Origin of the sequence: Nostoc sp. NMS7 (assembly GCF_017115085.1) — a bacterium.
In the GTDB taxonomy this organism is placed as follows: domain Bacteria; phylum Cyanobacteriota; class Cyanobacteriia; order Cyanobacteriales; family Nostocaceae; genus Nostoc.
Genome location: NZ_JABXKJ010000237.1, coordinates 57,672 through 115,342 on the forward strand (window position 1 = coordinate 57,672; position 57,671 = coordinate 115,342).

55 protein-coding genes, 1 other RNA gene and 1 pseudogene (2 of these 57 cut by a window edge) are annotated in these 57,671 nt (G+C 41.9%); 36 read left to right on the forward strand and 21 right to left on the reverse strand.

Translation table 11 applies throughout. The features are described from left to right. Both HWQ38_RS31240 and HWQ38_RS31245 read left to right on the forward strand, forming a co-directional pair. Positions 1–867: the 3' portion of a class I fructose-bisphosphate aldolase gene (locus HWQ38_RS31240; RefSeq protein WP_292801604.1), read on the forward strand. It extends 216 nt beyond the left edge of the window; only the last 867 of its 1,083 coding nucleotides appear in the window; its start codon lies beyond the left edge, outside the window; its stop codon occupies positions 865–867. A gap of 28 nt (positions 868–895) precedes the next feature. Beyond that, a complete protein-coding gene (locus HWQ38_RS31245; protein WP_292801606.1) occupies positions 896–1,030 on the forward strand; it encodes a histidine kinase in 135 nt (44 codons plus the stop codon). Here HWQ38_RS31245 and HWQ38_RS31250 read toward each other — a convergent pair. From HWQ38_RS31250 to HWQ38_RS31260, 3 genes are all read right to left on the reverse strand, one after another. Next, entirely contained in the window at positions 1,027–2,487 is a 1,461-nt protein-coding gene (locus HWQ38_RS31250) for an inorganic phosphate transporter (protein WP_292801608.1), read from the reverse strand. The two genes, HWQ38_RS31245 and HWQ38_RS31250, sit on opposite strands and share 4 nt — an antisense overlap. Before the next feature lie 756 nt (positions 2,488–3,243). Next, a complete protein-coding gene (locus HWQ38_RS31255; RefSeq protein WP_292801610.1) occupies positions 3,244–3,912 on the reverse strand; it encodes a ribonuclease in 669 nt (222 codons plus the stop codon). A gap of 479 nt (positions 3,913–4,391) precedes the next feature. Then, positions 4,392–5,060 (reverse strand): 2OG-Fe dioxygenase family protein, encoded by a 669-nt coding sequence (locus tag HWQ38_RS31260; protein WP_292801612.1) that lies wholly within the window; start codon positions 5,058–5,060, stop codon positions 4,392–4,394. A 380-nt stretch (positions 5,061–5,440) separates the two neighbouring features. Between HWQ38_RS31260 and sfsA the strand changes: the two genes are divergently transcribed. Further along, positions 5,441–6,166 carry a DNA/RNA nuclease SfsA gene (sfsA, locus tag HWQ38_RS31265; protein WP_292801614.1) on the forward strand — a complete coding sequence of 242 codons (726 nt, stop codon included), beginning with the start codon at positions 5,441–5,443 and terminating at the stop codon, positions 6,164–6,166. A gap of 151 nt (positions 6,167–6,317) precedes the next feature. Here sfsA and HWQ38_RS31270 read toward each other — a convergent pair whose 3' ends face one another. Continuing rightward, complete coding sequence (locus HWQ38_RS31270) at positions 6,318–6,719, reverse strand: fasciclin domain-containing protein (RefSeq protein WP_292801616.1); 402 nt, start codon at positions 6,717–6,719, stop codon at positions 6,318–6,320. 820 nt (positions 6,720–7,539) lie between these two features. Between HWQ38_RS31270 and modA the strand changes: the two genes are divergently transcribed. From modA to HWQ38_RS31285, 3 genes are all read left to right on the forward strand, one after another. Continuing rightward, the gene (modA, locus tag HWQ38_RS31275; protein WP_292801618.1) at positions 7,540–8,394 is read left to right on the forward strand and encodes a molybdate ABC transporter substrate-binding protein; all 855 of its coding nucleotides are present in this window, start codon (positions 7,540–7,542) and stop codon (positions 8,392–8,394) included. Between the two features lie 70 nt (positions 8,395–8,464). After that, positions 8,465–9,040, forward strand: a complete 576-nt coding sequence (locus HWQ38_RS31280; protein WP_292801620.1) for a DUF642 domain-containing protein — start codon at positions 8,465–8,467, stop codon at positions 9,038–9,040. A gap of 208 nt (positions 9,041–9,248) precedes the next feature. After that, positions 9,249–9,926, forward strand: a complete 678-nt coding sequence (locus HWQ38_RS31285; protein WP_292801622.1) for a DUF642 domain-containing protein — start codon at positions 9,249–9,251, stop codon at positions 9,924–9,926. A 123-nt stretch (positions 9,927–10,049) separates the two neighbouring features. Here HWQ38_RS31285 and HWQ38_RS31290 read toward each other — a convergent pair whose 3' ends face one another. Next, on the reverse strand, positions 10,050–12,215 hold the full coding sequence (locus HWQ38_RS31290; RefSeq protein WP_292801624.1) for an FAD/NAD(P)-binding protein: 2,166 nt from the start codon (positions 12,213–12,215) through the stop codon (positions 10,050–10,052). 312 nt (positions 12,216–12,527) lie between these two features. Here HWQ38_RS31290 and HWQ38_RS31295 point away from each other — a divergent pair, with 312 nt between their 5' ends. Together HWQ38_RS31295 and HWQ38_RS31300 are read left to right on the forward strand one after the other, a co-directional pair. Beyond that, on the forward strand, positions 12,528–12,698 hold the full coding sequence (locus HWQ38_RS31295; protein WP_292801626.1) for a hypothetical protein: 171 nt from the start codon (positions 12,528–12,530) through the stop codon (positions 12,696–12,698). Between the two features lie 217 nt (positions 12,699–12,915). Then, the gene (locus tag HWQ38_RS31300; protein ID WP_292801628.1) at positions 12,916–13,326 is read left to right on the forward strand and encodes a 2TM domain-containing protein; all 411 of its coding nucleotides are present in this window, start codon (positions 12,916–12,918) and stop codon (positions 13,324–13,326) included. Positions 13,327–13,469: 143 nt separating this feature from the next. Here the strand turns inward: HWQ38_RS31300 and HWQ38_RS40640 are convergent, their stop codons facing one another. Further along, a complete protein-coding gene (locus HWQ38_RS40640) occupies positions 13,470–13,595 on the reverse strand; it encodes a hypothetical protein (protein WP_366933362.1) in 126 nt (41 codons plus the stop codon). 69 nt (positions 13,596–13,664) lie between these two features. Then, positions 13,665–13,928, reverse strand: coding sequence for a hypothetical protein (locus tag HWQ38_RS31310; RefSeq protein WP_292801630.1), 264 nt, complete (start codon positions 13,926–13,928; stop codon positions 13,665–13,667). A gap of 570 nt (positions 13,929–14,498) precedes the next feature. Here HWQ38_RS31310 and HWQ38_RS31315 point away from each other — a divergent pair. Next, on the forward strand, positions 14,499–17,039 hold the full coding sequence (locus HWQ38_RS31315) for a proteasome protein (protein WP_292801632.1): 2,541 nt from the start codon (positions 14,499–14,501) through the stop codon (positions 17,037–17,039). 19 nt (positions 17,040–17,058) lie between these two features. After that, positions 17,059–17,391 (forward strand): hypothetical protein, encoded by a 333-nt coding sequence (locus HWQ38_RS31320; protein WP_292801743.1) that lies wholly within the window; start codon positions 17,059–17,061, stop codon positions 17,389–17,391. Here HWQ38_RS31320 and HWQ38_RS31325 read toward each other — a convergent pair. Continuing rightward, on the reverse strand, positions 17,388–17,540 hold the full coding sequence (locus HWQ38_RS31325) for a hypothetical protein (protein WP_292801634.1): 153 nt from the start codon (positions 17,538–17,540) through the stop codon (positions 17,388–17,390). The genes HWQ38_RS31320 and HWQ38_RS31325 overlap by 4 nt on opposite strands. Before the next feature lie 11 nt (positions 17,541–17,551). On the opposite strand from HWQ38_RS31325, the gene HWQ38_RS31330 reads away from it, so the two are divergent. Further along, complete coding sequence (locus tag HWQ38_RS31330; protein ID WP_292801636.1) at positions 17,552–20,527, forward strand: molecular chaperone; 2,976 nt, start codon at positions 17,552–17,554, stop codon at positions 20,525–20,527. 250 nt (positions 20,528–20,777) lie between these two features. Next, a complete protein-coding gene (locus HWQ38_RS31335) occupies positions 20,778–21,869 on the forward strand; it encodes a hypothetical protein (RefSeq protein WP_292801638.1) in 1,092 nt (363 codons plus the stop codon). 102 nt (positions 21,870–21,971) lie between these two features. Here the strand turns inward: HWQ38_RS31335 and HWQ38_RS31340 are convergent, their stop codons facing one another. Then, entirely contained in the window at positions 21,972–22,151 is a 180-nt protein-coding gene (locus HWQ38_RS31340) for a high light inducible protein (protein ID WP_292801640.1), read from the reverse strand. 504 nt (positions 22,152–22,655) lie between these two features. On the opposite strand from HWQ38_RS31340, the gene HWQ38_RS31345 reads away from it, so the two are divergent. From HWQ38_RS31345 to trpD, 3 genes are all read left to right on the forward strand, one after another. Beyond that, the gene (locus HWQ38_RS31345) at positions 22,656–23,792 is read left to right on the forward strand and encodes a hypothetical protein (protein ID WP_292801642.1); all 1,137 of its coding nucleotides are present in this window, start codon (positions 22,656–22,658) and stop codon (positions 23,790–23,792) included. Between the two features lie 18 nt (positions 23,793–23,810). Further along, positions 23,811–24,686, forward strand: a complete 876-nt coding sequence (locus HWQ38_RS31350; RefSeq protein ID WP_292801644.1) for a DNA adenine methylase — start codon at positions 23,811–23,813, stop codon at positions 24,684–24,686. Positions 24,687–24,761: 75 nt separating this feature from the next. Next, entirely contained in the window at positions 24,762–25,829 is a 1,068-nt protein-coding gene (gene trpD / locus HWQ38_RS31355) for an anthranilate phosphoribosyltransferase (protein ID WP_292801646.1), read from the forward strand. Here the strand turns inward: trpD and HWQ38_RS31360 are convergent. After that, positions 25,759–26,808: a retropepsin-like aspartic protease gene (locus HWQ38_RS31360; protein ID WP_292801648.1), complete on the reverse strand. Its 1,050-nt coding sequence runs from the start codon at positions 26,806–26,808 to the stop codon at positions 25,759–25,761. The two genes, trpD and HWQ38_RS31360, sit on opposite strands and share 71 nt — an antisense overlap. 265 nt (positions 26,809–27,073) lie before the next feature. Here HWQ38_RS31360 and carA point away from each other — a divergent pair, with 265 nt between their 5' ends. From carA to HWQ38_RS31385, 5 genes are all read left to right on the forward strand, one after another. After that, on the forward strand, positions 27,074–28,255 hold the full coding sequence (gene carA / locus HWQ38_RS31365) for a glutamine-hydrolyzing carbamoyl-phosphate synthase small subunit (RefSeq protein ID WP_292801649.1): 1,182 nt from the start codon (positions 27,074–27,076) through the stop codon (positions 28,253–28,255). 283 nt (positions 28,256–28,538) lie between these two features. Then, entirely contained in the window at positions 28,539–28,904 is a 366-nt protein-coding gene (locus tag HWQ38_RS31370; protein ID WP_292801745.1) for an STAS domain-containing protein, read from the forward strand. A 541-nt stretch (positions 28,905–29,445) separates the two neighbouring features. Next, complete coding sequence (locus HWQ38_RS31375; protein ID WP_292801651.1) at positions 29,446–29,961, forward strand: ribonuclease III domain-containing protein; 516 nt, start codon at positions 29,446–29,448, stop codon at positions 29,959–29,961. A 92-nt stretch (positions 29,962–30,053) separates the two neighbouring features. After that, positions 30,054–31,229: a 23S rRNA (guanosine(2251)-2'-O)-methyltransferase RlmB gene (gene rlmB, locus HWQ38_RS31380; protein WP_292801653.1), complete on the forward strand. Its 1,176-nt coding sequence runs from the start codon at positions 30,054–30,056 to the stop codon at positions 31,227–31,229. A 90-nt stretch (positions 31,230–31,319) separates the two neighbouring features. Then, the gene (locus HWQ38_RS31385; protein WP_292801655.1) at positions 31,320–31,622 is read left to right on the forward strand and encodes a DUF1816 domain-containing protein; all 303 of its coding nucleotides are present in this window, start codon (positions 31,320–31,322) and stop codon (positions 31,620–31,622) included. A 72-nt stretch (positions 31,623–31,694) separates the two neighbouring features. Here the strand turns inward: HWQ38_RS31385 and HWQ38_RS31390 are convergent, their stop codons facing one another. The 6 genes and pseudogenes from HWQ38_RS31390 to HWQ38_RS31415 form a co-directional block, all read right to left on the reverse strand. Continuing rightward, positions 31,695–32,546, reverse strand: coding sequence for an alpha/beta hydrolase (locus HWQ38_RS31390; RefSeq protein WP_292801657.1), 852 nt, complete (start codon positions 32,544–32,546; stop codon positions 31,695–31,697). A gap of 3 nt (positions 32,547–32,549) precedes the next feature. After that, positions 32,550–32,687 (reverse strand): hypothetical protein, encoded by a 138-nt coding sequence (locus tag HWQ38_RS31395; RefSeq protein WP_292801659.1) that lies wholly within the window; start codon positions 32,685–32,687, stop codon positions 32,550–32,552. A gap of 714 nt (positions 32,688–33,401) precedes the next feature. Continuing rightward, positions 33,402–33,608, reverse strand: a complete 207-nt coding sequence (locus HWQ38_RS31400) for a phycobilisome linker polypeptide (RefSeq protein ID WP_012411143.1) — start codon at positions 33,606–33,608, stop codon at positions 33,402–33,404. 223 nt (positions 33,609–33,831) lie between these two features. After that, positions 33,832–34,320 carry an allophycocyanin subunit beta gene (gene apcB, locus HWQ38_RS31405; protein WP_292801661.1) on the reverse strand — a complete coding sequence of 163 codons (489 nt, stop codon included), beginning with the start codon at positions 34,318–34,320 and terminating at the stop codon, positions 33,832–33,834. 65 nt (positions 34,321–34,385) lie between these two features. Next, a complete protein-coding gene (gene apcA / locus HWQ38_RS31410) occupies positions 34,386–34,871 on the reverse strand; it encodes an allophycocyanin subunit alpha (RefSeq protein ID WP_292801663.1) in 486 nt (161 codons plus the stop codon). Between the two features lie 380 nt (positions 34,872–35,251). Then, positions 35,252–38,557: pseudogene (locus HWQ38_RS31415) on the reverse strand (phycobilisome rod-core linker polypeptide); the annotation flags it as partial. Between the two features lie 650 nt (positions 38,558–39,207). Between HWQ38_RS31415 and HWQ38_RS31420 the strand changes: the two are divergent. Further along, positions 39,208–39,738 carry a hypothetical protein gene (locus tag HWQ38_RS31420; protein ID WP_292801665.1) on the forward strand — a complete coding sequence of 177 codons (531 nt, stop codon included), beginning with the start codon at positions 39,208–39,210 and terminating at the stop codon, positions 39,736–39,738. On the opposite strand, the gene HWQ38_RS31425 is transcribed toward HWQ38_RS31420, so the two are convergent. Next, a complete protein-coding gene (locus HWQ38_RS31425; protein WP_292801667.1) occupies positions 39,739–40,503 on the reverse strand; it encodes a 2-phosphosulfolactate phosphatase in 765 nt (254 codons plus the stop codon). It lies immediately after the preceding gene. Positions 40,504–40,897: 394 nt separating this feature from the next. Between HWQ38_RS31425 and HWQ38_RS31430 the strand changes: the two genes are divergently transcribed. The 13 genes from HWQ38_RS31430 to ssrA all read left to right on the forward strand — a co-directional run bounded on the left by HWQ38_RS31430 (position 40,898) and on the right by ssrA (position 50,688). Beyond that, the gene (locus tag HWQ38_RS31430) at positions 40,898–41,314 is read left to right on the forward strand and encodes a XisH family protein (RefSeq protein ID WP_292801669.1); all 417 of its coding nucleotides are present in this window, start codon (positions 40,898–40,900) and stop codon (positions 41,312–41,314) included. Continuing rightward, entirely contained in the window at positions 41,302–41,631 is a 330-nt protein-coding gene (locus HWQ38_RS31435; protein WP_292801671.1) for a XisI protein, read from the forward strand. The genes HWQ38_RS31430 and HWQ38_RS31435 overlap by 13 nt, the downstream gene beginning before the upstream one ends. A gap of 148 nt (positions 41,632–41,779) precedes the next feature. Further along, positions 41,780–42,961 carry a class I SAM-dependent methyltransferase gene (locus HWQ38_RS31440; protein ID WP_292801673.1) on the forward strand — a complete coding sequence of 394 codons (1,182 nt, stop codon included), beginning with the start codon at positions 41,780–41,782 and terminating at the stop codon, positions 42,959–42,961. A 102-nt stretch (positions 42,962–43,063) separates the two neighbouring features. Then, positions 43,064–43,255 (forward strand): hypothetical protein, encoded by a 192-nt coding sequence (locus HWQ38_RS31445; protein ID WP_292801675.1) that lies wholly within the window; start codon positions 43,064–43,066, stop codon positions 43,253–43,255. 212 nt (positions 43,256–43,467) lie between these two features. Further along, on the forward strand, positions 43,468–43,950 hold the full coding sequence (locus HWQ38_RS31450; RefSeq protein WP_292801677.1) for an ATP synthase subunit I: 483 nt from the start codon (positions 43,468–43,470) through the stop codon (positions 43,948–43,950). A gap of 60 nt (positions 43,951–44,010) precedes the next feature. Next, on the forward strand, positions 44,011–44,772 hold the full coding sequence (gene atpB / locus HWQ38_RS31455; RefSeq protein WP_292801679.1) for a F0F1 ATP synthase subunit A: 762 nt from the start codon (positions 44,011–44,013) through the stop codon (positions 44,770–44,772). Between the two features lie 146 nt (positions 44,773–44,918). Then, positions 44,919–45,167 carry an ATP synthase F0 subunit C gene (gene atpE, locus HWQ38_RS31460; protein WP_196521630.1) on the forward strand — a complete coding sequence of 83 codons (249 nt, stop codon included), beginning with the start codon at positions 44,919–44,921 and terminating at the stop codon, positions 45,165–45,167. A 301-nt stretch (positions 45,168–45,468) separates the two neighbouring features. Next, positions 45,469–45,900, forward strand: a complete 432-nt coding sequence (locus HWQ38_RS31465; RefSeq protein WP_292801681.1) for a F0F1 ATP synthase subunit B' — start codon at positions 45,469–45,471, stop codon at positions 45,898–45,900. A gap of 186 nt (positions 45,901–46,086) precedes the next feature. After that, positions 46,087–46,659, forward strand: a complete 573-nt coding sequence (locus HWQ38_RS31470; protein WP_292801683.1) for a F0F1 ATP synthase subunit B — start codon at positions 46,087–46,089, stop codon at positions 46,657–46,659. After that, complete coding sequence (gene atpH, locus HWQ38_RS31475; protein WP_292801685.1) at positions 46,656–47,210, forward strand: ATP synthase F1 subunit delta; 555 nt, start codon at positions 46,656–46,658, stop codon at positions 47,208–47,210. Before HWQ38_RS31470 ends, atpH begins: the two co-directional genes overlap by 4 nt. Before the next feature lie 189 nt (positions 47,211–47,399). Next, entirely contained in the window at positions 47,400–48,920 is a 1,521-nt protein-coding gene (atpA, locus tag HWQ38_RS31480) for a F0F1 ATP synthase subunit alpha (protein ID WP_292801687.1), read from the forward strand. A gap of 143 nt (positions 48,921–49,063) precedes the next feature. Further along, a complete protein-coding gene (locus HWQ38_RS31485; protein ID WP_292801689.1) occupies positions 49,064–50,011 on the forward strand; it encodes a F0F1 ATP synthase subunit gamma in 948 nt (315 codons plus the stop codon). Between the two features lie 287 nt (positions 50,012–50,298). Continuing rightward, positions 50,299–50,688: a transfer-messenger RNA gene (gene ssrA, locus HWQ38_RS31490) on the forward strand. Between the two features lie 399 nt (positions 50,689–51,087). Here ssrA and HWQ38_RS31495 read toward each other — a convergent pair. Together HWQ38_RS31495 and HWQ38_RS31500 are read right to left on the reverse strand one after the other, a co-directional pair. After that, on the reverse strand, positions 51,088–51,588 hold the full coding sequence (locus HWQ38_RS31495; RefSeq protein WP_292801691.1) for a helix-turn-helix domain-containing protein: 501 nt from the start codon (positions 51,586–51,588) through the stop codon (positions 51,088–51,090). Positions 51,589–52,759: 1,171 nt separating this feature from the next. Next, positions 52,760–53,221 carry a BON domain-containing protein gene (locus HWQ38_RS31500; protein ID WP_292801693.1) on the reverse strand — a complete coding sequence of 154 codons (462 nt, stop codon included), beginning with the start codon at positions 53,219–53,221 and terminating at the stop codon, positions 52,760–52,762. 435 nt (positions 53,222–53,656) lie between these two features. Between HWQ38_RS31500 and HWQ38_RS31505 the strand changes: the two genes are divergently transcribed. Together HWQ38_RS31505 and HWQ38_RS31510 are read left to right on the forward strand one after the other, a co-directional pair. Beyond that, on the forward strand, positions 53,657–54,577 hold the full coding sequence (locus HWQ38_RS31505) for a ribonuclease D (protein ID WP_292801695.1): 921 nt from the start codon (positions 53,657–53,659) through the stop codon (positions 54,575–54,577). 227 nt (positions 54,578–54,804) lie between these two features. After that, complete coding sequence (locus HWQ38_RS31510) at positions 54,805–55,647, forward strand: tetratricopeptide repeat protein (protein ID WP_292801697.1); 843 nt, start codon at positions 54,805–54,807, stop codon at positions 55,645–55,647. A gap of 265 nt (positions 55,648–55,912) precedes the next feature. Here the strand turns inward: HWQ38_RS31510 and HWQ38_RS31515 are convergent, their stop codons facing one another. Both HWQ38_RS31515 and HWQ38_RS31520 read right to left on the reverse strand, forming a co-directional pair. Next, positions 55,913–57,481, reverse strand: coding sequence for a sodium/solute symporter (locus HWQ38_RS31515; RefSeq protein ID WP_292801699.1), 1,569 nt, complete (start codon positions 57,479–57,481; stop codon positions 55,913–55,915). 56 nt (positions 57,482–57,537) lie between these two features. Then, positions 57,538–57,671, reverse strand: partial view of a DUF485 domain-containing protein gene (locus tag HWQ38_RS31520; RefSeq protein WP_292801701.1) — the end only. 142 nt of this gene lie beyond the right edge of the window; the window shows 134 of its 276 coding nt (coding positions 143–276); the start codon falls outside the window, past its right edge; it ends in the stop codon at positions 57,538–57,540.

Genomic DNA, 57,671 nt, shown 5'->3' on the forward strand with positions numbered 1-57,671 from the left:
TATTTGTCTATCTTACCAGTAGACCAAGGGATTGAACACTCGGCGGGTGCGTCTTTTGCGCCCAATCCGATTTACTTTGATCCAGAAAATCTTGTCAAGCTAGCGATCGCCGCAGGTTGCAATGCTGTTGCTACCACTTTGGGAACATTAGGTATCGTATCACGGAAATATGCCCACAAAATTCCCTTTATTACCAAAATCAATCACAACGAATTGCTGACTTTCCCGAATCAATTTGATCAGGTATTGTTTGCTGATGTGGAACAAGCTTGGAATTTAGGTGCGGCGGCGGTAGGTGCGACAATTTACTTTGGTTCAGAGCAGTCTACCAGACAAATTCAGGAAATCAGCAAAGCTTTTAAACACGCCCATGAACTTGGTTTGGCGACAGTTCTCTGGTGCTATCTGCGGAACAGTGCCTTTAAACAAGATAAAGATTACCACCTTGCGGCTGACCTCACCGGACAGGCGAATCATTTGGGTGTAACGATTGAAGCTGATATCATTAAACAAAAGTTACCCGAAAATAACAATGGTTACGGTGCAGTTGCCAAAGCCACTGGTAAGAGTTACGGCAAAACTGATGAGCGCGTTTACACAGAATTAACAACTGATCACCCAATTGATTTAACTCGTTACCAAGTACTGAATTGCTACTCTGGGCGTGTGGGGCTGATTAATTCTGGTGGCGCCACTGGTAAAAATGACTTCGCCGAAGCAGTTCGCACGGCTGTAATTAACAAACGGGCTGGTGGTTCAGGATTAATTTCTGGGCGAAAGACTTTCCAACGCCCGTTTGAGGAAGGTGTGAAGCTATTTCACGCCATTCAAGATGTTTATTTGTCGCCGGATGTGACGATCGCTTAGGGAGTGGGCTTGCCGTGAGCATAGCCGAATGGGAGTGGGGAGTGAGGGAGATGGGGGAGATGAGGGAGATGGGGGAGACAAGGGGAAAATAACGAATGCCCAATGCCCAATGCCCAATGCCCAATGCCCCATGTCCCATGCCCCATGCCCAATGCCCAATTAGTTCAAACCCAGAATATTAAAGACTATGTACAAGCTTCCCGCATATGTAGCAGAACCAAGCAGTACGCAAACTGGCAGGGTCAGCACCCAAGCTAGCAGAATATTTCTCAAAGTGTCTGTTTGCAAACCAGAATTGTTCGCTGCCATTGTACCCGCTACACCCGATGACAGAACGTGAGTGGTGCTGACTGGCAGACCGAAGTAATCCGCAGCACCAATAGTTGTCATAGCGACTACCTCGGCGGAAGCGCCTTGAGCGTAGGTAAGGTGGTCTTTGCCAATCTTTTCACCCACTGTCACCACGATCCGCTTCCAACCAATCATTGTACCCAGACCGAGTGCAATGGCAACGGCAAATTTTACCCAATTCGGAATAAATTTAGTTACTTTATCCAACTGGTTCTTATAACTGGTAAGCACCTCTTCTTGTTTAGCATCGGTTAATTTTTTCTGCTTGTCGAGCTTGCCAATTGTTCCAGCTACTAGATACATATCGGTTCGTAATGAGGCAAGCTCATCCTTTGAAAGCTGCTTGAAACTAGTCTTACCAGCAAGCTTATCTCCAATTGTACGACTCTCGACAGCAAGGGCTGCAAATGTTTTGTCGTTGGCTTCGCCAGTTGGTTTGAGGAAGTTGGAAAGCTCATCTGTGAAGTTTTGGCTACTTAAGGATGTTCCTCTTCCTTGTTGTTGCAGCACTGGAATCACAGAGTTGGACGTAGCGGCCAACTGAGCGATCGCTCCGGCATTGGTATCCATATTCAGTGCAAACATACCTGGTAGAATGCCCACTAAGATGAGCATGATCAGACCCATACCTTTTTGACCATCATTTGAACCGTGGGCGAAGCTCACACCAGTACATGTCAAGATTAACAAACCACGTATCCAAGGCGGTGGTGTTTTATTCCCTTCTGGCGCACGGTACAACTCTGGTCGTCTGATCAGTCTCTTCGCCAGCAGTAACAGCAGTCCGGCGCAGGTGAATCCAACAATTGGTGAAACCAGTAGAGATGTGAAAACTTCCTCCGTCTTTGCCCAATTCACGCCTTCGCCAAAGACATGACCCTTAGACAACAATGAATTTGCTAAACCAACACCCATGATTGAGCCAATTAGCGTATGTGAACTGGATGCAGGTAAGCCTAAGTACCAAGTTCCTAAGTTCCACATGATCGCCGAAATCAAAAGTGCAAATACCATTGCGAAGCCTGCACTTGAACCAACATTAATTACCAACTCAACGGGAAGCAGAGCAACAATGCCAAAAGCAACGGCTCCAGTTGATGTCAGCACACCAATTAGGTTCCAACAGCCTGACCAGACGACGGCGGTATTTGGCTTTAGGCTATGAGTGTAAATGACTGTAGCAACTGCATTTGCAGTATCATGAAACCCATTGACAAATTCAAAGCTGAGTGCAAGACCCAGCGCCAAAGCCAGAAATAAATATTCCATTTACCACTTCCAGTAAAAGACAAGAATCCAGTCTGACAAAAATAAGTTGTGTTACAAAAAAAGACTATTAAAACTAGGAAAAACCTGGGATTATGGTAATTGTGTGAACTACCTAAAAAATTATGGTTATAAATACAACCATTTACTGAACAGATTCTCTGATTGCGTCTACTATCTCGAAATAAGAATAGGTTCTAATTACAGTTGCAGATTAATATAGATAAGTTAAGGAAGAATTAAGTAACGGTAAATAATAAATTAAGTAATTTAAATTATGGAGTAGTGAGTAAGGAAGAGTTTTCTAATGCCCAATGCTCACCTTACTTTTTAGATATAAGTAACCAGCCTAGAGGAAAACATTAGCTGTATGATGATTTTCTCAGGTTCAGGCATTTCCTAAAGATGGAGGGGGGATTTTCTCCAATCTTAGAAATATAGTTTTATTAGTATTTACCTGCATTTAATATAACGCGATGCCTTAGACTAGACTGAATGCCATAATGTACCGGACTGAATACATAGATAAATTGTAAATTTTTTTGATTGTCGTCATCAGGCTAATTTCAGGAATATAGCAAAATGATTCTCAGACTGGACATAACTAACTTAATAACTCTCATCCATCCAATTTGCAAATTAGATGGATGAGAGTTAGTGTAGCTCTGACTTCTATCCGTATTTATTTTGGCACAATTGGGATGAGGCTATCTTATTTAACCTGGGCGATCGCAATTACCCAGTAGGACTTGATCACTATTATCTAACGTTTCTCAATAAGAAATCTGGCTGACCACAACTTTTTTGCGATCGCTTCAAAATCTCCGCGCTACAAATACCAGCTTCACCGTTTTTGGAATAACAAAAGAAGACTTCTTGCAAAAATCTTCCCGAACCAGAACAAAAAGGTGCTATACCATCAGCACTAATTTGATTATTAGCATTTACAAATGAATTTTTAAAATCTGTAATTGTGGTACGCAAGGGTTTATTCGGACGCTTATAAGCTGCGGGAATAGCGATCGCATTTTTTAACTTTTTGCTCAATCCCAAGTATTCCGCAGGAGTTTTACCTGAACAAGTACCATGTTTTTCCCATTCATGATCGTAAAGATTATTGCTAGGATACAAATTGGCAAACTGCTGCTTTACTTCCAACGATAATTTTTCCGTAGAACAATTAGCAGGATAACCAGTTTTGTACTGTGGCCACAAACCATGTAGTACAAAACCAAGTTTCTTTCCAGAACCGCACTGCTGCTGGTCACGGGTACCATTTGCTGCACAATAATCTGGTGACCAAGATAGTGTCAGTACATAAAAATCAAATTCACCCGGAGTACCGCGATTTTGAGCAATGGCAGCATTCGGTATAAAAAGACCAGCAATTAACACAGAAGATCCAATGAAAAGTTTCTTGATCTGCATATAAATAGTTAGTTTTCTCTAAAATTAAAACACTACATAAAGTACATTGTTAATAGTCAAAGGTCAAGAGTCAGTAACTATTCGTAATTCATAGTTCCCAATCCCCAACCAGGGTAAGCGCATCTCAAATGCTATTGACATTAATAATATTTTGTCTGTTGTACGCATATTCGTTCTTTCAGACTGCAATACAGATAATTGTTGCAATAACTTCACAATTATCCAATTGAAAATAGATTCAGTTAAGGCTTAACTCTTTGTCAAAGTCAATTTTTTTAACGTAGACGCGTAGCGTCTCCTTGGCGCAGCCTCTCGTAGAGAAGAGTTGGAAGAGAAGAAAGAGAAGGAAGAAACCCTTAGCTGAACTGTATTGCTATATTAGCCCGATTATTTCCAATTCCAAATAAAAAAGTTGGGAAAATGACTATATTCAATTCCCCATATCTCGTAGATTATAAAATATTTAGAGTTGACTAGAATTATTCTGAAAGCAAGCTAGGAGAAGTCAGTACAAAAACATCCCAACTTCCTTTAGCATCAGTTAGTGGTTTTATGGGATTGGCGAAGTGTAAAAATTCATGGTCATTTACCAATAAGAGTTCCCCCGGATTTAAAACTTTGCTAAACACAGGTTTTTCTTTTTTGGCAGTATACAAATGTGTTTCTCCACCTTGAATATTATCTCTATCTACTGAGAAGATGCCAATAAAATCAGTACCATCTTGATGGATACCTTCAGGTGCTGGATTAGCTGAATTGTCTGGCGAACAAATAATTCTAATTTGATGAACTCCGATTTCAGCTTCTGGATGAAGTTTAGAAGAATCACTAAATGCCAAAACAAGATTTCTGAAAATATCAAGTTCTATGAGTGCATCATCTAATTCTGGAAATTCTCTTTTTATGTCACCCGCTAATGGATTATATTCTTTACTTTGGAAAAAGTAGCCATGAGGTAATTTGATTAACTCATTTCCAGAGACTGTGAACCGAGATAATCTTCTCGAACGATAGTTGCCTTTGATATAAGGGTCAATAGGCATATTATTAAAAAATGGCTTAAAACCTTCTAAATTGATCGAATTTACCTTTCTTAAAGTAAACAGAAAAGCATATTCTAATTCCGTTGCTGTTCCCACTTTTTGCATAGGATTTACCTCCTTGCACATTGAAATTCTCCCAGATTTTTTTATGGGAGGCTTATAACACCTAGTATATGCTACTTTTTATTAAGATGTTGTCAATTTAATTATAAAAAATGACACTTTATGATATAAAAATCACTCAAATTCTGTCACAAGGCGAAGTAATACTTAGGACTTACGCAAAACTACACAGCGTAGGGGCAATACCCTGCGGGAAGCTAAAGCTACATGAATTGCCCCTACCCTAAAATCAGGGTTTGGGCTATTGTTTGCGTAAGTCCTGATACTCATAAGTGTATGAGTAGCTGCTGAAAAGATTTGCTGATGGGGGTTCGGTGGAGAAGAAATCGACGTATATTTACTAGCAACAACAAGGTTTCATAATGATTGATTGGCTTTACCGTTACCCACCTTTATATCCAGGTATTCTGCTAAAACGCTACAAGCGGTTTTTTGCTGACGTTCAACTTACTTCTGGCGAAATAGTGACAGCACATTGTCCAAATACAGGGCCAATGACTGGAGTATCGACTCCCCAAAGTGCTGTACAGCTTTCCAAAAGCGATAATCTTAACCGCAAATTGGCTTACACTTTAGAACTAATTCAAGTACATGACAATGAGCCAACTTGGGTAGGTATAAATACTTTTTTACCGAATCGGGTGATAAAACTGGCTTTGGCGAAACATCTTTTCCCAGAATTAGGCGACTATAGCCAAATTAAGGGGGAGGTGGTTTATGGACTTGATAAAAAAAGTCGAGTAGATTTTTTCTTGACGGGGAGTGATGAAGAACGCCCGATTTATTTAGAAGTGAAAAATACAACTTTCTCTGAGGGGAGATTAGCCTTATTTCCTGACACGGAGACTACAAGAGGACAAAAGCACTTGCGAGAATTAATGGCGCTGCTACCTCTAACTCGTGCGGTGATGCTTTACTTTATTAATCGCAGTGATTGTACTGAGTTTTCCCCTGGCGATCGCACAGATCCTATATATGGTAAATTATTACGGGATGCGATCGCTCTTGGTTTAGAAGTCTTACCTTGTCGTTTTGACATTTCCCCCGAAGGTATCCGTTATTTAGATTTGGCAAAACTAAAAATTTAATTACATCTAAATTAAACAACAAATCCATCTAGATCGTGTCTAGATGGATTTGTTGGTAGATGTGTTTACTAAAAAGCATCCAAACAGTGATGGAGAAACGACTATAAATAGTCGCCGCCCCACAAATAGCATTCGCTATTCTAAAGCTTGCTTATGCAGGAATCAAAACTGTGTCAATAACGTGGATGACACCGTTATCAGCAGCAACATCTGCTGTTGCAACTTTTGCATCATTTATCTTGACGCCATTAGAAGCATCAATTTTGACATCTGAACCTTCAACTGTTGTAGCTGTCTTCAGTTTAGCTACATCAGCAGCCAGTACTTTACCTGAGACGACATGATAGGTCAAGATTTTCTTGAGCTTAGGAATATCTTTGAGTAATGCGTCTACTGTACCTGCTGGAAGCTTATTAAACGCTGCATCAGTGGGTGCAAAAACGGTGAATGGACCAGGACCTTTGAGTGTATCTACCAAACCAGCCGCTTGGATTGCTGCAACTAGTGTTGTGAAAGAACCATTATTAGTGGCAGTGTCAATTATGTTGGCCATGTGTTTTACCTAGTTCTGTGTAACCTGTTACAAATTTAAACTATTTGTTCGATAAAATCTATCTATCGTTAGGCGTATGTCAAATCAAATTTTCTATTGATAACATAAAAGTTTATATATATTTTTATCCGAATAAAGAATAATATCGGGATTATTTTGGGCGGATGAGTTATGAGTATTCCTGGATGCGTCCTTTTTCTACACAAAGGTAGGGGCGATCGCTGTTCACTACTATCAACACAGCCCTGCTTTTACCAAAAAAGTTAGTTAAACCGCGTCTATCTTGAAACCTGTAGTTCTTCGGTGATCAAAAGGATTTGCCCTCATCCCCCAACCCCGAATCCCAGATTTAGGGTGAGGGCAAAAACTACGGTTCTCAACTTAGATGAGGTTTAAACAGATAATTAAAACTATTTTGTTGGTATATCTAGGATTTTAGATATTTAATAATATCTGGTAAATTTATAATAAAACCTTTATACAGGATGCAGTTCAGCCTTTATTGAGTATTTAGATGCCTTTGCTTATTGTCAGGATTTCTTAACCAAAAAGGTTGGTAATGAGCGTATTTAACTGATATTATTTCATCACTAAATACATTTCACTGGCTGTTTGTGTAATTCTACTTGGAAATAATAAATGGTTCATCACACTAATGCTTTTAGCGATTGTGATTGACCGTTTATTTCCAGAATACTCAAACTGTCATTTTTCCATGTCCACTGACATCTCTGTGGTTGGTTTTTCCGTTGCCTGCGCGTAAGTCAGGTATGTCAACAATGAGACTTTTAGGTAATATTTTCCTCGAACTATAACTTTTATGAACAGAAGAAGACTTATTGTTTGGATTGCTACGGCAGTTAGCAGCATGACGCTGGTAATAGGCTTGCAGTTTGTGAATTTCTCGCCAGCAAGCTCCATAACTACACTTAACGTATATGCGGCTGTCAGCTTAACAAACGCCCTGAATAGCATTAAGACTCAGTACCAAAATGCTAACCCAGGTGTCAACGTTGTTTATACATTTGGTGCTTCTGGTACCTTACTGAGCCAAATACAAGCAGGAGCTCCAGCAGATATTTTCATTTCTGCTGCTACCGACCAAATAAATGTTTTGCAGAATGCAACCCCAAGTAAATTGGTTGCAGGTAGCCGTAAAAACGTTGTTAAAAATAGTCTAGTTTTGATTGTTCCTACGACACCTGGCGTTAGTGCTGGTAGTGCTGCTCTCACTAGCTTCAATGGTTTGGTCAATGCCAACATTACTGGTATTGCTATCGGTGACTACACAGGTACTCCTCCAGTTGTGCCAGCCGGAAATTATGCCAAACAAGTTCTCACTAGCCGAGGTATTTTTACTGCTGTCAGTCCTAAATTATACCGTGCTAGTAATGTGCGTAACGTTTTAACTGCTGTTGAAAATAAAACTCTTCTAGTTGGAGGTGTAAATAAAACTATCAGTGCAGGTTTGGTTTACAAAACCGATGCTGCCATTTCTAACAAGGTAAGAGTCGTAGACATTGCCCTCACAACAGAGAGTAATCCGATTGTCTATCCACTAGGTATACTCACCAGAACTACAGCTTTATCGACGGCACAGAGTTTTTCTAACTACTTAAATGGTAATACTGCCAAGAATATTTTCAAAAATAATTATGGCTTTGTCCTGCCTTAATCACCACAAAGTAAACCAGTTAAGTAAATACTCATTGTCGTGAATTTTGAACTATTTGGAGTAATGTCTCGTGAAGTTGACTAAAAAAGTTTCAGTTATTGTTTGTAGTTTGACTACTGCCTTCCTTTATACTGCTGTGATTACTAATACTTATAAGTCAGCAGCACAAGCAGAAGGACAAGAGTTGATTATCAACGGGGGATTTGAAATTGATCCTCTCATAGCTCCTAATGATCCCACCATTGCAAATTCTAATGTTACAGGATGGGTTAAATCTGGTGATCCGATAGATATATCAGGTATTACAATTAGCAACTTTCCTAAAACTGGTAATCAAGGTTTATCGCTTGGCTCATTTTCAGGCATTAGCTATATATCACAAATTATCCATACAGTTCCTGGTCAACATTACCAACTTACTTACTATTTAGCATCCACAGAGGAAGCACCTGACCTGAAGAATAAATTTAAGGTTTTTATAGCTGGGCAGAAGGTTTCTGTTAAAAACAATACTCCTTTCCAACCCTACACACAATACAGATTAGATTTTAAAGCCAAAGGAAGATCCACAGAGATCAAGTTTGGTTCCTTAGCAAAGTATGCGTTTTTATATTTGGATGATGTAAGTGTCAAAGCGATACCTTAACATCAACGAGAAAACTATGGGGATAAATAAACCCCAGATGACAAGCTAACCCTCATTCTCAATGTCTGGCTCCAAATCAGGAGGTGCCGAATCCTATAAGTGATTTGCTCCTCCTGCCACCTTCAATGACAATACTTAGAGCCAGCATGGATGTAATTATTTGCTTGTTTTAATTGTCGTAATTTGGAATTATTTGGAATCAAGTTTTATGAAGTTAACTAAAAAACTCTCAATTATTGTTTTTAGTTTTACCACTAGTTTAGCTAGTACTGCTGTGATTACTACTAGTTATATTCCAGTAGCGCAAGCAGAATATGATCCCAACTACGTTGTAGATCCTAGAAACCTTGTTTTTAACGGAGGATTTGAACTCGACCCCCTTGTAGATCCTCATAATCCCGACACTACAAATCCTAATATTACAGGATGGACTAAGTTTGGTGATCCGATGGATACATCAGGGATGAGAATTAGTAATTTTCCTGAAAGTGGTAATCAGGGCTTATCACTTGGTGGATTTATAGACCTCAGCTACATATCACAGACGCTTTCTACACAACCTGGTCAGAAATACGAACTTAGTTACTATTTAGCATCTACAGACGAGCCATCTGACCTTAATAATCAATTTCAGACATTTATAGGTGGAAAAAATATTTTCGATCAAAAAAATATTTCTTTTCAACCATACACGCCATATAAGTTTAATTTCACGGCAGACGCATCATCTACAGAGTTAAAATTTGGGTCTGTGGATAGACATTCATTCTTATACTTGGATAATGTAAGTGTAAAATCTGTGCCTGAGCCATCAACTATTGGAGGAATAATAGTTACTGCTGGGTTGTTGGGAATATGGCTGAAGAAAAAGAAGGCAATGAGTTAGAAAGCTCAGAAAAAAACAGGGAAGCATCTCACTTTCCTAAAAAGCGTTGTCAAACGTCACCCCAACCCTCTCCGTGGGTTCGGAGAGGGAGCAAGAATCTTGTTTCTCATCTGGTATATTTGTTCAAATTTGATAATCTAGTGCAGCTAAAATTCTGCCACAATGCTGATTTGCAGGTACAGCTTCTAGAATCTTTTTCGGTTGGGGTAAGTTGAGGTTTTTCATTAGTTCGATAAACTGGTTGCGGCTGTGTCCAGCAAAACGAGGATTCCAGCACTTTTCTTCGCCAATAGTGGATACTGTCTGTCCTTGGTAGTCGTGACCGGGATATACCAAGGTGTCATCTGGTAATGTAAATAGCTTTTGAGTGACGGCATCATACAGTGATTCAGCGTCGCCGTTTTGGAAGTCGGTACGACCACAACCCCGAATAAACAGGGCATCTCCAGTTAATAGGTGAGTGTCGTTAACTAAGTATGCCATGTGGCTATCAGTGTGACCAGGGGTAGCGATCGCCCGAATCTGCACGTTCCCTAATTCCAACATATTTCCATCGGCAATGTAGTAATCTGCACAGGTGGCCGCAGCATTCTCAGGCAAAATCGCCAAACAACCCGTCAGTGACCTGAGTTTGTCTGTTCCAGTAATGTGGTCAGCATGAATGTGAGTTTCTATACAGTAGCGCAGGGTCAGCCCCAATTGTCGCAATATCTGAAGATCACGTTCGACTTGCTCCAATACAGGATCAACTAGAATAGCTGTTTTGGTTTCTGGATCGGCAATTAAGTAAGTATAAGTACTAGATTCTTTATCGAATAGTTGACGAAATAACATACTAGGTTTCATCAACCCAAAAGTAGTAGCATCGGGTTTTGGATTGAGAGATTTGAGTAACTCCTGTGCCAAATTTGCCGCTTGAACGCGAATTTCTGGAACAGCAGTGGTTTCCCAAAGATTGCCCTTACGCGGTGTCCCCAAGGTGTAGAGCATTTGAGATGTATTTCCATCTGCATCGATCAGCGCACCATTGGGGGCGGTGTCGATTCCCATTGACAAGATGTTGGGACGGATGAGCCGTTGTTCTTGGATGCTAGCGACCAATGGATGCTGCAATCTGCGGTAATCACAATTTGCGCCGGTGCAGTTGATAATCCGCTTCACCTGCAAAAGGATATTTTTCTGCGTCCCACGTTCGCAGATGCTCACATTCACTCCATTCTCTAACTCCTGACAACTTTGAATCCGACCTGCGTAATGGTTCAGTTGACCAGATTCCATTGCAGCATCCATTACTTCCGCAATTCCTTCAGCAATCCGATGACGGTGAACTTCCCAATAAGCTTTGACATGGCGCAGAAATCGCTTCTGTTCCGGTAATGGCAGTGCTTGCCAAAGTTCTGAAATAATTGGGCGCATGGCATCGATTACCGCCCGCCAATCTTGAGCGTCTTGTTGGGTAAGGGTTTGGCGCAGTTCTTGACGTACCAGATGTAGCAGTCCTCGCGCCGTTTTTGGCGCAGTTTCTACATTAATAAATGCCGGATAAGCAGCTGTTGATTTGTGCTTAAAGGGCATCAATCCGTGGCGCGAGACGGTATGAATTTGTCCCTGGAACCCTTGTTGATGCAGGGCAACAACCGCATCTACCATTGTTAACCCAGTACCCACCAGCAGAATAGCATCCTCTGGATTTAAGTCGGTAATTGCATCCGCAGACCAAGCATCTTTAACATAGCGGTTGTCTAAAACGGCGAGCGGTGCAGGCAGAATTGCCGGGAAATTGCCCAACGCTAACACCGCTTTTTGCACATACAAACATTGACCACTGCTCAGGTAAACTATTGTGTTGTGGGGTTTTGTTGCAATGGCGATCGCTTCATCGATAATCTTCTCTAGCTGCACATTAGCCAGTGCATTTACCTGTGCTGCTTTTAAAGTCGCCTGCACATAGTCCCCATAAACCCGACGCGGAACGAAGGTAGATGCAGTTACTTCTTCATGCCCATTTTTGTGCAGCCAGTTGAGGAAGTGATTTGGTTCATCAGCATAAGCGCTCATGTTACCCGCAGGCACATTCAGCAAGTGACAGTCTACTGGTGTCCCGTAAGCAACTCCTCTACCCACTTCCGAATTACGTTCAATCAACTTGATGGATAATGGCATAGTTGCGTTGCGTAAAAGATTAGCTGCAACCAGAGAACCGCTAAAGCCACCACCAATAATGGCGATCGCAACTGGAGAGGCGGTTCGGTTAAAAATGCTGTTGTTCATAGGACGTGTGAGTTGCATTTTCTGCTTTCTACTTATCAATTTACGGCCGATAAATTGAAATTTACGCTTATTGGAAGTTGTTAGGCGGAATGAATTAGTTCAAAAACCACATATGCCCATGAATAAGTGGGAATTGCAGTTGAGTATCTAATTTCCCAAATCGAGAGACTGGTGATCGTCAGATTACACAAACTAAAATCTAGATGAGACAACGTTTTGGAACTATTTATCTAAAATTAATGTGTCTATTGCATCCAAATACGATGCAAATACCGGGGTTTTTAATTAACATCAAAAAACCGTTCAAAAGCGAGAATTTTACCTTGAAAATTGTCAACATTCTCTGACACTAGTAGCATTCAACTTTCAGATAATGTTTGCCTCAATGTCTTAAGAGCGATCGCTGTTAGGGCATTGTCATATAGCGGTTCCCAGGTGGATGAAGTAGATCACATCAAAACCTCACCTCTAACCCCTCTCCTTGGTAAGGAGAGGAGGTGAGGTTAAGCTTTACCTCATTCTTATTAGGAAAAGCAATATAGAGGTATTGAGAAATACAGTAGCCCTAAATCGATTATGAGAAAATAATAAGCTTGTGAATGTCACTAAGTATTGGGTGCAAAATGTGGAAGCATTTGCTAACTGAATTGAACGAAGCCTATGGAAAACTTCGTGAAATCAAAAGCGTATTTACACACAAACTTATAAGGTAATTAAAATGACTTACGATTCCGAAGATGTGCAACAAATCCTTCAAATAGCACTCACTCGTAAACAGGAAGGTGAATTTTCACGAGAAGAGCTTGTAGAAATGGCATCTGAGTTAGGTATTTCTTCTAATATGTTGGAAACAACTGAACAAAAGTGGTTAGCTCAACAAGAAGAGGAAGGTTCGCGGCGCACATTTAATACTTTCCGACGCAGAGCGTTTTGGGCACACTTTATTTCCTTCCTAGCGGTGAATTTATGCCTGATTCTGTTGAATTTAATTACTAGTCCTAGTTATTTTTGGGCTATCTTCCCAGTTTTAGGATGGGGGTTAGGACTATTTTTTCATTGGCAGAGTGTTTATCAGAGTAAAACAGAGGATTACGAGATAGCCCTTCAGAAATGGCGTACAGAAATTTAACCTCTCCCTACTTTGAAAAATGGAGACAACAAGGCACAGCCATGCGCCCCGATGAGTTGGGAGTCATCTTGCACCTACAAATGGCGAAATTTCCGTACTTGATACTCTGCTGACTCCAGTATCGGATAGGATTCTCCCAGTAGTTAGATGAATTTGTCTTCGATAGTCTGCAAATCGGCTTGGGGTATGGCTTTCCACTGCTCCAGCGTTGCCCAACGAATGATGAGGATAAAAAACTCCACCCACAAGGGGATGGAGTTTTTGGGCATGGGGAATGGGGAATGGGAAGAAGTTACCTGTTTGCCCCATGCCCTATGCCCCAAGGGTTGGGGCGGTGGTCACTGAGCGCGGCTGCTATCCCTCTCCACCCACTCAAGGGAATTGAGTTTCCCGCCGCTTTCAATAAATTCTCTATGGTCATTAGGGCTACTCCAAACCTCTTTACCGAGAAATCTAGGAAATTTAACCAGCGCTGTGGGTCTGCGATCGCATTGTATATAACCAGCCATTTTTGTTTCTCGATTGGGCGATGTTGCCAACTTTACTTTTTGCTTTACCGTCTCTAAATCCAGATCAGGAAAGGCTTGCGTAACTTGACTCATATCCACTTATAAGACTTGATATCTGTTAAGAGTAATCTCTTTTTATACCCTATTACATCTGATTGCAACTTAGTATAAGCTATGTAATTGGATTGCTCAAAAACCTGGTTTAGCTTCACGGAAACTAGATGATTTTCTGTAAGGCGCTGAGGTCTTTATAAGAAATTCACAATACTAAAGAATTTCATACCAAATAAATATTGATTTTTTATCAAGAAGAATTCAGCATGAATTAGAGTCCGGCTGATCGATGTAGCTTGCTTAAAATCAGGGGTATAAAAGGGTTTAATACTCACATCTATACTAAGGAGTATATAGTCATTTTGTGGTATAAAACCCCACTTTATTTCTTCCTAAATCTGGATTATGACAAATGCATTCTTTGTTAATTTTCCCAGCAAAATGCGATTTTCCCAAATTGTCTTGACCGTTCAAAATGCCTTATACCAAAATCGCAAATTAAATGATAGAAATGCTAAATGTGAGATCAACACGTTGCAACAATGGCTAACAATCGCGTTTTATATGTTATAAAGCTCAGAGAAATTCATGTTAGGCGGAAACTACTCTATGGAACCAGATAAACTAAGCCGTTTTAAGGAGTACGGCGAATTCATCCTCCGAAAGATAGATTCTGTGCCCCAGTTCCCTTCTAAACAAGAAGATTGGGTTCCAGCTAGTCTTGATGACTGTCTCCTGCGTTTGCGGTCAGCTGCCCAGAAAACCGTAGACTTGGCAACTTCGCCTGTCAAAATTGGGGTGATGGGGGAATTTAGTAGTGGGAAAACCTTACTTTTAGGAAGTCTAATTGGATATGCAGATGGTTTGCCAGTGAGTGAAAACCCCACTACAGGTAATGTTACCGCCATACATATCATCCCGCAAGAGGAGTTCGCAACGACTCAATTAACTAATTTTACGGTGAAGTATCTTTCTCATGAAGGAGTACATGAGTGTCTACGCTTCATGCTAGGGGAAGCAAATAAACGAACAGCAGCAGCTGGACTTCCTCCTATACCAGTATCGAAACTCAACTCTGGGAAGGATATTATTAGCTGGTGTGAAGAAGCATGGAATAGTAGTAACAATTTGGAGCTACGTTATTTACTGCGGGAGTTGGTATTATTCCTGCGGGCTTATCAGGCCTATGGGGAAGTTATGTGTGGTGGGCGCTACCAGATTGATGCTATTACCGCACAGGAGGGGCTACAGCTAGTTGAACAGCCAATGGCAATCCAAACTCTGAAATTTGAGGATTTACCTCCAGCGCATATCAGATTACCGAGTCCACCCCAGAGGCTACCAACAAAGTTATTGCAAAACAGTTTCCCACTGATCCGCCGCGTAGATATCGATGTGAAAATATCACGGGAAATTTGGGATTTTACGGGTGCAGCTAAATTTATTCTCATTGACTTTCCGGGATTGGGGGCTGCTAATTCGGGAGCTAGGGATACCTTTTTGTCACTGCGGGAATTGGCAGAAGTACAGACGATTTTGGTATTGCTAAATGGGAAATCTCCCGGTAGCGATCGCGCCAACAAAATCTTTACGATGATGCAGCAGCAGCGACCGGGACAAGACCTGAAAGATTTAATTCTCGTCGGTGTAGGTCGCTTCGATCAACTACCCCTAGACAGTGAAGGTGGCGAAAGAGAACTTGACCAACTGATTGAAGATAGCCATTTGCAGGAAGAAACAGTTTTCCAAAAACTCAAAGTTCTGCAAACTACCATTGATGGTGCAGAAGCGTTTACAACCCAAAAAGACCGCATCGTTTTACTGTCGCCACTGTTGGGATTGGTTGAATTAGCAAAACGTTCTACTACAGTGAAAGCAGGTTCACCAGAGTTTTTAGCTAACTTAGACTATCCTGATTATTTAGATCGGTCTAAACGGCTGCAAGAGAAATGGGAGCTATTAAGTGAACAGCTGTTAAAATCTGATCCCCGCAGCAATTTGGGCAGACAGCTAGGTTACTTTGGTCAAGATGGAGGTCTTGGTAAGCTGCGGGAATTGATTCAAACCCACGTTGCTACTCATGGTTTGAAACAACTCTATGAAGATACTAAAAGAGCAGCTGATGTGGTGAGTCAGCAACAAGATCATTTGAAAGACATCATAGATGAAATTCACGAGCAAGGCATCCCTACAGGAGACAGTCCCGCTTTTATCGAATTGCGTTTTGTGGTGGAAAGCTTGGATAAAATCTACAGGAATTTCCAAAAAGATATCGGGAAAGAACCACTCAAAGACCGACGCGGTGTTGTCGTCAGCGATGTAGTGAAAGACGAACTGACATTTAGAATCCTCAATTGGAATCAGTGGACTTTACTCTTCAACAAAGCTAACAATGGAGCGATCGCTCTGGCAGAATCTAAAGGTGCAGCTGGGAAATTATTTGACCGAGGAAACCGCGTAAATAGTTCCCTGCCGACTAAGAGCGATGATTTTTATCCAGTATTTGAGAAAACCGTTAAAGAATTAGAAGATTTTGCCCGCGATCGCATCCATCAAGCAGTGGTAGATTTATTAAACCAATTATCAAATCATGTAGCCCCAGAACGCGAACAATTACAAGCATTTTTTCATCCAGAAATGGAGCAAGAAATCGAAGATAAATTTGGTTTTGAAGATGCTGATCTATTTTACAAATTATTACTAGGATGCGATCCTAACGAATGGAAAGAAGCAATCATCTCCGAAATTAGTAGTAAAGACAAAACCGTTGCACCCGAAATCATCTTTCCTTTAGCGCGTCAGGACGATAAACACAATGTTGGTCAAATCTTTGATTGGGCACCAGAGAAAAGCCAAGGTTTACCCAGATCCAGCAATCACCAACTTTTAGTTCTGCGACTACGAGATGAAATCACTGCTAGCGCCAGCCTGCATCTTGTGCAGTATGTTAGCGAAGTTAATCAGCAAATTAATTCAGAATTAGCAGGTATTTTGGATCAAATTATTCCGAGTTTGCAAAACATTTCAAAAAAAGAAACTTTGCTGAGATATTTGGCGGCTGGGGAATTGCCATCTGAGATACCAATTCCAACTTGGTTGCAGATTCTTTCAGAAATTGCCGCGATTTCTGACTCAGATGATTTGAGATAAGCTAACTCAGAAAAATTTAATTGAGCGAGTGCAACAAGAACAGATAACTGTCTTAGCTAAAAAGGAGATAATAGATGTAATCACAACGATGCCTACGGGGGGCTACGCCTACGCTGTTTATAAATTTGCCAACTTAAGTCGTGAAGAGGTAGAGGCTATGTTAGGAGTTAAGTTAGAAGAAACTAGGGTTTATCAAGAAGCTAAACAAGAAGGACGAGAAGAACTAAAACTTGAACTTGTACCTCAGTTCTTAGCTCTTAGTATGTCGATGGAAGACGTTGGCCAATTACTTAATTTAACCATTAAACAAGTAAGACTTGCAACTGAACAAGAATCTTCAACATCAACTTAGTAAGCTGTTGCGCCTTTAATTTGCACTAATATTTTTTCAACATGGTTGTGGGGTGGGCATCTTGCCCACCCTGATAATACAAGTTGTATAAGTAACAGCTTAACTGCCGCGATCGCCCAAGATAAAAAACCAGTGAACAACAGAATCATTTAATACTATAATGAACCCTTTCCAATTGAACAACTATACTGAGCAACAACCAAGTGAGAAACAACAAAAAAGATTTCCGGGATGGTTTGCTTTAGATTTTGGTACATCGAATTCAACAGTCACACTTTTCGATCCCATTGAAGTCCCGATCGCCGAAATTTTACCCAAAGAACAAGAAATGCGGTTGCGCGATCGCTTATCACAATGGCTAAGTTCTCCCGCTTCAGTAGCTTTACCAGATGTCAGCGCTGATGATTGGCAAAAGTTTATCGTAGAAATTAGTAAAAACCTGGAGATAGAACCAGAAAACTTAAGTGAAGTTTTTGAAAGTGATAATAAAGAGCGATTTTTAGAAGCAATTCGCCAAATTGAACTTTCTTTAGGAAACAGCGAGAGGTTCCGCCGTGCTGTCAGCAAAAAACTTTACCAAATCTATCATGAAGTGTTCCGCGTTCCTACCCTAGAGTCACAAAATCTGATCCCAGTTGTGCTGGATATTGATCGCCGCGATACGGAAATTCCCAGCGAGTCGGAAATTTCGCAGTTAGGGGACTTAAAACTGCGGATGGGTAGGGAAGCTAGAGATAACAGAAAAAAAGCGATCGCTCAAGGTACAAGTAGTTCTTTAAAGGAAATTATCAGCAGGTTTCATCATTCACCCAAACGCTATTTTGGTCAGGAGCGATCGTTTTCAGTTATTTTGGATGGTGAAGAAGAAATAATTACCGCTAATCAGTTAATACAATCTGCTTGGGCGCATTTAATCGAGTTAACTGAAGATTATCGCCAACGCGCACAACGCAGGTTTTCAGAAGGGAATTTTTTAACAGCAGTTGTCACTTACCCCACCGTCGCCCCACCGGTTGTTCGCAAGGAAGTTAAGGAATTAGTTGAGCAGTTGGGAATCGACGATGTGCAAACTGCTTATGATGAAGCTGTTTCTGTGGCGATATTCTTTTTGTGGCGAGAATTTGGCGGTAATTTGAACATTGGTATTGAGTCATTCAAAACTCGTTGTCGCCATGCTGGAAACAAATGGTCACAAAATGTTCTCGTTTTGGATATCGGTGGGGGAACCACAGACTTAGCTTTAATTGAACTGACTTTAGAAGATAAAACCCCTACCTTTGCTGATTATGAAGACCGAGGTTTAGGAGGACGTTACTACAAACTTACTCCCAAACTATTAGGATCATCCGGTCATTTACAATTAGGCGGTGAGTTAATTACACTGCGAATATTTAGATTATTAAAAGTTGCGATCGCCGACTTTTTATTGACAGCAGTAGCAACAGGTGATATTGAAAGCGAAAAGCTAGAAGATTTAATTAACTCTGAGTTAAACGAGCGCTTCTTAGAACAAGGTAAATTCAAAACTGGCAGTCTTTTAAAATGTCTGGACAGAGAGAATCCAGAAGGCGATATTGCTTACAAAGATGCTCTAGATACTGCTGAGAAAGTATTGCCCACCCGTTGGCAACAAGCACCTCAACGTTTGCAATCCTTTTATCTTCTCTGGGATTATGCAGAAGCAGCTAAACTTAAACTTGGACAAAAGCCACCAACCGAGAATTCTCTATTAACCTTCACACTTTCTGAGCAGCAAATTTCTGAACTGCTTACCCAAAGCGCCGTTAAATTGCAAGTAAAAGATCCAAATAGCATCTGCGTCACCCTAGATAACCAGCAATTTGAACGAGCCGCCGCTTCTGGAATTAAAGAAGCGATCGGTATTGCTAAAGGATTGATGGAAAGTCGTTTGCGTCCCGATGATATCACCAAAGATTCTTGGAATTCCCAAAAAGTTGATTGGTTAATTTTGTCTGGAAAAACTTGTAATTTAGACATAGTGCAGCGCCAAATCTATCAGGAATTTAGTAAGTCTCCATATTTTGTCTGGAATCCAGAACGGATTACCTTTGTGTTGGAATTTACCAAGCTAGCCACCTCCGCAGGTGCTTGCTATGCCGAGAAACTGCGAAGATTAAGATTCGATCCAGAAGAGTCTAAAAGCTTGCTGCGTAAGGGAGCTAACCAGCTAGAAATTGATGTCAAAAACCTGTTTTATTATTTGCCCTGCAACTTCAAACGCAAAACCCAAAGTAACGATTTATTAACTATATTCAAAGCTGGACAAGAACTTTATCAACTTGCACCTGGGGAAACTGTCGCCAAAGTTCGTACTCGCTGGCAAGGAATGCAATTAACGAACATTATCTACCGTCAAGACTATGAGGATGGAGATTTACGACTATGGGGTAGCTTTGACGGCAAAAACCTGATGAAAAAACTAGGAATGGAAGAAGTAGAGTTTCTGAAAAAAATCAAAGTCCAGTTTGAGATTGACCAAACCCTCGAATTTAATGTGTTGCTTTGTCAGGGAAATCCCCATTATTTAATTGATATTGCTGGCATTGATTTAGGAGCGGTAGTTTCAGAAGCATCAGCGTTATTTACTGATGGTAAATTGAACTGGAATATTGCTGTTGGACGCTTCCATAAAGACTTGAATGATGGTGATATTGCTGTCAATGTTATCGAGTCAGCAACTGTTGATCAACCAGATGCCTATCATCTTGTATTTGAAGTAGGAAATGATGGTAGTAGAAGATTTCAAAAATTTCACTATTTGCGCGATGGGGTGACGCAACCAGGAACCGGATTAATTAGTAATCCTTTACCTCCCTTCCCGCAAACTGGCCAGCACACTTTCTATGTTTATCAAACAGACGCCGAAACCAACAGTAAAAAATGGATAAGAATTGGCGCACTCAGCAAACCAGATGTCACTACAGATTATCCTTGCCAATATCGTGTGACTCTCGATGATCAAGGCATTCTGCGGATGCACGCTGGTGAAGTCCCTTACTGGACATCAAAAAGTCAAGAATGCTTGAAGGAAGAGGGATGTGTTTATGTTGCTGAATTAGAGTTGCAGCCCAACGAAGTTGATAAAGAACGTGATCCATTTTGCGGGATACATTAATTGGGAGCATCTCAATGAGTGTAAAAAACCTTGTAAAACCTCACCCCAACCCTCTCCCCTTCGACAAGCTCAGGGCATCGCTTGGTAAGGAGAGGGAGCAAGAATTTTGTTTCTCATCTGGTATATCTGCAAAACTGCCGCTCAGTTCACAGGACGGGCGAGATGCCCATCCTACAAGAAATATTGGGATATTTTATTACTTGGAAGTCCCTTAACGATCGCATACAGGTAATATTTGGAGGCAATATTCATGCAGCACTTGGGTCAATTATTAGAAATAAAAAACTCGGAGTTAGCCCGGTTATTGCGCTTTACTCTGTATGGACTAGAGGCTACTTTAAATCAGGCTCGCGCAGAATTTCCACTAGATCCAGGAGCCAAGGTATGCGATGATGTGCTGCAAGAACTTCATAGCCTGTTACAACCTGCACCCCCACAGCAAAATACTGGTTGGGAAGATGCGTCAGATGATTTAAAACTCAGTCACCTCCGGGAAGCTTTTAATTCAGATACAGAACTTAGTTATTATCTGGGTAATTCCCAACTACAAAGCCAAACAGACTCAGATTTGTGGAATGAAATTCAACGCAAACTGCTGCGGATACCAGAAGATTTGGCTGCATCTTGGCGATCGCGCACCTTGGATATGGCTCAAGAAGTTGGTGCGATCGCAGATCATTCTAATACCTTTCAACTTCCGTTTATCCGTGATGAAATTATCTACCCCGGTCTTAGTGGTACTATTCAGACTCAGGGATTAAGCTTGTCTCAAAAAGCACTTTTAAATTTTAAAGTTACCCAAGATAATACATCAGATATATTCGCAGGATTTCTATATTTATATCTAAAATTTATTGAAATTGACCCGGATTTACATCATGCCTTAAAAAGCGTTTTTAGCTTCGATGTTATCTCTTTACACTCTAAACCAGAACAGCGCCATCAATATATTGAGGCTTTAAGCGATCGCTTCCAACGCACCCAAAAAGCTGACGAAAATACTGATGCCCTCTTAATTTTACGTGCCTGGATTGACATGGACGAAGCGATACATTCACTAGTATTTATACCACCTGCTGAACGCTATTCTTGGTGGGGAAAGCTACAACACGAATCACGACGCATCCTGAAAAAAGTTGCTGATCAGGCAATTAATGCAGGTAATGAAGTGCGAATTCGCCAATTATCAGGGCTTTATGCAGATATCTGTGCTTTCTCTAAGGATGACTTACAACTAGACTGTGGTGGTATTCCTGGCGAAGTCTTAACTTGTCTTCGGGTATATGCGCGAATTAATCAGGAAGAATCTCCAGGTCGTGTAATATTTCGCTCATCACGGTAGTTGCTGGCGAGTTTGCTAATTCTTGAGATTATGAGGCAAGGCAGACAATTTTGCTAATCCCCGCCTTGCCTCATAATCTAATGAAGGTAAAAACGTTTAAATCTAGAGGATGCCCCAGAAGTGTAAAATCCCTTGACCAGAAAAGGCTTCAACTAGAACGATAGATAAAAAACCAATCATTGCAAAACGACCGTTCCAGTTTTCGCTCTGAGGAGTGAAGCCCCAGCGCAAAGCATTAGGATCTTCTGGAACCGAAAGCGTAGTCTTTTTAACGTCTGCCATAAATAATACTCCCAGCTTTTATGTTGTAACAGTTATGACTGCCTGTAAAGTAATGTAACAGAATTTTACAAAAATGCAACATAAACTCAGGACAAAATTTAGTTAGGGAATATATATTACGGACACGTAGTTTTATATTGGCAGGTTTGCGATGCCTACGGCGGTAAGCTACGCGCCAACAGCGAATTACCTATGACTCTACTAGCAGAGACAAATATAGGTAAGACAAACTGCTGTCAGAATTCCACATAGCACAATCACCTCAATAATTCGCAGGGAAAGATTGTTGTGAATAAGATTATTCATACGCCATAACTAAAATTCCACTCGAGGTTGATAGATGTAGAACGGGGCATAAGAATAATCAATAAACCTCAGTAGGTTACTTGATAAAATTGTAACCAGTAAGGAGGAAATTAACTCTTGCTTAGTCATTTCCATGCTTTAATAGCCAAAGTTGAGCTAAACTCTGGCATAGACAAATATTAAGAAAAGTTTGAAGACATGGCAGGAGTTCTGCATTTTACAGGATTTATCAAGGGAGTTACCTATAAAACTTGCTTAGGTGAAAATTTAAGTACGATTAATTTAGATGTATTTGATGTCAATAAAGAAAGGGGCTATGGATTAATAAAGTCACCTACAACTGAAATTGCTTATTCAAAATGGGTATCACCTAAGAGAACCAGAAGTTATCCATTTGCCAGAATTTATAATACATATAATTCATCGAAAGTTATAACTCTTATCCCGGTGATTAAAGATGAAGGTAAAGATGGCGATATAGATAAAATTCAATACTCTACAATTCCTTGGATGAATTTGCTTAATATATATATAATACTTGCTTATTATGAAACAGCCAAAAAAAGCACCAAAAAGGGGCAAATTAATAAGAATAAGTTGAGTAATCAGAAATTTGCTAATGATTTTGTTAAATTTCAAATCAGTGAAATATTAGCATATCGCCAAAGCGCACTCCATTGGAACAAAAATCTATTTGAAGAAAGATTTACACAAACTTTTGAAAAAGCTCTAAATTCTTATGATTCTATTTTTAATCAAACTGGAGTAATAATTCACTCACGAGAAGGATTAGATAAATATTTACATAAAATCAAAGACGAGTTTGAAGAATTTAAAAATATTTCTCTTAAAGGTTCTCAGAGTGCTAGTAAGAGGGAAGCGCTGACTTCTCACAAGCTAGAATATTTAGTGGATGGATTAAAAGCAACTTTTAGTATTGAAAACTATCTTGGGGGAATTTATTACTTGACTCCTGATGAGATAATATTTGAGAACAATATGTATATTATACAAGAGTCAAAAAATACTTCAAAAGCATCTTTGCCAAAGCTCCCTGATATTGAAGATGGTTTATTCAAGCTAATTTTATTTTCTAATTTAGATTCTTTAATATTGAAAGGCGAACCAGTATTGTTTGCTACCAAGCTAAAGCTTACAGGTAACAATGTTGTTGGTTCTATTGTTTTTCCAGATGCATCACTAGAAGAACTAGAATATTTTTTAGAAGTTAATATTAAAAATTTTAATACAAATCAAAAAGTAATTATCAAAAAATTGGCTTTAGAAGCTCAAAATAATTATAAACTTAAAATACAAGTATCCAGTAATTTTTAAACATTATAATTTTTGGTTATGCTCAAAAGTCCTCTACGATATCCTGGTGGTAAGTCAAAAGCAATAAATCAAATAGCTGAATACTTGCCAGAGAGCTTTTCTGAATTTAGAGAGCCTTTTGTGGGTGGTGGTTCTGTATTCATTTACGTAAAACAAAACTTTCCTAATTTAAAAATTTGGATTAACGATTTAAACCGCGAAGTCTTCTTATTCTGGAAGTTTGCCCAATCTGATCTGGTTCAGTTACTTAAAGAAATTCGACATATTAAAGTTAAATATACAGATGGCAAATTACTCTTTGCAGAATTGAGTAAGGTAGATGTCAACAATTTATCTGATTTAGAAAGAGCAGTTCGCTTTTTTGTCCTCAATAGAATTACTTTTTCAGGAACTATAGAATCAGGTGGCTTTTCCCAAGAAGCTTTTCATAAAAGATTTACTGATTCTTCAATCGAACGACTAGAAAAGTTAGAAAATCTTCTATCAGAAAATGTCCAAATTACTAATTTAGATTATAGTCATCTATTAAAATCAGAAGCAGAAAATGTATTTTTATTTTTAGATCCGCCATATTTTAGTGCTACAAAATCAAAGCTATATGGTAAAAGGGGTGACTTGCATACCTCATTTGAACATCAGAGATTTGCTGAACTTTTGCAACAATGTCATCATCGCTGGCTAATTACCTACGACGATTCACCGCAAATTCGAGAAAGTTTTCAATCGGCTAATATCTCTGAATGGGAATTGCAGTATGGGATGAATAACTATAGACAGAGTGGTGCGGCTAAAGGAAAAGAGTTATTCATTACTAATTACTATTTGGATAAAAAAGCTCAAAATCAGAACCTTGTGAATCCAGCTTTGCAGTTAAGCCTTGATTTTTTAACCTGACTTTGATAGCTGACAATTTTCCGGTAGGATAACTCCCATAGCTCTCAATATAGCTACAACATACAAACCTTAGCTATGACAACTTCCCCGATCGCTGCTCAAGAATCCTCTGTTAGCTGGTATATCCTGCTGCAACAATTAATAGATGGCCAATCATTGTCCCGTACTCAGTCTGCTGAATTGATGCAAGGATGGCTCAGTGAAGCGGTTCCCCCAGAGTTATCAGGGGCTATTTTAACAGCGCTGAACTTTAGAGGCATTTCTGCCGACGAGTTGACCGGCATGGCTGAAGTATTACAATCTCAATGTTCCCCACTCAGCGCTCACCAGTCAGCACTGACTACTGTAATAGATACCTGTGGCACTGGCGGAGATGGATCATCAACCTTTAATATTTCCACAGCAGTTGCATTTGTCGCCGCCGCCTATGGCGTACCCGTCGCCAAACACGGCAATCGTTCAGCCTCAAGTCTAACGGGAAGTGCCGATGTCTTGGAAACCTTGGGTGTAAACTTGAGTGCCTCTAGCGAAAAAGTGCAAGCAGCACTACAAGAAGTGGGGATCACTTTCTTATTTGCCCCTGGTTGGCATCCAGCACTCAAGGCGGTTGCCTCATTACGGCGGACTTTGAAAGTACGAACAATTTTTAATTTGCTTGGGCCGTTAGTAAATCCCTTGCGTCCAACTGGGCAGGTGGTAGGGTTATTTACTCCTAAGCTTTTGGCAACAGTTGCCGAAGCTTTACAGAATTTGGGCAAGGAAAAGGCGATTGTGCTGCACGGGCGAGAAAAACTTGATGAGGCTGGGTTAGGAGATGAAACTGACTTAGCGGTGTTATCAGATGGAGAAGTGCAGGTAACTACGATTAATCCTCTAGATTTGGATTTAACGCCTGCTACCATCGGTATGCTTCGGGGTGGGGATGTCCAAGAAAATGCGGTGATTCTGAAGGCGGTATTGCAAGGAAAGGGAACTCAGGCACAACAGGATGCAGTAGCGTTGAATGCGTCGTTGGCGCTGCAAGTAGCGGGTGTAATATCGTTGCTGGATCACGCCGAGGGTATTAAAATCGCTAAGGATATCCTACAAAGTGGCGCGGCTTGGACAAAGTTGGAACAGTTAGTTGAGTTTCTGGGGAATTGATTGGCGATCGCAGTTGCGGGCGGAATTCTACCACATTACGTTTAATCGTGACATCGTAGTTGCCAAAAAAATCATGTCCTAAAAGTCCAGTTTCTAATTCCGTACCGGCGATCGCTACTGCGACTTTATTCACTATTACTCCGCCAACTGCCATCGAATTAACATAGCCCACAGGAAATTCTACAGCTCTAGAACTAGCGGTGTTTGCCTTCGCTTTCCCCACTGGCACGATTCCCAAAGCATTGGCCATCTCCTGGGTGATGACAGTGCCACTGGCTCCTGTATCCACAATCATCTCAAATTTTTGCTGGCCATTGAAAGTGACTTCGACAATTGGCGTACCACCAATCCGCCTTTTAATCGGGGCTGTAAATACTGCTTGATCGGGAATCAGCACTACTGATGAGGGCAAACCTCGCTCTGGTGATAACGGTTTTGTTGCTACACGAGGTGATAGAGGTAAAGTGAACTTTGGTGTAGTTGCCAGCTGGGGAACAACAACCACTACCCTCTTAGGTGCAGCAACACTCACAGGGCGAGGATTAGCTTGCTGTTGGGCATATTTAATTTGCCGCCGATATTCAGTAATTTTGGTTTGAGCGATCGCAAATTCGACGCTTTGTCGCCGCACTTTTCGCATCAGAGCGATCGCATCCTGATACTGACTCACCACCAAATTCCAATCCTCTGGAGATTGAGCAGATTGGCTGATACTCCAAGCGCCAACAGCTTTGTCTCGCCCCATCTCAAAAAGACTTGGTTCACTTTCAGATGGCTCTAGTGGCTGCGCTTCTGGGATAGCTGCTGGTTTTACTGGTTCGACAGTCGGCTGTACTGATGCCAGATCCCCAATTGGCGTGGGTTGCTCATTGCCACCAGTCGCAGTGTTCCGTTTGTCTTCACTACAGGCAACACACAAAACCGCTAGAGCGCTTGATATAAAAATTAGGGTTGCACGGGATAAAAAAGACTGAAGCATAATTAATTCTAACTGCCCAAGCTTTGCCAAATCCATTCCCGCTACTTTATTTAATTCCCTTTTAATTTTAATTAACTATCCTAAAAATTCCCAATTGCTCAACTTATGAGATAATTAACAATTGCAGTATTGGAGAATAGGGAGTAGGGAAGAGTTTTCCCAATGCCCAATACTTCTCTACCAGAGGCTGCGCCAACGACTTCTCTACGAGACGCTGTTCGCGTTCGCTCAGTACAAGTGTCCAATGCCCAATGCCCAATCTACTATGACTGACGCAATACCAGCTTTATTTGTCCTGGCAGATGGAACGACTTATCGCGGTTGGTCTTTCGGTGCTACGGGAACCGCGATCGGAGAAGTGGTGTTCAACACTGGGATGACAGGCTATCAAGAAGTCCTGACTGACCCAAGTTACTCCGGTCAGATTGTGATTTTTACCTATCCTGAATTAGGTAATACTGGCGTCAATCCTGAAGATGAGGAGTCAGATCGGCCTCAAGTGCGAGGTGCGATCGCGCGTAATATTTGTCAGCGACCAAGTAACTGGCGATCGACACAATCCTTACCAGACTACCTGAAACAAAACCAAGTACCAGGGATCTACGGCATCGATACCCGCGCCCTCACCCGCAAAATTCGGATGTTCGGAGCGATGAACGGTGGCATTTCCACAGACATTCTCGATGAAGCGGAATTGCTAGAGCAGGTACTAGCGGCTCCCAACATGGCGGGATTGAATCTGGTTGGTGAAGTCACCACCCCAACGGCTTATGAATGGTCAGATGCCACAATTCCAGCTTGGGAATTTAACTCTGAGGCTGCGGAAAATCTTGGGGAACCTTTTACTGTTGTTGCCCTTGACTTTGGCGTAAAACGTAATATTTTGCGTCGCCTCACAAGTTACGGTTGTCGGGTGATTGTTGTGCCTGCTGATACCTCACCAGAAGAAATTCTCAACTACAATCCAGATGGTGTGTTTCTTTCTAATGGTCCGGGCGATCCTGCTGCCGTCACCGAAGGGATTGCAACTGCAAAAGCACTCCTATTAAGTCAAAAACCCATCTTTGGTATTTGTATGGGACACCAAATTTTAGGTCATGCACTAGGGGCAGAAACCTATAAACTCAAATTTGGTCATCGTGGTTTAAATCAGCCTGCTGGCTCACAACAACGGGTAGAAATTACCAGCCAAAACCATAGTTTTGCGATTAACCCAGATTCTTTACCTACGGCAGTTGTGGAAATCAGCCACCTGAACTTAAACGATCGCACCATTGCCGGGATACGTCACAAATCTCTACCTGTATTCTCCGTACAGTATCATCCAGAAGCCAGTCCTGGTCCCCACGATGCTGATTACTTGTTTGAGCAATTTGTTCAAGCCATGCGAACAGCACGTCAACCCCTTCTCTGCGAGACGCTACGCGAACGGGGAATTCAAAATTAAAAATGACGCGACGCTCGATGACTCGCTACCGCTTCGCTATCGCGGACTCGCTAACGCTGCGCTAACAAAATTCAAAATGAAAGATTTATTTTTGAACTATGCATTTTTAATTTGGAATTGGAGCAAAGCGAGAGTCAAGTTGTCGCATCTGGGATTAAATAAAAATAGCAAAATGCAAATGGGGGACTAGGGACAATACCCAATGCCCTATTCCAGCAGATTGTAGACAACTTGCTCAAAAACCATCTATACTTGAGCGTTCACTTTCACTCATGAGGAGGGAATTATTGCTGAACCACTAAATCTAACCGTTAGCCTGAGAGGCACTCGTGAAGTCCGGGATAACTGTCAGCTATTCCGCCTCACAGGTTTGTTAGATGCCTTTTCTGAGCCGACATTTCGCAAGACACTTGGCAGCAAGATTGACGAGGGACCTAAGCATATTATTTTGGATCTCTCACAAATCGACTTTATTGATAGCTCTGGTTTGGGTGCTTTGGTGCAGCTAGCCAAGCAGGCTCAAACTGCTGAGGGTACTTTGCAAATTGTCACCAATGCCCGCGTTACTCAAACGGTTAAGCTTGTTCGTCTAGAGAAGTTTCTCTCCCTGCAAAAATCAGTTGAAGACGCTCTAGAAAACGTCAAGTAGTATTGATTGCTTGAACCGAGAGATCAATTCAGCTATCCAGATTCAACATCGGATAGCTTGATTTTTAAAACTTCTGGCAGAAAACCTCTCTCCTTGTGGGAGAGGCACAAGGCCAGTTTAGCTATTATGTTTAAAGTTGAGTAATAACAAAGATATAGATACCCACTTCTGGTGTATGGAAAAAGTTGGCTAGAATATTCCGATAAACAATCAACTCTGAAAAAGTTGTCAGAAATACAAAGCCAGCAGATTTATCTATAGGTTAACTTGACTTGATACTGTATAATTAAAAATTGTCGCTTAGTAAGTAAGCATGGCAATGGGATCAAGCAACAGGGTGAGTTTGATGTGCAAATTTTACATTATCTTAGGCGCAGACTACAAGAAGTAGGCGAAATTAGGTTTATGGGCGTTGACATCAGGGTGATTTAAAATACCAAATCTCAATCAAAAAGAGGAAAGTAGTAAGTAGTTATGATATTAGTGATTATACTAAGTATAGTATCATAGCATACTTCAGAAAAATCAGTCTTTGCGAAGAATGCCTGCCAAATGTAGTCCGTCAAGGAATGATTTATTTGTGAAGTCAGAGGAGGAACTATTAGATGGACAAGATGAACAGGGCAAACAGAGTTTATCTTGGAATCAAGCACTCTTAGCAACCACAGCCCCATTCCAACAGATTTCCCTCTCCCAAGTGCAAAAAATTTCTCCTAGTGCTTTAGCATATTTGGGGGATGCAATTTATGAGTTGTATGTTAGAATTTTCTATCTAGTGCCATTGCAGCGGTCAGGAATTTACCATCGTCTGGTAGTGGAGCAGGTAAGAGCGGAAACTCAAGCGCTACATTTGCGATCGCTGATTCCACATCTCAGGGATACCGAATTAGAAATTGTCCGACGGGGTAGAAACGCCGCTACAGGACGCCCTAAGCGACTTAATCCCGAAATTTATCAACAGGCAACTAGTCTAGAAACCTTAATTGGCTACTTATATCTCACCGATTACCAGCGTCTAACTGAACTGTTGCAAATACTTCATGTAAAAAAAGAGTGAGAACTCAATTTCACTATGGCCACAACAGTAGATTAGGCTGAATAAATTCAGGTAATCGGGATAATCAACCATACGCTATATCCATAAGTAAAATGCAGAATAAACCAAGAAAAATCAAAACTTCTAGCGAACCCAATCGTGGACAACCCGTAAAAATTAAAGGTAAGCGTGTTGTTACTAATCCCACTGGCAATCCCAGAAAAACAGATAGCAATCCGATTTCTGTTGCTAGTCCCACTCGCAATCCCAGAAAAATAGATAGCAATCCGATTTCTGTTGCTAATCCCACTCGCAATCCCAGAAAAATAGATAGCAACGCGATTTCTGTTGCTAATCCCACTCGCAATGCCAGAAAAATAGATAGCAACGCGATTTCTGTTGCTAATCCCACTCGCAATCCCAGAAAAATAGATAGCAACGCGATTTCTGGCAACTACCGAGAACGAAATAGCAATTTATCCCAGCCGTCTGTATCTACAGCGACGGAAGATAGCGATCTCATCTACGGTCGTTATCCCGTATTGAGTGCGTTGCAAAATCAGCGCAATCTTAACCGTCTCTGGATTACTACCCGTCTACGCTACGATCCCAGCTTTCACCATTTTCTGCTCCAAGCCAAGGAAAATGGCACAGTTATTGATGAAGTTGAACCCAAGCGCTTAGACCACATCACCAACGGAGCCAATCATCAAGGAGTGGCGGCACAAATTGCTCCTTACGGCTACATCGAATTGGCGGATTTAATTGAGCAGTCCAAATCTGTAACCGATGCTGTAATTGTCGTGGCTGACGGAATCACTGATCCCCACAACTTGGGAGCAATTATTCGCACCGCCGAAGCAATCGGCGCTCAAGGATTGGTGATTCCTCAAAGAAGGGCATCTGGGATCACTTCCACTGTCATGAAAGTGGCAGCAGGCGCTTTAGAAAATTTTGCTGTATCTAGAGTTATCAACCTTGGTCGCGCTTTAGAAGAATTAAAAGAAGCTGGCTTTTGGATTTACGGCACGGCTGCAAGTGGCAGCGAACCCGTGCATACAATCAATTTTACTGGCCCAATCGTTTTGGTAATCGGCTCAGAAGGTGAAGGTTTGAGTATGTTAACTCAACGTTCCTGTGATTTCTTAGTATCGATTCCTCTACAAGGTAAGACTCCCAGCCTCAATGCTTCGGTAGCGGCGGGTATGGCGCTTTATGAAATTTATCGCCAGCGATCGCTAAATACGCTGTACTTAGATAAAATACAAAAAATCTCTTTGAAAAAATAACAGTAAGTAAGAGAGTATAAAGAAATGTAAAAGATAATCAAGTAGCATATCCTGTAACACCCTGTAGCACTTTATAAATCGGCGAAAACCATGAAAACCATTTGGCATAACCTCAAGGAAGTGTTGATTAACACATTTGACTACCTCGGCTTGGCTTGGTGGGTAGAGATTGTGACGCAGAATCCCCGGTGCACGTATTACTTCGGGCCATTTCTGAGTTCTTCTGATGCCAGATTGTCAAGCATTGGATATATAGAAGATTTGGAAACCGAAGGAGCTACGGGAATTGCTGTGCATGTCAAGCGCTGCAAACCTAATACCTTAACAATCGCTGAAGACTTGGGGGAAAGATTTGACCGCAAAGTACAGCCTGCCTTTGGCGGTCAAATGTAAGTTAGGCAAGAGTCAAGATAATTCGTAATTCAAAATTACGAATTATCTTTTTGGGAGTCAAAAACCTTTGGATTATTGACTCCCAATTACCTGTTGATGTTCTTCTAGCCAATGGTCAATATCATTCAGCACCAGCTGGGGAACTTCCCACGGGAAAAGATGGGCGGTGTTGGGATAGCACTGCCACTGAGAATTTTGGAGATGTTGAGCAGTTTCTAAGCTGGAATCAACTGTGATATGGCGGTCTTGTTCACCCGCAAGTACTAGACTAGGACATTGTATTTGTGGCAAATCTGGAACTCGGTTGTATCCTGATTCAATTGCACTATAGAGGGCGCGAGTAGCAGCACCAGAGGTTTGCAAATAAGCTGGTACTGCAACGCTTGCGATGTAGTTGTAACTGGTAGATGTATGTTGTTGGATTAGGTAGCGGAAAAGCGATCGCTTGCTAAAAGTTTCAATATTCCATTGCCAACCCGGTTTTATATAGTTTAGTAGGCCAGCAACGCCAGTATATAAATTATCTTGCCAAGTGATGGGCGGATGACTGCCACGGGGTTTTGCAGCTGTCCCCACCAAAATCAGCCCAGTAACGCGCTTTGGTAAACGTAATGCCAGTTCCATTGCCAGAATGCCCCCAAGTGACCATCCCAATACTAGGCACTTTTCAATTTTAAAGCGGTCTAGCAGCGCTTCTAAATCAGTCAAATGGTCATTCATCTCAAAATTCCCATTATACCGACTTTTGCCGTATCCACGTAAATCAGGGGTAAAAGTTTGATAACGTTTTGATAAATGATTGGTAAAGACAGAAAGACTACGACCAGTACCAGGATGGCCATGTAAGCCCAAAATGGGGAATCCTTGACCTTGGATGTAGACATTTAGAGGTGTAGCAGTAGTATGATTATGGCGATCGCTCATTAGTCACCGTTGTGAATTAGACTTAAAAATACAAATTTCCTCAGGATTACGCCGATTACACGATATCGCTGCAACCTGGAAACTACTCCACTCAAATTCTCTTTCTTTGTAGTTAGCGATCGCTGAGAAAATTTTCGTCACTCACATTCTCCTGCTTTTGTCAAGTATCCACATATCGCCTTGTTGTACAATCCTTTTCCTAGCTTATTTATAGCAATATTAAGAAAGATGTGACTAATGCGTAGCCGCCTGCGGGTGGGGTGTTATATCGTGTCCGGGTAATTAGTTGTGATTCCTATAGTCATTGCATCCCAAAGAGCCAAAGCTGCGCTTTCTCTCCCCTCCCCGCAGGCGGGGAGGGGATTAAGGGGAGCCAGTGCGGTCTTGGGGTCTCCCCAAGTGGAGCATCTGGCGTGTGGGGTTCTTCGGGTTTAATAAGTAATCAAGCGGACATGATATTAGGGACTTTTGTAAGAGGTCTATAGTACCAATGCATGGATACCAGAAACTTAAGGCAGTTGGGCGCTACCTTCTGAGTCAATTGCCTATTTTGCAATTATATGCTCGTGAATATAATAACAACTTCTAGCTGATAGACGATTGCTTTTCAATAGTAGTATCAATTCTCAACGAAAATCGGCGGGAATCCCATCCCAACAAGAGGGGTGTCCGGGATAGCCGCCCGCCTTTCCATTGTCATTAGTCATTAGTCATTAGAACCAATGACTAATGACTAATGACTAATAACTAATGACTTCGATTTACCCCCGGCTTGAAGCCGGGGGATGAGTTAACAAAAAAGAGGTCTTTTTCGACCTCTTACCAATTCCCTAAAATAATTTTCTATTTACAGAATTACGACAAGCCAGTATTAGCACCTTGCTTACCAGTTGCTAGTTCCACCTTGATGATTTTGCCGCCTGCTTTTTGAATGCGTTGCTGTTCACGGAACCAGTTCTCATAGGGAACTAGCTTAGTGAAATAAGTATTTTGCAGTTCGCGTTGGGTACGAATTCGGGTTTGGCTGGGAACTAGAGCAGTAATTTTAAACAAACGGGACATATTCTGAAAATCTCCTGTATACTTTGTGAAAACTTTTTTTATCTCAAAATCTTGAGTGCAAATCTTTTAATCATTCAAAGGCTGGAAATCAAACATCAATACTAGACCACCAACACTCATCACTGATAATTTACCAAGATAAGCAATATAACGTTCTAGCACTCACGGTTGATTTCCAGACCTTAATAAAGCCGCACCTAAATTCTTAAGCGCAAACTAGCTCTTAGCTTAAGCCAGAAGAGATATAGTCTAAGTAAACACCCATTTCCTTACCAGCATCTGAACCAACTAAACTAGCGGTTACTTGTTTAATTGCTTGGATAGCTTGCACGGTAGCACCAACGGGAACACCTAAGGAGTTGTAGGTTTCCTTCAAGCCATTTAGTACACGCTCATCCAAAATGGAAGGATCGCCAGCTAACATAGCGTAGGTAGCATAGCGGAGGTAGTAGTCTAAGTCACGGATGCAAGCAGCATAACGGCGGGTAGTATACATGTTGCCGCCGGGACGGGTGATGTCAGAGTATAGCAAAGATTTTGCTACAGCTTCTTTGACGATCGCAGCAGCGTTGGCGCTGATGGTGCTAGCAGCACGTACCCGCAGTTCGCCAGTGGAGAAATAGCTTTTTAGCTTCTCTAAAGCAGAAGAGTCGAGGTACTTACCTTGAACGTCTGCGGAGTTAATGACAGCGGTAATTGCGTCTTGAGCCATGTTGTTAATTCCTTATTTCCAACCGTATTGCAATACTTCTGTTTCAGTAGGTAAACAGTTTCACCCTACAGTAGGGCGCCAACTAGGTAGTCGAAGTAGTTACCAGCTTCAGCAGCGTCTTCGCCAGACAGCAAGGTAGCAGAGACATTCTTCAACCCACGGATACCTTCAGCAACACCATCGATAGGAGTTCCCAAGGACTTGTACAGTTCACGGGCACCGATAACACCAATTTCTTCAATAGGTGTAACATCACCAGCAACGATACCGTAGGTAACGAGGCGGAGGTAGTAATCGAGGTCACGCAGACAAGTAGCAGTCAATTCTTGACCGTAAGCGTTCCCACCAGGAGATACAACATCAGGACGCTTTTGGAACAGTTGATCGCCAGCTTGCTTAACTAGCCGTTCCCGGTTTTCTGACAAAACTTGAGCAATCCGTACACGGCGCTCACCACTTGCAACAAAGGATTTGATCCGATCTAACTCACCAGGGCTGAGATAGCGGGCTTCTGCATCAGCATTCACGATAGCTTTCGTGACGATACTCATTAATGGATTCCTCCAATACGAATGAAACCAGGATTTGATTAAACTGGTGCGACTTGAAATTTGGTTTACTGAGTTTCTTTTCTCGTCTTTTTAGACACAACAGTTTCATCACTGCTACGGCTAATAAATTACGAGTTTGGCTAAGTCAACATAAGTAGACAAGCTTTAAAACTCAATTACCTTCCGCAAAACATTTTCCGGTATTCTGTTGAGCATTTATGACTGTTCTTAACACTTTGTAATATTGCTTTTCAGAATTCACTGTTTTAGCTGCAATCTGAGAGCGGTCTTACGAAAGGTTACGAAAAGGTTACAAAGGGGACAGGGAACAGGGAACAGCAAATAATCTGTACCCTATTCCCTAATCTCTAATCAACCGCTACACTGCCGAGGTAGTTACCTGCCATCAGTGATGGGAAGCGGTTGTAAGGCACAACATCTTCACCGAAGTAGCGGCTATATTCTGGACTTTCGAGTATTGCTTCTACAGCAGCTGACAAACCGCGATCGGTCAGCTGCTGGTTATACTGGCGAATTTCTTCCTGAGTTGCGGGTGTACGCCCCAACAGGTGACGGAAGAGGAACTCAATCACCTTGGCATGAGGATAAGGTGATAAGAAGCGCTGCCGATAGATTTCGGAACTGGCTAGTTCACGCACAAACTCCCGGATGGAAATTTCACCATTCTGGAGTTTGCCCTCTAGGTCAATACGGCGGAAATGATCAGGCACTTCCTCGCTAAATACATCCAACACTTGACGGTAAATGGCGTTGATTGCCTGTTGTCTTTCGGTTTGGTTGGTGTTTTCCGTGAGACGATAAATACGTGCATGTTTACGCACACCTAGTTCCACAGATTGGCCGCTACCATCGTTGTAGGAACGACCCAGTTCAGCAAATGATGGCTGGCTCTGGTTTAGACCATTTGCTTGGGCTGCTATATCTGCGATCGCCTGCGTCGAAAGCGGTGTATTGTTACTAACTCCGACGCGCGGTTGCACTGGCTTAAAGCTCGGTACAACTACCTCATCGTTTTGCTTAGTAAGCTGGTTGTACAGCTTCTCGGTATTCGGGAAGTTTGCCGCAGGTAGGGTCGGGAAGCGACGGTAAGGCACCGTATCTTCACCAAACACTTGGTTATATTCCACACTTTCTACCAGGGCATTAATAAAGGCACGAATACCTTGAGTAGCCAATATCTGGTTATACTTGCGGATTTCGGCTTGGTCTAATGGCGCACGTCCCAGGAAGTGCTTAGTTCCCAATTCAATCACTTTGGTATTGGGGTAGGGTGTGTAGAACTCTTTCAGGTAGAGGTTAGAGTAACCCAAACCTTCAATAAATTCCTTCACACTGATTTCGCCATTCCCCAGCTTGCTTTCCCACGCCGTAAATTCATTTTTGGCGATGTAGGGTGCAATATCCCGTTCAAAAATCTGACGATATGCAGCGCTAATCAAAGTTTGGACTGCAACTTTGTCACTGGTATTGGATACCAGCTTGAAGATTTTGGTTTGTTCCCGTTGCTTGCTGACACCTTGGTTAATGCGGAACTGAATATCTGGTTCTGATCGGTTTTCTGTAACTGTACCCAGTGTCACAAAGCTCGGCGTTACTTCCTTCTGGACTTTGATGCCGATATCTTCGCCAATGCTACCAACGCGCAATTGTCGCCCAGTTACACCACCAGGAGTCAGATACCGTTCGTAAGGAATCGTATCTTCACCAAATGCTTCGTTGTATTCTACGCTGTTAATAATGGCATCAACCACCCCGTAAAAGCCCTGTTTGGAAGCAATGTCAAAGTACTTGTTGTTTTCTTGACGGCCATAGGTTGGACGACCCAACAAGCGGCGGTGAATATACTCGATCGCTTTACAAACATACAGCGATGTCCAGTACAGATTGCGGAATACATCCGACTTAGCTAAAGCGCGGATAAACTCCCGCACAGAGATGTCGCCGTTTTCCAGCTTGATTTCCAATACCTTCGGGCGCTGACCTTCGTAGAGATCCCGACCGAAAACTTGCAAATAAGCAGCTCTAATCACTGCTTGGGTGGAGCTTTCGGAGAATCTGACGCTAGAACCTTTGGGAGCCTTTTTACCAATAGTACCAGGCAGTTGATCTAACTTGAACACCTTGGGACCTAGAGTCCCAGGAGCTTCACCCCGCGCCTTGGGATTGCTATTTTGGTTATTAATCCCTGCTCCTTGGTGAATTAGGATGCGTTTGGTATCCTTGCCAAAAGGAGCCGGACGGGTGCTGGGGTTGCGAGTTTCTTTCGGGAAAATCGCCCCAAACTGAATTTCCAAGGGGTCATTTCCAGAACCGTAAGGATGTTGGTCTGGTAGGGGTTGCTCGTAAGCAGCAAATGTGGTAAGAAACTGAGGTATCTTGCGGAAAGGCGCACTGTAGTTAAACAGGTCTTGCTGCGGTCCCCAGTTGCGACATTCTTGTGCTTCTTGACCCAGACCTCGGAGGTAGGGCACTGTCTCTTCGCCAAAATAGTCGCCATATTCAGCAGAATCTACTAAGGCATCTACCAAGGCTGGTAGACCACCGTTAGAAATAATCGAAAAGTATTTTTGTACTTCTTCGCGGCTACTTGGCCCCCGTCCTAGAATATGACGGAAAGCTAGTTCGATGACTCGGCTGTTAATAAAAGGCTGGTAAAACTGTTTTTGGTAAAGGGGAGATTTAGTTAGACGACGGACAAACTCCTTCATAGAGATGTCGCCATTCTTCACCTTGGATTCTAGGTCAGATATCGACAAGCTATAAGCACGGGTAATATCACGCTCAAAGATTTGCCGATATGCAGCCTTGATTACCTCATTTTTTTCGCTACTTGATAACCCAGTTTTCATTACGAACTTGGGACGTCGTTCTGCGGCATTAAAGTAAATTTGCGGCAGTTGCAACCCTTGCTGGTCGCTAGAGGGGCGTTGACGCACTTTATTTGAAGGTGTGGCTGCTTTGAATTCTGTTAACAAAACATCCATGTACTGAGACACAATTTCTGTAGCCTCAGCATCGTTGCGAAAAAAGGAAAGTGACCCGGCTTTGATTTCCTGCAAAGCTACTAGCGTTGCTTCACCAGAGCAGGCATTTTCAATTATTTCCCGCAAACCCCGTGTATTCACCGCTATGATGTTGGGGTCGCCAGCAACGATCGCATAAGTAGCGTAACGCAAGAACCAGGATAAATCCCGCAAGCTCTTGGCCATGTTGCTTGGGCCATAACGAGCAATGTTAATTGGTCTGAAACCTGGGGGTATCGGACCGCTGGGAGATGAGTTAAAGATTGAGCGTAAATTTTCTAGGAACCCACCACGACTTTCAACGTAGGTTACAGTTCCTAGTTGCATCCCTTGCTGAACATTAGCACCAGCACTAACAGGTACTATTTCTATTTCTCTGGGCTTTTCTAAAAAAGCCATTGGCGAACCACCGACAAAAATCCGGTTGGCAGCGCGAGATACGATAATCTCGGCATTATCCGTCAGCGTCTGGGAAATTTCTAGACGCTTTGCACCAGATGCAAAATAGCTTGCCAGTTCATTTAATTCACCATTTCCCAAAAAGCGGTCTTGCTGATCCGCTTGGGTAATTGTGGCTACAGTTAGGGTTTGATATAGTTGCGGACGCGCAACTGAGCTTCCACCACTCGCCTTAACACTCATCGGCTTTGTAAAACTCCCATCATAATCGTTTATATGTTAAGTCTGGGTCGTTTTGAGGCTTGACACATCGGTGTGTCTATGCTTTATGAACTTGAAAGTACTGCCTGCAAAAGTGCCAGTAAATTAACCCAGTTAGCTTTTAGATTAGAACGTTTTGCGTTCTTAAGGCTGGTTTATTAAGAAGTGTATAGAACCTCGATCTCGAATGTATCCAGTCTTAAAATGCTTACCTCGGTTTGCCTGAGATAAAATATAAGTTTTGTAACTAAGTAGGAGGTTGAGAACTGTCTACCGATTTCTTTTTTTTCCATCCCGTCATCTGCTGTTGATAAATTTAACAAAGTTTAGGGGTTTAAGTCCCCTGCTTCTTAAGCAGAACGTTTTGGGTCGGGGTCTAAATACCCGGACGCTCGCAGACTCGCTACCGCTTCGCTAACACAAAACTGACTTCCGACTTCCGACTTCCGACTTCGTTTAATTTCTCCTCGGCTCTCCTGCTTCCTAGTCACCGGACAGTGATGATTAGACGATGTTAAGTTATTTTTAATACTAATAAAATTATACTTACAACTGATACCGGGCTGGAAGTAATTCTTAATTTATGGTGGTTTAATCTGTAAATATCGGTATTTACATAGAGGGAAAATACTATGGACAAAAGTTGTAAATTTAACTATTTATTCAATGTTACCCTGTGTGCGATCGCAATTATTTTGGCTGTGACTCCGGCAAATGCGCTTCCAGAACAAAACATTAACAGTGTTGTGAAATGGGCAAAAACCAGACCTCAATTACCAACTCTGAGATATAACAGCGAAGCCCACGGCTACGAGGGTACAAAGGGAAAATTATACTTTTATGCTGATGTCACTTCTGAAAATGGGACAGTGACTAAAGAAGGAATAACTATGAGTGGTGACTCAAGCCTCAAATTCACCACAAAAAATGCGAAAGCAGTAAAATTGTTACAAAATATTTATAATTTTAATATTGCCAATGACTTCCAGAAGTCTCGATATATCACCAAAGTTGGACGTGACCAGTTTTATCGCGGGCAAAAGTTTGCTTACATCGCTGCTGAGGTACGGGATGGGTCAGCATTGCTGATAATTCCCTTGAATAAGTTGCAAGAGTTTATAGATAATGCCAAATATTGCCAAACCAATCAATGCGACATTTAATTAAGCTTGTAGCCTGTAATTGATATAAGCATTATCAGTAAACAAAGGCACGCAATCACTAATGTTGTAGGCGGTGGACAGTTCAACATCTGACTCAAAACCTTTTTCAATCAACTCTTTACCCGAACTGCATTTTTTCAAGTACCCCAGTAAATCCTGCCGGAAAGCCTGAAATGTTGCCACAGCCACTTCAGCTTCTGGTGACAAATTACCATTTAAATAACTGAGAATTGCCCCAGCACCAATTAAATCTTCAAATGCAGGTCGTAGGCTACCATCATCTTTCCACCTCTCACCGGCAGGAATCACAGCGATTTTATCGCCATACTTTTGAGCAAACTCCGCTACAGCTTGGCAATTTCGCAAGCAACCCGCCAAAGTTGGTGTATTGCCTGTATGTAAGGTCAGAAAAGAACCATTAGGTGAGGGTAAAACTAATCTAGTTCCAGTCGGAATCTGAACAACTGATTTTGGCGAGAGAGAATATCCTGTTGTAGTCCAACGTTGTCTGTGACTTGCTAACTCTGCTCGCACTGACTTGGCATAATCTATAACAGATTCATCTCTGATTGTGTATGGAAAAATTATCGCGCCATTGTTGGTGGCAATTTCCACGCAGGTAGAAAAAGAGAGAACATCAACTATCACAATTACATCACTGATAGGAGCGAGTTGAGCAACTCCTTGTAAGCCCCATTCACAGCGTAAATCAAATTCTGATTGGTTGTAAATCATTGATGCGATCGCAAAAGACAATATGATCAAAATCAAACCATAGATAAATAAACCTAGTGTAAATAATTAAAGGTTTGTAGTCAGCACGAAGAGTGCTAATTTTAGAGCTTCAGCCCTCTCTACGAGAAGCTACGCGTAGCTTGCTTCCCTTAAGGCGTACACTACGAACTAAAAATTAGCTGCAAGTAGGTCAGCAGTTATAATCAATATAAAACTTCAAAGTTCAAAATATTAATTTCAAAATAGTCATCCACTAGTCACGCAACGCATAAGACAGCAGAATACTGAAATTTTAGCCTATTTGTGTACCTGAAGTGTCCAGCATTCGCTAAACTCATAAATACTGCGTTATTCCTCATCATGTCCGATTCCCAAACTGTTAGTGTTGCTGTTGCCAAACTCTACAATACCTATCCATTTCCCTATGCCATCTAAAGATATATTTCATCAATCTGTCCGCACTGCTCTAAAAAAAGATGGTTGGATCATTACCCATGATCCACTGCATCTGAAAGTTGATGACATTGAATTTTTTGTGGATTTAGGAGCAGAAAGATTATTAGCTGCACAAAAACAAGGTCAAAAAATAGCCGTAGAAGTTAAATCCTTTATAGGTGCGTCGGAAGTAACTGAATTTCATCTCGCTTTAGGTCAAACCCTGAATTATCGGCTAGCATTAAAAAAAGAAGAGCCAGAACGCCTTTTATATCTAGCTATTAGCCAAGATACATACCAAGACTTTTTCTCACGTCAATTTATTCAAGATTCTTTAAAAGAATATCAAATTAAACTTTTAATATTTAATTCGTTAAGTCAGGACATTGTTTTATGGAAGGAATAAATTACTCTCAAATCATTCAAGATATTTTAAGTAACCATTCCGCTAATGACGTGGCTAATGGCTCAGAAGTTCAATTGTTGTTTGACGCAGAACGCCATCATTATCAAGTCTTAAATATTGGCTGGAAAGAACAACGGAGAATTTATGGAGTCATCATTCATGTTGATATCAAAGACACAAAATTTTGGATACAAAGAGATGGTACAGAAATCGGCATCGCTAACGAATTAATCGCGGCTGGAGTCCCTAAAGAAGATATTGTATTAGGTTTTCACGCTCCTTATAAACGCGAATTTACAGACTTTGCTGTTGAATAATTAAGTAGAGCGGCGTGAATAATTCAAGGTTTGTAGTAAGGACTTTAGTCCTAATTTGAGGGCTGAAGCCCTGACTACGAACAATAGTAGTCTTTGCCCTAATCAACCACTATCCGCTAAACTCAGAAATACTGCGTTATTCCTGATCATGTCCGATTCCCAAACTGTTAGTGCTGCTGTTGCCAAACTCTACAATACCTACCCCTTTCCGCCGGAAGCCCTATTGGATGAACCACCTCCAGGTTACAACTGGCGTTGGAATTGGCTAGCCGCTCATAATTTTTGCACAGGTCAAAAACCCCAAAAGCAAGATATTCGGATTTTAGATGCAGGTTGCGGTACTGGTGTGGGTACAGAGTACTTGGTTCACCTCAATCCTCAAGCTTCTGTTGTGGGAATTGACCTCAGTACTGGCGCTTTGGCTGTAGCCAAAGAACGTTGTCAGCGTTCTGGGGCTAACCGCGTTGAATTTCATCACCTCAGCTTGTTTGACGTGGAACAGTTAACGGGTGAGTTTGATTTAATTAACTGTGTTGGTGTTTTGCATCATACCCCCGATCCGATTCGTGGTATTCAAGCCTTGGCGAAGAAGTTAGCCCCAGGCGGCTTGATGCACATTTTTGTGTATGGAGAATTGGGACGCTGGGAAATTCAACTCATGCAAAAAGCGATCGCACTGATTCAAGGTGACAAAAAAGGCGACTACCGCGATGGTGTCCAAGTCGGGCGACAAATATTCGCTTCTTTACCAGAAAATAACCGAATTGTCAAATATGATAAACAACGTTGGTCACTAGAAAACCACAAGGATGAAAACTTTGCTGATATGTACGTTCATCCCCAAGAAATTGACTACAACATTGAGACGCTGTTTGAATTAATTGATGCTTCGGGATTGGAGTTTATTGGTTTCTCGAATCCGAGTTTCTGGGATTTGGAGAGACTTTTGGGTAAAGCACCAGAGTTAGTAGAACGCACAAAAGATTTAAGCGATCGCCAGCTTTACCGTCTGATAGAATTACTAGATCCAGAAGTAACTCATTACGAGTTTTTCCTTGGTCGTCCTCCCTTAATCAAAGCCGACTGGACAGAGGATAAGGCTCTATTGACGGCGACTCCTGAACTTAATCCTTGTATTCAAGGATTTCCCAGTCAATGTTTGTTTAATTACGATTACCAGATTGTTAATTTATCAGTAGCAGAGTTTGAATTTATGCAAAAGTGTGATAATAATTCCACAGTTGCAGAGATTTTGGCAGGTGTAGAACTGGGATTGGATGGGGTAAAAAGGCTTCTTCAGCAACAGCTGATTTTATTGACACCTGCTTAATTACACTGCACTCGGATACTGAATTAACATTCATAAATTTATACTCGTGGTCAGGAGCGATCGCCCATCACCACTTTTGGTAAATTAATGTAAATTAGAAAAGTGTCCCAGAAACGGGGTATTATACATCCCAAAAGTTGGAGTTTTCTGGAATTCAGCAGTGGTGCAATGTTTAATGACAAGCCGCTACTCTTCGATTTCGGATTTGCGGTATGTCCATATACTCCTCAAGCACCAGTTGATTTTAGTTACAACAACTTGAGCAAACACCAAGATGCTATCTCACGACTTTGAAGGACAATTATTTCCTCAAAAAAGCTGGAATTGGAAGAAATTTTGAATTTTCAGGCAGCGATTATTGATTATTCACCCTCTGGGTCCCTCACATCATCAGCCGCTCTCTCGCTTCTGGGGACGCGACTTTAATGACTGTCTAACCTTGGCAAAAGTTAATTGTTTTTCCCTAAAGTATTGTTACCGGATCGTGATATGATTCAGCTGACTGAATGTGTAGTCATCATAATTTAGCTGTACTGGTTTCAAGTCTCGTGAGCTTGTCTGACGAATCAATTGCGCCCACTCCGACAACGCAACAAGATGCTAAAACTGGTTCTGAAGACACAGAATCAGGTAAGTCCATGCAAGAGTTCCATCAGCTCTTCCAGCGATTGTTGGTAATCACGCTTGTCTTGACGGGGGTTATTTTTATCTCTGTGTGGATTTTTTATTCCTTGAACATTGCCCTAAATTATTTAATTGGGGCGTGTACAGGTGTGGTTTACTTAAAAATGCTGGCTAAAGACGTTGAGCAGCTCGGTAGTGAGAAAACCAGTCTGAGCAAAACTCGTTTTGCTCTGTTTATGGGAGTGATGATCGTGGCAACTCAATGGCGTGAGCTACAGATTCTCCCCATTTTTTTGGGATTTCTGACTTACAAAGCCACGCTACTCGTGTATATGGTGCAAATTGCGTTCATTCCTGATTCTTAAAAAGTCAGGCTCACAAACATAGTAATCCCATCCTCGATCGTTGGGGAAAATGCTTGAAGAATGCAAATGCTTAGTGTCTTAAACGCCTTTAATTCTTTTCCCCTCGCCGCATTAGAAGTAGGTCAACATTTCTACTGGCAGTTGGGCAATCTTAAAATTCATGGGCAAGTTTTTCTCACCTCATGGTTTGTGATTAGCATTTTAGTAGTGGCTTCAATCGCAGCTACTCGTAATGCACAAAGAATTCCCAGTGGCATCCAAAATTTGATGGAATATGCCCTAGAATTTATTCGTGGTTTGGCGAAAGACCAACTAGGTGAGAAAGATTACCGCCCTTGGGTGCCATTTATTGGCACATTGTTTCTGTTTATTTTCGTATCGAACTGGTCAGGGGCGTTAATTCCCTGGAAGCTCATCAAGCTGCCTTCGGGTGAATTGGCAGCTCCCACCAATGACATCAATACGACTGTTGCATTGGCACTGCTGACCTCTTTAGCGTATTTTTACGCAGGTTTTAGCAAGCGTGGTTTGGGCTACTTTAAGAAATATATAGAGCCGACACCCATTCTATTGCCGATCGCAATTCTCGAAGATTTCACTAAGCCCCTCTCCCTAAGCTTCCGGCTATTTGGCAATATATTAGCGGATGAATTGGTAGTAGCGGTGCTGGTTCTGCTAGTTCCTCTATTTGTACCTCTACCTGTAATGGCTTTGGGTTTGTTTACCAGTGCCATTCAAGCCCTGGTTTTTGCTACCCTAGCTGGAGCATACATTCATGAGGCGATCGAGGGACATGGTGAAGAAGAGCATGAGGAGCATTAAACTTCTCAGTTGATAGCACAGTTCCAAGAGCATGTTCGCTCAAAACATCGCAAAGCGCGATCAAAGAACCCGGTGCAGCGTGAAAAACACGTTTCTAGTCGTTAAGTACATTTGTTAGTTTTGTAATCAAACCAAGGAAAATCAACATGGACCCATTAGTGCAAGCTGCTTCAGTTCTCGCTGCTGCTTTAGCGATTGGTTTAGCTGCAATTGGACCTGGAATTGGTCAAGGAAATGCTGCTGGACAAGCAGTAGAAGGTATTGCCCGTCAACCAGAAGCAGAAGGAAAAATTCGCGGTACCCTGCTATTAACCTTGGCTTTCATGGAATCCCTGACTATTTATGGTCTAGTTATTGCCCTGGTATTACTGTTTGCTAATCCCTTCGCAGGATAAGACCTAAAAGTTTTTGTGAGTGTGGAGACGTGAACCATCACGCCTCTACAATATTTTGGATTTTGGATTTTGGATTATCAAGAGTTTTCGGTACATACCCGTAAGCTTGTTGGTAGAACATATCTAAAGTCGTCAATCTAAAATACCCAGAACAACATACCCTTGGGTTAGTATTAATCCAAAATCGCAAATCCGAAATACCAAATAGCCTGCCCCTTGTTGGCTCTGGGTTTCTAAAATATGAAAGATTGGATGATGTTGCTAGCCATGAAAACTGCTACTCCAGCCAAAGAGGAGAGAAATGTTTGATTTCAATGCTACCTTGCCCTTCATGGCATTGCAGTTCCTGCTATTGGCAGCTTTGTTGAATGTAATTTTCTACAAGCCACTGACCAAGGTACTCGACGATCGCGATAATTATATCCGAACGAATACCCTTGAGGCAAAGGAAAGCTTGGCAAAAGCCGAGCGTTTAGCCGCCGAATATGAGCAGCAACTCGCAGATGCTCGCAGACAATCGCAAGCTACTGTAGAAGCAGCTCAACAAGAAGCTAAGAAAATTACTGCCGAGAAAATCGCTGAAGCCCAAAAAGAAGCTCAGTCTCAACGAGAACAAGCTGCTGTTGAAATAGAACAACAAAAGCAGGAAGCTTTACATACCTTAGAGCAACGAGTTGATGCTCTAAGCAGGCAGATTCTAGAAAAACTATTGGGGCCAACTCTAGTTAGATAAGCTAACAAGACTGGTTCTATCAAAGCATACGCGCAACTGGGCACTAGTCCAGAGCGCTTAATTAAGTGTCAAAAAAAGGCACTTTTTCCCTACTAGATAAAGATACTTTATTTACTACGGGAAAAGATACTTTATCTCCCTTCGGGAAAATACTAACGTATTAGCAAGCGAGCAGCGCACTTGTAAATGGGTATCATGGGCACATTCTTATTAATTGCCGCAGAAGCAAACGCTGTTCACTCTGAATTGGCAGAAGGCGCAGCAGAAGGTGGTTTCGGTCTAAACTTAGACATTTTTGAAACCAACCTGATAAATCTAGCGATTCTGATTGGCATATTATTCTACTTCGGACGGAAAGTTTTAAGCAAGATCCTGAACGAGCGACAATCCAATATTGCCACTGCAATTCAGGAAGCAGAAGGGCGCTCAAAAGAGGCAAAGATTGCCTTATCCAAAGCGCAAGAGCAGTTGAAGCAATCTCAGGCAGAGGCACAACGCATTCGCAAATCTGCCGAAGAAAACGCCCAAAAGGCGAAAGAAGCCTTGTTAGCAAAGGCAGTGCAAGACGTAGAACGCTTGAAACAAACAGCAGCAGCAGATTTAAACACCGAAACAGAGCGAGCGATCGCTCAACTGCGGCAACGAGTTGCTACACTAGCATTGCAAAAAGTCGAATCGCAACTCAAAGGCGGGATTGCCGACGATGCTCAACAAAGTTTAATTGACCGCAGCATCGCACAACTCGGAGGCAATGTATGACCAGCCAAGTAGCAGCAGCCGAAGTAGCCCAACCTTACGCACAGGCACTTTTGTCAATAGCGCAATCGAAAAATTTGACAGAGGAGTTCGGGGAAGATGCGCGTACTTTCCTGGGACTGCTGAGAGCAGACAAACAGCTACAAAACTTCTTCAGCAACCCGTTTGTTCAGTCTGAGAACAAAAAAGCTCTGATCAAACAAATACTCGGTGAAGGCGCTAACCCGTACTTACGCAATTTTTTGCTAATACTGGTAGATAAACGGCGCATTGCCTTCTTGGAATCAATTTTTCAACAATATCTGGCGCTGTTGCGGCAGCTGAATCAAACCGTATTAGCGGAAGTAATTTCAGCCGTTCCCCTCACAGAAGCTCAACAGCAGGCAATCATCCAAAAGGTCATTGCCATCACGAATGCTCGTCAGGTAGAACTAGAAACCAAGGTAGACAACGAGTTAATTGGTGGTGTGATCATTAAAGTAGGCTCGCAGGTAATTGATGCCAGTATTCGGGGTCAGTTGCGCCGCCTTTCATTGCGCTTAACCAGTGGTTAGAAAGTTAGGAGTTAGAACTTAGGAGCAGAGACGCGATTAATCGCGTCTGTACAGGAGTTAGAAGTTAGGAGTTAAGTAAATAGTAATTTATTTTGACTTTATAACTTGTAATTTTTGCATTTTTAACTCATCACTCATCACTCCTAACTGAATTAATTTTTCAGTCTCGAAACCAAAAAAGATAGACACATGAGCATATCAATTAGACCTGACGAAATTAGCAGCATTATCCAACAACAAATCGAGCAATACGACCAAGAGGTCAAAGTTGCTAACGTTGGTACTGTTCTACAAGTAGGTGACGGTATTGCCCGGATTTATGGTCTGGAAAAGGCGATGTCTGGGGAACTCTTAGAATTTGAAGATGGCACAATTGGCATCGCCCAGAACTTAGAAGAAGACAATGTGGGCGCGGTGCTGATGGGTGAAGGGCTGGAAATTCAAGAAGGTAGTACTGTAACCGCTACTGGGAGAATTGCCCAAGTACCCGTAGGAGAAGCCTTAATTGGACGAGTTGTAGACGCTTTGGGTCGTCCGATTGATGGTAAGGGAGATATCAAGACTTCAGAAAGCCGTTTGATTGAATCTCCAGCACCCGGTATCATTGCCCGTCGGTCTGTACACGAACCCATGCAAACGGGTATCACAGCGATTGACTCAATGATTCCCATCGGTCGTGGTCAACGGGAATTGATTATTGGCGATCGCCAAACCGGTAAAACTGCGATCGCTATTGACACGATTATCAATCAAAAAGAAGAAGATGTAATTTGTGTCTACGTTGCGATCGGTCAAAAAGCTTCCACTGTAGCTAACGTGGTGCAGACATTGCAAGAAAAAGGCGCACTTGATTACACCGTCGTTGTCGCCGCTAGTGCCAGTGAACCTGCAACCCTACAATATCTAGCTCCCTACACAGGCGCAAGTATTGCCGAGTACTTTATGTACAAGGGTAAAGCTACCCTTGTAATTTACGATGACCTCTCCAAGCAAGCCCAAGCTTATCGGCAAATGTCCCTACTGCTGCGTCGTCCACCCGGACGCGAAGCCTACCCTGGAGATGTATTCTACATCCACTCCCGCTTGTTAGAAAGAGCAGCAAAGCTGAGTGACGAATTAGGTAAAGGCAGTATGACCGCCCTACCAATTATCGAAACCCAAGCTGGTGACGTTTCAGCATACATCCCCACCAACGTAATTTCCATTACCGATGGTCAGATATTCCTGTCTTCTGACCTGTTTAACTCTGGTATCCGTCCGGCTGTAAACCCTGGTATTTCCGTATCCCGCGTGGGTTCTGCGGCTCAAACCAAGGCAATGAAAAAAGTTGCCGGTAAGATTAAATTGGAACTAGCACAATTTGACGACCTGCAAGCCTTCGCCCAATTTGCTTCCGACTTAGATAAAGCCACTCAAGACCAGTTGGCACGGGGTGAACGGTTGCGCGAACTCCTCAAGCAGCCACAAAATTCACCACTCTCGGTATACGAACAAGTGGCAATTTTATACGCCGGTATTAATGGGTACTTAGATGATGTTCCTGTAAATCAAGTAACCACCTTTACCAAAGGTCTGCGTGAATACTTAAAGACTGGGAAAACCCAGTATGCACAGGGCGTACAAGCATCTAAAGCACTAGGTGACGCAGAAGAAACTGCCTTGAAGGAAGCACTCACCGAATACAAGAAGACCTTCAAAGCTTCAGCGTAATTAGTCATTAGTCATTAGTCATTAGTCATTGGTAAATAACTAATGACTAGTGACAAAGGACAAAGCGCAAAGTCTGAGCGGAGGTTTCCTCCGATCAGAACTTTGTAAGAGAGGACAAATGACTAAGCACTAAAAACAATAATATGGCCAATCTAAAAGCAATACGCGATCGCATTCAGTCGGTCAAAAACACCAAGAAAATTACAGAAGCCATGCGCCTAGTTGCGGCAGCTAGAGTGCGTCGGGCGCAAGAACAAGTGCTAGCGACTCGCCCCTTTGCCGATCGCTTGGCACAAGTATTATATGGTTTACAAAGTCGTCTAAGATTTGAAGAAGCAAACCTGCCACTGCTGAAAAAACGCCAAGTTAAGTCAGTCGGGCTGTTGGTCATTTCAGGCGATCGCGGTTTATGCGGCGGCTACAATAATAACGTTATCCGTCGTGCAGAAAACCGCGCCAAGGAAATTAAGGCAGAAGGTTTAGACTACACATTTGTAATCGTTGGGCGCAAAGCTACACAGTACTTTCAACGCCGCAGTCAGCCCATAGATGCCACCTACAGCGGCTTAGAGCAAATTCCCACCGCAGCCGAAGCCAATCAGATTGCTGACCAACTACTTTCCTTATTCCTTTCGGAAAAAGTAGACCGCATCGAATTAATCTATACCAGATTCCTTTCCCTGGTTAGCTCGCGTCCTGTGGTGCAAACCTTACTGCCCCTCGATCCGCAAGGTCTAGAAGCAGCCGATGATGAAATCTTCCGGTTGACATCCCGTGGCGGTAAATTTGAAGTAGAACGGGAAAAAGTGACTAAGCAAGTCCGCCTGCTGGCTCCTGATATGATTTTCGAGCAAGATCCAGTGCAGATTCTCGATTCTTTGTTGCCCCTGTATCTGAGTAACCAGTTATTGCGGGCGTTGCAAGAATCGGCAGCTAGTGAACTAGCAGCGCGGATGACAGCCATGAGTAATGCCAGCGATAACGCCGGTGAACTGATTGACACCCTCACGCTGTCTTATAACAAAGCCCGACAAGCTGCAATTACCCAAGAACTCCTTGAAGTTGTGGGCGGCGCTGAAGCACTAACTTAGGATATAGCTAATTGTTAGTTGCGATAATAGCCAATTGGTAATATTTTCAGATTAGCAATTGGCTATTTTATTTCTGGTAAATTCGCTGTTTCCTTCGGCTCATTCAATGCTGCTAGAAAAGCGAACTGCTGCTGGGGTTGTTCTGCAAGCCTTTGCGCGACATCTGGAACCACAAGGGCGAATCTTTAGATTTTAAAATAGAAACCTTTGTTAAACAGCAACCAAATATTTTTTGTCTAGTAACACATTTCAAACATTGCGTATTATAATTGAATAATGAAGCGCATGGGTCCGTCACGGTTTCGACAGGTTGGCGAACGCTGCTCTGTGATTCAGGTCGAGAGTGAGTCTCCTCTCGGAAATCAAAGGCTCGAAAAAAAAGTAAATGCGAACAACATCGTTAACTTTGCTCGTAAGGACGCTCTAGTAGCTGCCTAAACACCTCTTATAGGTTCGAGCGTCTTTAGTTTGACTCCGTTAAGGACTGAAGACCAAACCCCAACGGATGCTCTAGTAAGCGTTCTCTGGTTGGCTTGCTGGCTAAGATTAAATCAGAGCATCCTACGTTCGGGATAATGAACGATTCCCGCCTTGAGGGTCAGAAAGGCTAAACCTGTGAATGAGCGGGGGGTCAATACCCAATTTGGACAGCAGTTCGACTCTGCTCGGATCCACTAAAAATAACTAACAAATCCACCAAACACTTTAATGTTTAGGTGGATTTTGTTTTATCTAAACAGAATTCAGAAACAATTGGAGTCCGACTGGTGGATAGCGAGTCCGCGTAGATTGCTTTCCCGTAGGAGTGGGTCTTGATTCTGACTTCTGAATCAACAGCTATTCAACAATCAGCTAATTATTAGACCTCTTGCAAAAGTCGAACACCCGCCCGGAAATAAATTTCCTTTTCTTTAGGACTTACCAAAAATTATCTCAAAAACCTGATTTGTCGTAGCGGTAATTCATGAATTACCGCTACTTCGGAACTTTTTTGCGTAAGCCCTTTTCTTATAGTTCTAGTCGGTTTAAAGCAACTAATGACAGTATTTTTAATCGGTTTAAAGGGAGTTTTGCTATTAACCAGGGGCTTGATTCCCTGGCGGTTCAAGTATTTTTGCAACAGGTTTATTCTGTTTCTGGGGTTGAGTGCGTGGGTTTCCAAACCTCCTTCCTCTTTTTTTAAGTACCCGTCGTAATCGATCTGCACTCAAGCTTACTTGACGCTCAGATGCCAGTTTTTTTGCCAGTTGTTTAGAGTTATAAGTCTGTGGCTCTTGAGCTAAACAATTTTCTAGATAAACCAAATCTGATTCGGAATATCTGGGTTTTCCTCCTCGGCCAGGAGCATCCCAGAGACCTGCTAAACCCATCTTTTCCCAGCGATGAAGGGTTTGACGTACTGTTGAAATTGCCCAGTTTAAGCCTTTAGCAATCTGCTCGTTTTTTAAGCCGCGAGCATTAAGCAGTAAAACTTGAGCTCGATCTTTAGTACGTTGAGGAACATCTTTGGCTTTTCTTAACTCTTCTAAAGTTAGCTTTTCTTCTTTATTTAGAAAGACTTTCAATCGGCATCCCATAAACGATAACCTTTAACACAGTCAACTTTTGGCATTGTTATGTCTATTCACACTTCTATATCTACTACGGCAGGTATTTAATAATATATTGCTAAACTCAATAACAACTATTAAGTATGCCGAAGTTTAGCCTGATGGCTGTTATACGCGAAGTATTAGCTTGAGAACATTGTTAATATTTGGAATTGATCATCGGTAATGAATTTTTGTAAAAAGTTAGGCACACAAAAAAGGACACCCTTAGCCTGTATGGGTATAGAGATTGGATAGCCAGACGCTGTAGCTTATGGCTATGATGAAAATAATTTGTTGGCGTTGTTTTGGTTTATGTTAGGTTGATAATAAAAAAACTGTATCATTAAAATTATTAGATTATTCGTATTCTTACGGTCATTCATCGAAACTTTAAAAATGATTTTTACGCTAGTTTCTACTTGAATGAGCCGGAAAAGATATACAGTCACACTTCTTTTTATTTAAATCGTCTCAGAAACTTTGCCTTGATTATCTCTAAGAGGGCATGTGTTTTCTCGACTTTATATAAAATTTATATTTTAGGTAACCAGATTCTTGCTTGAGACAAAAATATATTTAATACCCATTGGAAAAACAGTATGAACAGTTTATTTGATGCATATTTAAAATGTACGAAAAATTTGTCCTACCTTTCCTACTTAGGGAAACTGAAAGCTGAAAGAGAAGTGATGGAAAAAGCATAGGAAGGTTAGTCTCAAGTAGCTGCTGAATGAAAATGTTGCTCCTCTTTATCAGGTTCAACTTAAAAGAGGAAAGAGTAAATCCTGTTTATCTTTCATGATGATGTTAGCTGATTTAGCTAGTCCGATGTTACAGTAATTTTCTTCTTAAATAGGCCACGCGGTAGGGGCACAGAAAAAGCTCATTAGTGTCAACTTAAGCCAAAACCCTTTTAAAACCTCGTTTCCAGCCAGAGGCTAAAAATGCTGCTCGTTGCGGCTCTGCCGCAAGTCTTGAGGCGGCAGCCCTCAAGGACGAGCATTAAGAGTCGGAGACTCTTAACGAGACAATCTTAAAAGCTGCTTATAGACTGGCTTTCAGGTTAAGTTGACACGTATGAGCATTGCTGTGCCCCTACAAGATATGTGGTTGAATTAAATGAAAACTACTGTAACTGACAGTTTCAGTTATGCTTTTATGACTTTTTCACAGCTTCAACTTTTGCTTCCACCTTCACTGTCTTCACACCTTGGACTTCTTTAGCCAAGGTTTCGGCTTTCTGAAGTTCTTTAACAGAACCTGCTGTGCCTTTGAGAATAATTTCACCTTCTTTGTTTTCAACTTGTAACTTATTGCCTGGTAAGCCTTTATTCAACTTTTTGCTAACTTCGGTTTTTAAGTCGCCCTTGGCTTTTGTTGCTGCTGGTTTTTCAGCATCGGTTTTAACTTTGGTGTCTGTGCTAGCTACTGAAGGACTAGTTTCTTTTCCTGGGATGTTGGTAGTAGTTTGATTTATTTGAGAAGCTGGTGTTGCTGGTGCTTGAGCGGCTTCATTAGTAGTGTTAGGAGTTTCCGAACCAGTTTTAGGAGCCTCTTGACAGCCAAAAGTACCAACTACCAAAATGCTGCTAACTAGTAAGGGAATTAGGTTTTTCATTATCTATCTCCGAATTGAGTTCTTGAAGTGTGTGTCATGGTGAGGAGCAGATGTTAAAAAAAAATCAAATGTGAAGCAGTAAATCTACCCAAAGCTTGCACTCAGGTTACTGAAAATTGAAACTTGGACGATTTCTTGAAGCTAAGATTTTTCGGCCAGTTTTGAGAAATGCCAATTCAATTTTCCTGACGGCTGCTAACCAGGATGTAGCTTTCTATAAATTTAACGTAGATGCTGAGGACTGTGCCATCCTACAGTGGTGACTTGATGTTATCAGATTTGAGTCTGTTTGGCGATGTCTACGATGGGCGTAGCTACGGCAACTCAAAACTTCAGTGTTTTTGCAATACTGTGCCAGCAAAATTACTAACAAAATGTTACTTTAGAAAACTATGGCTTGCTTACAATGCCCTAAATATCAGGAAATATTAGCCAATGCCGTACCTTACTTCTGCCGCCGAAATTCGTGCCCTTGTTGCTGAATATACCAACGCTAAAACGCTGTGGATAGATACAGAAGTGGCTGACTATAAAAGTCGTAATCCGCGACTATCGCTGATTCAGATATTAGATGATCCTCAAGATATGAGTGGCGATCGCGTCTACCTTTTAGATGTCCTAGATCAGCCTAAAATTATAGCTGAATTTATTGATGAAATTATGATAAATTCTGCAATTGAAAAAGTTTTTCACAACGCTAGTTATGATCTAAAGTTTCTCGGTAACAAGAAAGCAAAAAATATTACTTGCACTTTGGAAATAGCAAAAAAAATTCCCTACTATCTTTTACCATTACCCAACTACCAACTCAAGACCATAGCTACAGCACTTTGTAGCTTTAACAATATCGACAAACAAGAACAAAAAAGCGATTGGGCAAAACGTCCCCTGACTGAAGAACAGATAGAGTATGCTTACTTAGATTGTATTTATCTTGCTCAAATCCACTTAAATTTGTTAGGATTACAAGCCAAAGCTAACCCTGACTCTGCAACGGAAGACTTAATATCACTAAGTAGGAGATACTCACAACTTCAGCAGCAATCGAAGTTGTTGAATTCCGAATATGAGCATTTAGAAGAACGCATGAAAAAAGCTATGCAAGCTCAGAATATATCGGAAACTTCTAATTATAAGCTGACTAGTTCTGAACGCACTACTATCAAAGCTACTTTTATGGAGTTGGCAAGGCTAGCACAAACTCAAGGTATTAATTTAGATTTTCCGATTACACTAACTCAGAAACTCCAAAAAGATTTAGGGCAAAATCTGGAACATCTGTCTGTAGATATTGAGAAAACTACCTATTGGCAGCTAAATTCCAAAACTCAAGAGAGTGAAACTGAGGATGAGTAAATTGTTCATCAGGCTACAAATATCAGAATTTATCTCGCAAGTTTGATACTTGATAGTTGATAATTGCTTTGACAAATAACCATTAAATAAAGCTATTGAATATCAGGTAAATTTGTCAATTCACTTTACAGTTGTATCAAAAGTTAGAATAATTATTGAGTGAAAGAATTAAAATCTAGATTTTGGTAATAATCTCCTTCCGGCGTTATGGCAGTTTATATTAACTTATGAGACGGCGTTTATTTGGGCAAAAGCGAACAAGGGTAAATACTTTATTTACCATAGCTATTTTTAGTACATTGACCGCAATTAGTAGTGTTTCTTGCAGTAAGAATGAGAATGTATTGGTAACAGAAATAGGAGTTAGTCCACCTAGCCGTCGTTCAGCGACAACATCCATTGGTGGGAAATTCTATATTCAAGGAAAGGATCAGCATTTAAACGGCGACTTGCAAGCCGCGATCGCTTCCTATAGTAAGGCAATTAATCAAAATTCTCAATATGGCGCTGCCTACAACGGTCGGGGATTAGCCTACTTTGATTTGGGAGACAAGGACAAAGCGATCGCAGATTACAATCAAGCACTTCGGATCAACCCTGATGACGCTGAAGCCTACAATAACTTAGGAAATGCTCGCGCCTCACTGGGAAGCAACAGAGAAGCAGTCAAAGATTACAGTGAAGCGATTCGCCTTAATCCTAACTATGCCGAAGCCTACAATAATCGGGCGAATGCCCGCGCCACCAATGGAGACAAAAAAGGGGCAATAGATGATCTTAATCAAGCAATTATCCTCAACCCCAAATATGCGATCGCCTATAATAATCGAGGAAATGCTCGTGCTGCCAATGGAGATCCACAGGGGGCGATCGCAGATTACAATCAAGCCATTCGCCTCAATCCTAGCTTTGCCCCTGCCTACAATAACCGCGGAAATGCCCGCGTCACCAATGGAGACAAACAGGGAGCGCTTAAAGACTTACAACAAGCAGCAAGCATTTTTCAAAGTCAAGGTAATAACGATTTATATCAACAAGTGATGAATAACATCAAAGAACTTGGACAGTAGGCATGAAAAGGGCGGTTAGAAACCGCGTCTACACAGGTAAAACCCACCTTTCCTGCGGAACGCCAAGGGCGAACGTGGGTTAAAAAAACCTCAATTTTTGCTTAGTAAAAGGGCGGTTAGAAACCGCGTCTACACAAGCAAAACCCACCTCCGTGGGTTAAAAAACCTTAATTTTCTCTTCGTCCGCGCAGGCGGACTTTGTTTGTATAGCCGCGAATTCCATTCGCCCTGACTTAAATTTAAACTTATTTGTGCGTTGACAAAATCACATCCCAGAACCAATATGAATGCGATCCTCAACTTCCGCAAATTTTTCCTGCGCCTCCTGTTCAGTACTCAATAATGAAACGACGATCGCCACAATAAATGCCAGTGGTATACTAATTAATCCAGGATTTTTCAATGGAAAAGGTGCCCAAGCGTGCTTGAGAATCGTTACTTGAATAGTAGGTGACAAATAAATCAGCACTAAAGAGGAGACAGTACCTACTAACATACTCGCAACCGCCCCGTTGGTGGTGAAGCGTCGCCAAAGCATTGATAAGAGCAACGCTGGGAAGTTTGCACTAGCTGCGATCGCAAATGCTAAACCTACCATATAAGCGACGTTTTGCCCTTTAAACAAAATACCCAGCAATATCGCCACTAACCCCAAAAGCATTGTCGCACCACGAGCCACTTTCAGCTGTTCTGACTCGTCGGCATGACCTGAACGCACCACGTTCACCCATAAATCGTGGGACAATGCAGCCGCACCTGAGAGCGTCAACCCCGCCACTACCGCCAAAATAGTTGCAAAGGAAACAGCCGAAATAAAGCCTAAGAAAGCATCACCACCGAGAAATTCTGCTAACATTGGTGCAGCCATATTACCACCAGTACCAATTTGCTTGATCGCATCTTGACCTACTAGCACCATCGCTCCAAAGCCCAGAATGAAGGTAAGGAGATAAAAAACGCCAATAATAGCTGTAGCATAAGTAACAGAGAGCCGCGCGGCTTTGGCATCGGGTACTGTGTAGAAACGCATCAAGATGTGCGGTAGTCCAGCAGTGCCGAACATCAAGGACATCCCCAAAGAGATAGCATCCAAGGGGTCAGAAACCAGTTTGCCTGGAGCTAATACACCTGTATACTTCTGGGATGCAGCCGCAAAAAGAGCGATCGGGTTAAAGCCAAATCGTGCCAGTACCAAGATAGCTAGTAAAATCGTTCCACCGAGCAACAAAACTGCTTTGATAATTTGTACCCAAGTGGTGGCAATCATCCCGCCAAAAATCACATAAGCCATCATCACGCAACCGACGATAACCACAGCTAATTCATAATCAAAGCCAAACAATAGTTTGATTAATTCACCAGCGCCTACCATCTGGGCAATTAAGTAAAAGCTAATTACTACCAGCGTTCCAATCGCCGATGCGATACGTACAGGTTTTTGTTGCAAGCGATAAGCCACTACATCAGCAAAAGTGTATTTACCTAAGTTGCGTAGTGGTTCGGCAATTAGGAACATGACAATCGGCCAGCCCACCAGGAAGCCGATAGAATAAATTAAGCCGTCAAAGCCGTTGAGTGCCACCAGCCCAGCGATACCTAAAAAGCTAGCTGCACTCATGAAGTCTCCCGCCAAGGCCAGCCCATTTTGGAAACCGCTAATTTTACCGCCAGCTGTATAGAACTGTGCCGTATTTTTGGTGAGCTTTGCCGCCCAAAAAGTAATGCCTAAAGAACTTGCAACAAACAGGAAAAAGAAAGCGATCGCTAACGGGTTAAACTTACCCAGACTGCTAATATCCGCCGCTAGTGGCAGATCGAACCATACACTATTCATGCTTAATTTTGGGTTTGATAATTTGGATTTGGGGCTAGAAATTGCTAATAGCTAATTTACTTGCGTGTCAGCCTGGCGATTTGGTCGTCGTAACTGTTATTAGCCCAACGCACGTAGATAAAAATTAATACCCATGCTGAGACAATTACCAGCGCCCCTAGTAAAATTCCCAAGCTGAGACCAGGAACTA

Excerpts from the sequence above, each read along its gene's own strand:
- modA (WP_292801618.1), top strand. The coding sequence starts at position 7,540 with ATGAACAGAAGAAGACTTATTGTTTGGATTGCTACGGCAGTTAGCAGC.
- HWQ38_RS31310 (WP_292801630.1), bottom strand. The coding sequence starts at position 13,928 with ATGAGTCAAGTTACGCAAGCCTTTCCTGATCTGGATTTAGAGACGGTA.
- HWQ38_RS31330 (WP_292801636.1), top strand. The coding sequence starts at position 17,552 with ATGAACCCTTTCCAATTGAACAACTATACTGAGCAACAACCAAGTGAG.
- HWQ38_RS31390 (WP_292801657.1), bottom strand. The coding sequence starts at position 32,546 with ATGAGCGATCGCCATAATCATACTACTGCTACACCTCTAAATGTCTAC.
- HWQ38_RS31255 (WP_292801610.1), bottom strand. The coding sequence starts at position 3,912 with ATGCAGATCAAGAAACTTTTCATTGGATCTTCTGTGTTAATTGCTGGT.
- HWQ38_RS31300 (WP_292801628.1), top strand. The coding sequence starts at position 12,916 with ATGACTTACGATTCCGAAGATGTGCAACAAATCCTTCAAATAGCACTC.
- HWQ38_RS31360 (WP_292801648.1), bottom strand. The coding sequence starts at position 26,808 with ATGCTTCAGTCTTTTTTATCCCGTGCAACCCTAATTTTTATATCAAGC.
- HWQ38_RS31465 (WP_292801681.1), top strand. The coding sequence starts at position 45,469 with ATGTTTGATTTCAATGCTACCTTGCCCTTCATGGCATTGCAGTTCCTG.
- HWQ38_RS31270 (WP_292801616.1), bottom strand. The coding sequence starts at position 6,719 with ATGGCCAACATAATTGACACTGCCACTAATAATGGTTCTTTCACAACA.
- sfsA (WP_292801614.1), top strand. The coding sequence starts at position 5,441 with ATGATTGATTGGCTTTACCGTTACCCACCTTTATATCCAGGTATTCTG.
- HWQ38_RS31485 (WP_292801689.1), top strand. The coding sequence starts at position 49,064 with ATGGCCAATCTAAAAGCAATACGCGATCGCATTCAGTCGGTCAAAAAC.
- HWQ38_RS31345 (WP_292801642.1), top strand. The coding sequence starts at position 22,656 with ATGGCAGGAGTTCTGCATTTTACAGGATTTATCAAGGGAGTTACCTAT.
- HWQ38_RS40640 (WP_366933362.1), bottom strand. The coding sequence starts at position 13,595 with ATGCCCAAAAACTCCATCCCCTTGTGGGTGGAGTTTTTTATCCTCATC.
- HWQ38_RS31420 (WP_292801665.1), top strand. The coding sequence starts at position 39,208 with ATGGACAAAAGTTGTAAATTTAACTATTTATTCAATGTTACCCTGTGT.
- HWQ38_RS31260 (WP_292801612.1), bottom strand. The coding sequence starts at position 5,060 with ATGCAAAAAGTGGGAACAGCAACGGAATTAGAATATGCTTTTCTGTTT.
- atpE (WP_196521630.1), top strand. The coding sequence starts at position 44,919 with ATGGACCCATTAGTGCAAGCTGCTTCAGTTCTCGCTGCTGCTTTAGCG.
- HWQ38_RS31250 (WP_292801608.1), bottom strand. The coding sequence starts at position 2,487 with ATGGAATATTTATTTCTGGCTTTGGCGCTGGGTCTTGCACTCAGCTTT.
- HWQ38_RS31290 (WP_292801624.1), bottom strand. The coding sequence starts at position 12,215 with ATGCAACTCACACGTCCTATGAACAACAGCATTTTTAACCGAACCGCC.
- HWQ38_RS31245 (WP_292801606.1), top strand. The coding sequence starts at position 896 with ATGGGAGTGGGGAGTGAGGGAGATGGGGGAGATGAGGGAGATGGGGGA.
- atpH (WP_292801685.1), top strand. The coding sequence starts at position 46,656 with ATGACCAGCCAAGTAGCAGCAGCCGAAGTAGCCCAACCTTACGCACAG.
- HWQ38_RS31510 (WP_292801697.1), top strand. The coding sequence starts at position 54,805 with ATGAGACGGCGTTTATTTGGGCAAAAGCGAACAAGGGTAAATACTTTA.
- HWQ38_RS31335 (WP_292801638.1), top strand. The coding sequence starts at position 20,778 with ATGCAGCACTTGGGTCAATTATTAGAAATAAAAAACTCGGAGTTAGCC.
- trpD (WP_292801646.1), top strand. The coding sequence starts at position 24,762 with ATGACAACTTCCCCGATCGCTGCTCAAGAATCCTCTGTTAGCTGGTAT.
- HWQ38_RS31340 (WP_292801640.1), bottom strand. The coding sequence starts at position 22,151 with ATGGCAGACGTTAAAAAGACTACGCTTTCGGTTCCAGAAGATCCTAAT.
- rlmB (WP_292801653.1), top strand. The coding sequence starts at position 30,054 with ATGCAGAATAAACCAAGAAAAATCAAAACTTCTAGCGAACCCAATCGT.
- HWQ38_RS31350 (WP_292801644.1), top strand. The coding sequence starts at position 23,811 with ATGCTCAAAAGTCCTCTACGATATCCTGGTGGTAAGTCAAAAGCAATA.
- HWQ38_RS31470 (WP_292801683.1), top strand. The coding sequence starts at position 46,087 with ATGGGTATCATGGGCACATTCTTATTAATTGCCGCAGAAGCAAACGCT.
- HWQ38_RS31505 (WP_292801695.1), top strand. The coding sequence starts at position 53,657 with ATGCCGTACCTTACTTCTGCCGCCGAAATTCGTGCCCTTGTTGCTGAA.
- HWQ38_RS31375 (WP_292801651.1), top strand. The coding sequence starts at position 29,446 with ATGCCTGCCAAATGTAGTCCGTCAAGGAATGATTTATTTGTGAAGTCA.
- carA (WP_292801649.1), top strand. The coding sequence starts at position 27,074 with ATGACTGACGCAATACCAGCTTTATTTGTCCTGGCAGATGGAACGACT.
- HWQ38_RS31430 (WP_292801669.1), top strand. The coding sequence starts at position 40,898 with ATGCCATCTAAAGATATATTTCATCAATCTGTCCGCACTGCTCTAAAA.
- HWQ38_RS31315 (WP_292801632.1), top strand. The coding sequence starts at position 14,499 with ATGGAACCAGATAAACTAAGCCGTTTTAAGGAGTACGGCGAATTCATC.
- atpB (WP_292801679.1), top strand. The coding sequence starts at position 44,011 with ATGCAAATGCTTAGTGTCTTAAACGCCTTTAATTCTTTTCCCCTCGCC.
- apcA (WP_292801663.1), bottom strand. The coding sequence starts at position 34,871 with ATGAGTATCGTCACGAAAGCTATCGTGAATGCTGATGCAGAAGCCCGC.
- HWQ38_RS31385 (WP_292801655.1), top strand. The coding sequence starts at position 31,320 with ATGAAAACCATTTGGCATAACCTCAAGGAAGTGTTGATTAACACATTT.
- HWQ38_RS31440 (WP_292801673.1), top strand. The coding sequence starts at position 41,780 with ATGTCCGATTCCCAAACTGTTAGTGCTGCTGTTGCCAAACTCTACAAT.
- HWQ38_RS31325 (WP_292801634.1), bottom strand. The coding sequence starts at position 17,540 with ATGATTCTGTTGTTCACTGGTTTTTTATCTTGGGCGATCGCGGCAGTT.
- HWQ38_RS31400 (WP_012411143.1), bottom strand. The coding sequence starts at position 33,608 with ATGTCCCGTTTGTTTAAAATTACTGCTCTAGTTCCCAGCCAAACCCGA.
- HWQ38_RS31450 (WP_292801677.1), top strand. The coding sequence starts at position 43,468 with ATGTGTAGTCATCATAATTTAGCTGTACTGGTTTCAAGTCTCGTGAGC.
- HWQ38_RS31495 (WP_292801691.1), bottom strand. The coding sequence starts at position 51,588 with ATGGGATGCCGATTGAAAGTCTTTCTAAATAAAGAAGAAAAGCTAACT.
- atpA (WP_292801687.1), top strand. The coding sequence starts at position 47,400 with ATGAGCATATCAATTAGACCTGACGAAATTAGCAGCATTATCCAACAA.
- HWQ38_RS31500 (WP_292801693.1), bottom strand. The coding sequence starts at position 53,221 with ATGAAAAACCTAATTCCCTTACTAGTTAGCAGCATTTTGGTAGTTGGT.
- HWQ38_RS31515 (WP_292801699.1), bottom strand. The coding sequence starts at position 57,481 with ATGAATAGTGTATGGTTCGATCTGCCACTAGCGGCGGATATTAGCAGT.
- apcB (WP_292801661.1), bottom strand. The coding sequence starts at position 34,320 with ATGGCTCAAGACGCAATTACCGCTGTCATTAACTCCGCAGACGTTCAA.
- HWQ38_RS31435 (WP_292801671.1), top strand. The coding sequence starts at position 41,302 with ATGGAAGGAATAAATTACTCTCAAATCATTCAAGATATTTTAAGTAAC.
- HWQ38_RS31285 (WP_292801622.1), top strand. The coding sequence starts at position 9,249 with ATGAAGTTAACTAAAAAACTCTCAATTATTGTTTTTAGTTTTACCACT.